This is a genomic window from Buttiauxella izardii (assembly GCF_003601925.1).
In the GTDB taxonomy this organism is placed as follows: domain Bacteria; phylum Pseudomonadota; class Gammaproteobacteria; order Enterobacterales; family Enterobacteriaceae; genus Buttiauxella; species Buttiauxella izardii.
Window position 1 is genome coordinate 1 of sequence record NZ_QZWH01000017.1, and the last position, 57671, is coordinate 57671.

At 48.9% G+C, this 57671-nt stretch carries 53 protein-coding genes (1 of these 53 running past the window's edge); 14 read left to right on the plus strand and 39 right to left on the minus strand.

Annotated elements, in window-relative coordinates:
- The coding region (locus tag D6029_RS22590; RefSeq protein ID WP_208642677.1) for a hypothetical protein at nt 1-272 on the plus strand (272 nt) is incomplete at its 5' end.
- A 13-nt stretch (nt 273-285) separates the two neighbouring features.
- Here D6029_RS22590 and otsA read toward each other — a convergent pair.
- The 8 genes from otsA to D6029_RS09235 all read right to left on the minus strand — a co-directional run bounded on the left by otsA (nt 286) and on the right by D6029_RS09235 (nt 9428).
- Nucleotides 286-1710: an alpha,alpha-trehalose-phosphate synthase gene (gene otsA, locus D6029_RS09190; protein ID WP_120064485.1), complete on the minus strand. Its 1425-nt coding sequence runs from the start codon at nt 1708-1710 to the stop codon at nt 286-288.
- Nucleotides 1685-2488 carry a trehalose-phosphatase gene (gene otsB / locus D6029_RS09195; RefSeq protein WP_120064486.1) on the minus strand — a complete coding sequence of 268 codons (804 nt, stop codon included), beginning with the start codon at nt 2486-2488 and terminating at the stop codon, nt 1685-1687. Before otsB ends, otsA begins: the two co-directional genes overlap by 26 nt.
- A gap of 153 nt (nt 2489-2641) precedes the next feature.
- Entirely contained in the window at nt 2642-3907 is a 1266-nt protein-coding gene (locus D6029_RS09200; RefSeq protein WP_120064487.1) for an HAAAP family serine/threonine permease, read from the minus strand.
- Nucleotides 3908-4118: 211 nt separating this feature from the next.
- Entirely contained in the window at nt 4119-5138 is a 1020-nt protein-coding gene (gene araH / locus D6029_RS09205; protein WP_120064488.1) for an L-arabinose ABC transporter permease AraH, read from the minus strand.
- 14 nt (nt 5139-5152) lie between these two features.
- Entirely contained in the window at nt 5153-6667 is a 1515-nt protein-coding gene (gene araG, locus D6029_RS09210) for an L-arabinose ABC transporter ATP-binding protein AraG (protein WP_120064489.1), read from the minus strand.
- A 53-nt stretch (nt 6668-6720) separates the two neighbouring features.
- The gene (locus tag D6029_RS09215; RefSeq protein WP_120064490.1) at nt 6721-7710 is read right to left on the minus strand and encodes an arabinose ABC transporter substrate-binding protein; all 990 of its coding nucleotides are present in this window, start codon (nt 7708-7710) and stop codon (nt 6721-6723) included.
- A 274-nt stretch (nt 7711-7984) separates the two neighbouring features.
- The gene (locus tag D6029_RS09225; RefSeq protein WP_120064491.1) at nt 7985-8485 is read right to left on the minus strand and encodes a cupin; all 501 of its coding nucleotides are present in this window, start codon (nt 8483-8485) and stop codon (nt 7985-7987) included.
- Between the two features lie 511 nt (nt 8486-8996).
- Nucleotides 8997-9428: a DUF2778 domain-containing protein gene (locus D6029_RS09235; protein ID WP_244212396.1), complete on the minus strand. Its 432-nt coding sequence runs from the start codon at nt 9426-9428 to the stop codon at nt 8997-8999.
- A 463-nt stretch (nt 9429-9891) separates the two neighbouring features.
- Between D6029_RS09235 and D6029_RS09240 the strand changes: the two genes are divergently transcribed.
- A complete protein-coding gene (locus D6029_RS09240; RefSeq protein ID WP_120064494.1) occupies nt 9892-10371 on the plus strand; it encodes an Hcp family type VI secretion system effector in 480 nt (159 codons plus the stop codon).
- Between the two features lie 89 nt (nt 10372-10460).
- On the opposite strand, the gene D6029_RS09245 is transcribed toward D6029_RS09240, so the two are convergent.
- Genes D6029_RS09245 through D6029_RS09260 form a run of 4 tightly spaced genes read right to left on the minus strand, consistent with a single transcriptional unit; the run spans nt 10461 to nt 15395 of the window.
- Nucleotides 10461-11018 carry a DJ-1 family glyoxalase III gene (locus D6029_RS09245; RefSeq protein WP_120064495.1) on the minus strand — a complete coding sequence of 186 codons (558 nt, stop codon included), beginning with the start codon at nt 11016-11018 and terminating at the stop codon, nt 10461-10463.
- A gap of 45 nt (nt 11019-11063) precedes the next feature.
- Nucleotides 11064-12269 carry a glycoside hydrolase family 88 protein gene (locus D6029_RS09250; RefSeq protein WP_120064496.1) on the minus strand — a complete coding sequence of 402 codons (1206 nt, stop codon included), beginning with the start codon at nt 12267-12269 and terminating at the stop codon, nt 11064-11066.
- Between the two features lie 13 nt (nt 12270-12282).
- Complete coding sequence (locus D6029_RS09255; RefSeq protein ID WP_120064497.1) at nt 12283-13563, minus strand: oligosaccharide MFS transporter; 1281 nt, start codon at nt 13561-13563, stop codon at nt 12283-12285.
- Complete coding sequence (locus D6029_RS09260) at nt 13560-15395, minus strand: DUF2264 domain-containing protein (protein ID WP_120064553.1); 1836 nt, start codon at nt 15393-15395, stop codon at nt 13560-13562. Before D6029_RS09260 ends, D6029_RS09255 begins: the two co-directional genes overlap by 4 nt.
- A 228-nt stretch (nt 15396-15623) precedes the next feature.
- Between D6029_RS09260 and D6029_RS09265 the strand changes: the two genes are divergently transcribed.
- Together D6029_RS09265 and D6029_RS09270 are read left to right on the plus strand one after the other, a co-directional pair.
- Complete coding sequence (locus D6029_RS09265; RefSeq protein WP_120064498.1) at nt 15624-16493, plus strand: AraC family transcriptional regulator; 870 nt, start codon at nt 15624-15626, stop codon at nt 16491-16493.
- Between the two features lie 257 nt (nt 16494-16750).
- Nucleotides 16751-17254 carry a non-heme ferritin-like protein gene (locus D6029_RS09270; RefSeq protein WP_120064499.1) on the plus strand — a complete coding sequence of 168 codons (504 nt, stop codon included), beginning with the start codon at nt 16751-16753 and terminating at the stop codon, nt 17252-17254.
- 87 nt (nt 17255-17341) lie between these two features.
- Here the strand turns inward: D6029_RS09270 and D6029_RS09275 are convergent, their stop codons facing one another.
- The 5 genes from D6029_RS09275 to D6029_RS09295 all read right to left on the minus strand — a co-directional run bounded on the left by D6029_RS09275 (nt 17342) and on the right by D6029_RS09295 (nt 22709).
- Nucleotides 17342-18478, minus strand: coding sequence for an alginate lyase family protein (locus D6029_RS09275; RefSeq protein ID WP_120064500.1), 1137 nt, complete (start codon nt 18476-18478; stop codon nt 17342-17344).
- Between the two features lie 13 nt (nt 18479-18491).
- Complete coding sequence (locus D6029_RS09280; RefSeq protein ID WP_120064501.1) at nt 18492-19580, minus strand: ABC transporter ATP-binding protein; 1089 nt, start codon at nt 19578-19580, stop codon at nt 18492-18494.
- 10 nt (nt 19581-19590) lie between these two features.
- Nucleotides 19591-20430, minus strand: coding sequence for a carbohydrate ABC transporter permease (locus D6029_RS09285; RefSeq protein ID WP_120064502.1), 840 nt, complete (start codon nt 20428-20430; stop codon nt 19591-19593).
- A gap of 10 nt (nt 20431-20440) precedes the next feature.
- Nucleotides 20441-21325, minus strand: a complete 885-nt coding sequence (locus tag D6029_RS09290; protein ID WP_120064503.1) for a carbohydrate ABC transporter permease — start codon at nt 21323-21325, stop codon at nt 20441-20443.
- A gap of 88 nt (nt 21326-21413) precedes the next feature.
- A complete protein-coding gene (locus tag D6029_RS09295; protein ID WP_120064504.1) occupies nt 21414-22709 on the minus strand; it encodes an ABC transporter substrate-binding protein in 1296 nt (431 codons plus the stop codon).
- 495 nt (nt 22710-23204) lie between these two features.
- On the opposite strand from D6029_RS09295, the gene D6029_RS09300 reads away from it, so the two are divergent.
- The 3 genes from D6029_RS09300 (at nt 23205) to D6029_RS09310 (ending at nt 27971) form a co-directional block, all read left to right on the plus strand.
- Nucleotides 23205-24443, plus strand: coding sequence for an alginate lyase family protein (locus tag D6029_RS09300; protein ID WP_120064505.1), 1239 nt, complete (start codon nt 23205-23207; stop codon nt 24441-24443).
- A gap of 20 nt (nt 24444-24463) precedes the next feature.
- Nucleotides 24464-26482 carry a heparinase II/III domain-containing protein gene (locus D6029_RS09305; protein ID WP_120064506.1) on the plus strand — a complete coding sequence of 673 codons (2019 nt, stop codon included), beginning with the start codon at nt 24464-24466 and terminating at the stop codon, nt 26480-26482.
- 145 nt (nt 26483-26627) lie between these two features.
- Entirely contained in the window at nt 26628-27971 is a 1344-nt protein-coding gene (locus tag D6029_RS09310) for an anaerobic C4-dicarboxylate transporter (RefSeq protein ID WP_120064507.1), read from the plus strand.
- A gap of 121 nt (nt 27972-28092) precedes the next feature.
- Here D6029_RS09310 and D6029_RS09315 read toward each other — a convergent pair whose 3' ends face one another.
- Entirely contained in the window at nt 28093-28344 is a 252-nt protein-coding gene (locus tag D6029_RS09315) for a DUF2766 family protein (RefSeq protein WP_120064508.1), read from the minus strand.
- A 209-nt stretch (nt 28345-28553) separates the two neighbouring features.
- Between D6029_RS09315 and D6029_RS09320 the strand changes: the two genes are divergently transcribed.
- Entirely contained in the window at nt 28554-28865 is a 312-nt protein-coding gene (locus tag D6029_RS09320) for a type II toxin-antitoxin system RelE/ParE family toxin (RefSeq protein ID WP_120064509.1), read from the plus strand.
- Nucleotides 28866-29159, plus strand: coding sequence for a NadS family protein (nadS, locus tag D6029_RS09325; RefSeq protein WP_120064510.1), 294 nt, complete (start codon nt 28866-28868; stop codon nt 29157-29159).
- Here nadS and D6029_RS09330 read toward each other — a convergent pair.
- The 6 genes from D6029_RS09330 to azuC form a co-directional block, all read right to left on the minus strand.
- The gene (locus D6029_RS09330) at nt 29156-30142 is read right to left on the minus strand and encodes an ABC transporter ATP-binding protein (RefSeq protein ID WP_120064511.1); all 987 of its coding nucleotides are present in this window, start codon (nt 30140-30142) and stop codon (nt 29156-29158) included. The two genes, nadS and D6029_RS09330, sit on opposite strands and share 4 nt — an antisense overlap.
- Nucleotides 30129-31112 carry an ABC transporter ATP-binding protein gene (locus D6029_RS09335; RefSeq protein ID WP_120064512.1) on the minus strand — a complete coding sequence of 328 codons (984 nt, stop codon included), beginning with the start codon at nt 31110-31112 and terminating at the stop codon, nt 30129-30131. The genes D6029_RS09330 and D6029_RS09335 overlap by 14 nt, the downstream gene beginning before the upstream one ends.
- Complete coding sequence (locus D6029_RS09340) at nt 31105-31950, minus strand: ABC transporter permease (protein ID WP_120064513.1); 846 nt, start codon at nt 31948-31950, stop codon at nt 31105-31107. The genes D6029_RS09335 and D6029_RS09340 overlap by 8 nt, the downstream gene beginning before the upstream one ends.
- Before the next feature lie 4 nt (nt 31951-31954).
- Entirely contained in the window at nt 31955-32908 is a 954-nt protein-coding gene (locus D6029_RS09345; protein WP_120064514.1) for an ABC transporter permease, read from the minus strand.
- Between the two features lie 136 nt (nt 32909-33044).
- Nucleotides 33045-34637 (minus strand): ABC transporter substrate-binding protein, encoded by a 1593-nt coding sequence (locus tag D6029_RS09350; protein WP_120064515.1) that lies wholly within the window; start codon nt 34635-34637, stop codon nt 33045-33047.
- A 201-nt stretch (nt 34638-34838) separates the two neighbouring features.
- Nucleotides 34839-34922, minus strand: a complete 84-nt coding sequence (gene azuC / locus D6029_RS09355; RefSeq protein WP_115628089.1) for a stress response protein AzuC — start codon at nt 34920-34922, stop codon at nt 34839-34841.
- Nucleotides 34923-35138: 216 nt separating this feature from the next.
- Between azuC and D6029_RS09360 the strand changes: the two genes are divergently transcribed.
- Nucleotides 35139-36557, plus strand: coding sequence for an MFS transporter (locus tag D6029_RS09360; RefSeq protein ID WP_120064516.1), 1419 nt, complete (start codon nt 35139-35141; stop codon nt 36555-36557).
- A 57-nt stretch (nt 36558-36614) separates the two neighbouring features.
- On the opposite strand, the gene D6029_RS09365 is transcribed toward D6029_RS09360, so the two are convergent.
- Together D6029_RS09365 and D6029_RS09370 are read right to left on the minus strand one after the other, a co-directional pair.
- Nucleotides 36615-37253: an RpiB/LacA/LacB family sugar-phosphate isomerase gene (locus tag D6029_RS09365; RefSeq protein WP_120064517.1), complete on the minus strand. Its 639-nt coding sequence runs from the start codon at nt 37251-37253 to the stop codon at nt 36615-36617.
- 162 nt (nt 37254-37415) lie between these two features.
- Entirely contained in the window at nt 37416-38570 is a 1155-nt protein-coding gene (locus D6029_RS09370; RefSeq protein ID WP_120064518.1) for a methyl-accepting chemotaxis protein, read from the minus strand.
- A gap of 340 nt (nt 38571-38910) precedes the next feature.
- Between D6029_RS09370 and yecR the strand changes: the two genes are divergently transcribed.
- The 4 genes from yecR (at nt 38911) to galE (ending at nt 42230) form a co-directional block, all read left to right on the plus strand.
- Nucleotides 38911-39255 carry a YecR family lipoprotein gene (gene yecR, locus D6029_RS09375; protein ID WP_120064519.1) on the plus strand — a complete coding sequence of 115 codons (345 nt, stop codon included), beginning with the start codon at nt 38911-38913 and terminating at the stop codon, nt 39253-39255.
- A gap of 201 nt (nt 39256-39456) precedes the next feature.
- Nucleotides 39457-39957: a non-heme ferritin gene (gene ftnA / locus D6029_RS09380; protein WP_120064520.1), complete on the plus strand. Its 501-nt coding sequence runs from the start codon at nt 39457-39459 to the stop codon at nt 39955-39957.
- A 245-nt stretch (nt 39958-40202) separates the two neighbouring features.
- Nucleotides 40203-41126 (plus strand): glucosamine inositolphosphorylceramide transferase family protein, encoded by a 924-nt coding sequence (locus tag D6029_RS09385; RefSeq protein ID WP_120064521.1) that lies wholly within the window; start codon nt 40203-40205, stop codon nt 41124-41126.
- Between the two features lie 87 nt (nt 41127-41213).
- A complete protein-coding gene (gene galE, locus D6029_RS09390; RefSeq protein ID WP_120064522.1) occupies nt 41214-42230 on the plus strand; it encodes a UDP-glucose 4-epimerase GalE in 1017 nt (338 codons plus the stop codon).
- 45 nt (nt 42231-42275) lie between these two features.
- On the opposite strand, the gene D6029_RS09395 is transcribed toward galE, so the two are convergent.
- The 13 genes from D6029_RS09395 to murP all read right to left on the minus strand — a co-directional run.
- Nucleotides 42276-43670, minus strand: a complete 1395-nt coding sequence (locus D6029_RS09395) for a DUF4832 domain-containing protein (RefSeq protein ID WP_120064523.1) — start codon at nt 43668-43670, stop codon at nt 42276-42278.
- Between the two features lie 31 nt (nt 43671-43701).
- Nucleotides 43702-44109 carry a hypothetical protein gene (locus D6029_RS09400; protein WP_120064524.1) on the minus strand — a complete coding sequence of 136 codons (408 nt, stop codon included), beginning with the start codon at nt 44107-44109 and terminating at the stop codon, nt 43702-43704.
- Between the two features lie 2 nt (nt 44110-44111).
- Complete coding sequence (locus D6029_RS09405; protein WP_120064525.1) at nt 44112-45224, minus strand: glycosyltransferase family 4 protein; 1113 nt, start codon at nt 45222-45224, stop codon at nt 44112-44114.
- A gap of 1 nt (nt 45225) precedes the next feature.
- Nucleotides 45226-46437, minus strand: coding sequence for a glycosyltransferase family 4 protein (locus D6029_RS09410; protein WP_120064526.1), 1212 nt, complete (start codon nt 46435-46437; stop codon nt 45226-45228).
- A gap of 9 nt (nt 46438-46446) precedes the next feature.
- Entirely contained in the window at nt 46447-47436 is a 990-nt protein-coding gene (locus tag D6029_RS09415) for a glycosyltransferase family 2 protein (protein ID WP_120064527.1), read from the minus strand.
- 1 nt (nt 47437) lies between these two features.
- On the minus strand, nt 47438-48811 hold the full coding sequence (locus D6029_RS09420) for a capsular biosynthesis protein (protein ID WP_120064528.1): 1374 nt from the start codon (nt 48809-48811) through the stop codon (nt 47438-47440).
- Entirely contained in the window at nt 48808-50019 is a 1212-nt protein-coding gene (locus tag D6029_RS09425) for a lipopolysaccharide biosynthesis protein (protein WP_120064529.1), read from the minus strand. The genes D6029_RS09420 and D6029_RS09425 overlap by 4 nt, the downstream gene beginning before the upstream one ends.
- The gene (locus tag D6029_RS09430; protein WP_120064530.1) at nt 50016-52154 is read right to left on the minus strand and encodes a GumC family protein; all 2139 of its coding nucleotides are present in this window, start codon (nt 52152-52154) and stop codon (nt 50016-50018) included. Before D6029_RS09430 ends, D6029_RS09425 begins: the two co-directional genes overlap by 4 nt.
- 2 nt (nt 52155-52156) lie before the next feature.
- Complete coding sequence (locus D6029_RS09435) at nt 52157-52714, minus strand: polysaccharide biosynthesis/export family protein (RefSeq protein WP_120064531.1); 558 nt, start codon at nt 52712-52714, stop codon at nt 52157-52159.
- A 1-nt stretch (nt 52715) separates the two neighbouring features.
- Complete coding sequence (locus D6029_RS09440) at nt 52716-54002, minus strand: outer membrane beta-barrel protein (RefSeq protein ID WP_120064532.1); 1287 nt, start codon at nt 54000-54002, stop codon at nt 52716-52718.
- Nucleotides 53992-55407 (minus strand): undecaprenyl-phosphate glucose phosphotransferase, encoded by a 1416-nt coding sequence (locus D6029_RS09445; protein ID WP_120064533.1) that lies wholly within the window; start codon nt 55405-55407, stop codon nt 53992-53994. Before D6029_RS09445 ends, D6029_RS09440 begins: the two co-directional genes overlap by 11 nt.
- Before the next feature lie 320 nt (nt 55408-55727).
- Nucleotides 55728-56312 carry a UPF0149 family protein gene (locus D6029_RS09450; RefSeq protein ID WP_120064534.1) on the minus strand — a complete coding sequence of 195 codons (585 nt, stop codon included), beginning with the start codon at nt 56310-56312 and terminating at the stop codon, nt 55728-55730.
- A gap of 163 nt (nt 56313-56475) precedes the next feature.
- On the minus strand, nt 56476-57671 hold the 3' portion of the coding sequence (murP, locus tag D6029_RS09455; protein WP_120064535.1) for a PTS N-acetylmuramic acid transporter subunit IIBC. 253 nt of this gene lie beyond the right edge of the window; the window shows 1196 of its 1449 coding nt (coding positions 254-1449); its start codon lies off the right edge, out of view; the stop codon is at nt 56476-56478.

Sequence of the window (57671 nt, forward strand, 5' to 3'; positions counted from 1 at the left end):
CGGTCATTAAATTGCCGCTGCGCGGTAAACCCCAGCTTATCCCCAACATCAGGGTCGTTCGCGACTCGTTCCCGACGATCGCTCTCTTTCGCTGCTCCCGGCAGCTCAACCCTGACTTATGGGGAACACTGGGGCAATTTATACCGGGAACAAGGTCAAAACCGGCTCGGTGCTGTCTTTTGGTTTTGACGTTGACCTTGGGTTCCGGCTTTAATCGCCTCCATTTTGACTCCTGGTGGCCGGGTGAACGGAAAACCACCGTTCTTGGCTGAAAGGCAACTATCCTCACGCCAACTTCGGAAATGTCGCCACCTTCTTCCCTAAATGTGACGCCTCACTCCTCGGTACAGCCTTCTTTAAATCGTCAATAAACCTCTTCTGCCAGTGATGGATATCATTCTTCTCAATCACCGCCATCATCTCGCTATGGCGCGATATCCGCTCGGCAAGTGGCATTGTTAATGCTCGATCAAGTGCCGCTGCCACATCATCACGGTCATACGGGTTGACGATAAGCGCCGAGGACAATTCATTAGCCGCACCGGCAAATTTCGACAGCACCAGCACACCTGGATTCACCGGGTCTTGCGCGGCGACGTACTCTTTCGCCACCAGGTTCATGCCATCGCGCAGTGGCGTCACCAGCCCAACGTCCGCATGACGGAACACTTTCATCACCAGTTTGCGATCAAAGTGCTGGTTTAAATAATAAAGCGGCGTCCAGCCCAGTTGCCCGTATTTACCGTTGATGCGCCCTGCTTCAGTTTCCAGTTGATGACGAATATCCTGATAAGCCTGAACGTCGCCGCGCGAAGTCGGCGCGATTTGCGTGTAGCGAATTTTGCCGTGGTGATGCGGGTAGTTTTCCAGTAACGCTTCAAACGCCAGGAAACGCTCCGGCAGGCCTTTGGAATAATCCAGGCGCTCGACGGAGAAGATATTTTTGATGCTGCCCAGTTCGGCTTTGAGCTGTGCCAGTTTTGGTGGCAGCGGCCCCTGCGCACTTTTTTTGATCTCTTCCGGCTCGATGCCTATCGGGTAAACCTCGGTGCGGAAAGTGTTACCAAACGCCTGATGCTCATTTTTGCCCAGATGATCAAGCCGCGTCTGGCTGGCGATGCCGTCAAGGAACGCCAGGCGATCGCTTTCAGTCTGGAAGCCGAGCAAATCGTATTCACTCAGCGCTTCGAGTAACTCTTCGTGCGGTGGCAATGCATTAAACACTTCCGGCGTCGGGAACGGGATATGTAAGAAGAAACCGATGCGGTGATTCAAACCCTGTTTTCGGCATTCGGCGGCAAACGGCAGAAGATGGTAGTCATGCACCCATAAGATGTCGTCATCTTCTAAAAGGGGTTTGAGCTTTTTCGCCAGTAATGTATTCACCCGGCTGTAGCCTTCCCACGCTTCGCGCTGGTAATCGACCAGGTCGAGGCGATAGTGAAATGCTGGCCACAGAACTGCATTTGAAAATTGCAGATAGTAGCTTTCGTAATCTTCCTGGCTCAGGTTGAAAGAAGCCCAGGTGATGTTGCCGCGTTTGGTCTTTTGCAATGGCGCGTCGGGGTCGCCGACCTCACCGCTCCAGCCAAACCACAATCCCCCCGCCGTTTTTAATGCCCCCAAAATACCCACAGCCAGGCCACCAGCACTACTTTTCTTATCATCCGGTGGCGCGATGCGATTAGAGACTACCACTAAGCGACTCATAATTTTCTCCCCTTAAAATATCTGGCTTTTGTTGTTCTATGTGTTGCGTTAATTTGCCAAGCCAGTGATACACCATGCGAACATTTGCCAGGCGATGATTGGCAATGGTTTCGCCGCTCCCAACTTTGATGGTTAATCCACCCAGAGCATTAACCTGTTTAAAACCTGCTTCGTCTGTTAAATCGTCACCGATAAATACCGGCGTGCGGCCCGCAAAGGGCGCTTCTTGCATAAACGCGCGAATTGCAGCGCCTTTGTCGATGCCTAAAGGCTTGAGTTCCACCACGCATTTCCCCGGTTGCAGCGCGAGTTCCGGATAACGCTGAATCATCTCCTGCGCCAGTGCAAAAATGGCCTCTTTCGCTTCAGGGGCCTGGCGATAATGCAGTGCAAACGCCATACCTTTAGGTTCAAGTTCCGTGCCGGGCAACAGCGTTAGCGCATCGTTCAAATACTGATGCAGCGCAGCAACCATCGGTTCCGGGAGCGTCACGATATGGGTTTTATCATTGATATCGCGGCGCTCAGCTCCGTGCACTCCCGCCAGGGGGAAGTGGAAGGGAGTGGCGAGCTTATCGAGCTCAGCCATTGAACGCCCTGAAATCAATGCCAGTGCCCCGTCGCTCATGACAGACATTTTTTGCAGCAGCGTGCGCACCGCAGCCGGAATATAGACTTGATCCGGGTGTGGTTTGATTTCTGCCAGCGTGCCATCGAGGTCGAAAAAAAAGGCAAGATTGCCTGAAAGTAGGGGCGGTACAGATGATACTTCAGCCACCAGCGGCTCCTCCTGACATGGTTAAAATCGCCACCGAGACGGTAACGATAAATTATGATTAGCCATGTAAGTATAGACAGGGTGACGGGTGTCGCAATTTTCTAAGATAAATCGCCAGACCGCATGCAGTCTGGCGTTTCGGTATTACGCAGATTAGAAGAAGCTGGCGATAAGCCCGGAAATGGCGACCAGACCCATAACCGTGACGAAGATATTGCTCGCTTTGCCACGGAATTTTGCCAGCGCCGGAACCTTGTGAATCGCATACATCGGCATGATAAACAGAATCATCGCGATGACCGGGCCACCGAGGGATTCAATCATGCCAAGAATGCTTGGGTTCAGCGTCGCGACCAGCCACAGGGTCAGCAGGAAGAACAGCGCGATGGCTTTGTTCAGCTTGCGGTCATCAAAACGCTTGCCGTTATGACGTGCAATTTTCTTCACCAGGCCGTGCAAACCTTCACGCGCACCAAGATAGTGGCCGAAGAAGGAGCTGGAAATCGCCAGAACCGCCACCAACGGGCCAAAGATGGAGATTAGCGGGTTATCAAATTTGTTCGCCAGGAAGCTCAACATCGAAATGTTTTGCTGTTTGGCGGCAACCAGGTCTGCCGGCGTCACGCTCAGCACGCAGCTAAAGACAAACAGCATGACAAACGCCAGCAAAATGGTGGACGTTTTGCGCAGTGTCTCGCTGGATTTTTCATCTGCACGTTTGCCGTATTCGCGGCGTTGCGACAGCGCAAATGAAGAGATCGCAGGGGAGTGGTTAAAGGCGAAAACCAGCACCGGGATCGTCAGCCACATCGTCGTGGTGAAGTCCATCGCGCTTGGCACCTGCGAGAGTGCAGCAGTGTTCCAGTGCGGAATCAAATAGACAGAAAGGAACAGCAAGATACCGACTAACGGATAAACCATCCACTCGGTGATTATCAGCATCACGCGTTCGCTGGTCAGCATGACCGCCATCAGCGCAACAATCAGCACCACCGACAAAATCACGCGCGGCGGTGAAGCCATGCCGAGTTGGTTGACCATCAGCGAGTCGATGGTGTTAGTGATGCCGACGCCGTAGATAAGCAAAATCGGGTAGATAGCGCAGAAGTAAAGCAGTGTAATCAGGATGCCCGCTTTCGCGCCGAAGTGTTCTTCCACCACTTCGGTGATATCGCTGCCGGGGTTACGTGATGATAAAACAAAACGTGCCAGCCCTCGGTGAGCAAGCCAGGTCATCGGCCCGACAATCACAGCCAACGCCACTAACGGCCAAAAACCTCCCATTCCAGCATTAATCGGCAGAAACAACACCCCTGCCCCGACCGCCGTTCCAAACAGGCTTAACACCCAGGTGGTATCAAATTTACGATTACCGGGAACGCGCACTTTACTGCTGGTGTAATGTACTTCACTGCTCATTGGCTCATCTCCTTGAGGCCTAATTCAACGCCGCCGACTCTACTTTAGTGGAGTGACTATTGCAGTGATTTACATCTTGGTTTGCATTAGTTTATGGAGGGAAATACTAATTAATGAAGAGTCGTCACATTTAAATACTGCCGGATGACGCTGCGCTTATCCGGCCTACGAATGGCAGGAGATTAACGTAGGCGTCATCCGGCAATGAGGCTTAAACAGTACGCTTAGCTTTCTGTTTGTAACGGTCAAAGATAACCGCTGCCAGCAGAATCAAACCACGCACCACATATTGCGAGAACGGGGAAATGTTCAGCAGGTTCATGGCGTTCTCCACGGTGCCCAGAATTAAAATCCCTGCAATCACGTAGGAAATTTTACCAATCCCGCCTTTGAGCGAAACGCCGCCCAATACGCAAGCTGAAATCACAATCAACTCATAACCGATAGAGGTCATCGGCTGGCCGCTGGTCATACGCGAGGCCAGAATAATCCCCGCCGCCGCCGAGACTAAACCAGAGAGCACAAAGATAATGATTTTGGTGCGCACCACCGGAACACCCGCCAGACGCGCTGCTTCTTCGTTGCCACCAATCGCCAGCGTGTTACGGCCAAAAGTGGTTTTGTTAAGCAAGAAACCGAAGAGGATCAAACAGCCGACCGTCAACCAGATTGGCGCCGGCAGCCCCAACCAGTTGGCGTAACCGAGGGTAAAGAAGCGCTCATCTTCAATGCCAACAGCTTTACCATCGGAAATGATATACGCCAGGCCGCGCACGATTTGCATGGTGGCAAGCGTGGTAATCAGGGCGTTGATTTTGAGCCTGGCGATAACAAAACCGTTCACCAGGCCGCTTAATACGCCGAGCAGCAAACCCGCCGCCACGCCAATCCACAGGCTTTCGGTCATGTTGATCACCACCGCCGTGGTCACACCCGCGCAGGCAATCACAGAAGCGACGGACAGGTCAAAATCGCCGGACGCCAGGCAGAACAACATGCCGCATGCCACCATGCCCGACATCGAAATCGCCAGCCCCAATCCCTTCATGTTGATAAAGGAAGAGAAATTCGGCACAAAGATCGCGCAGGCGATAAACAGCACGGCGAACACCACTAACATGCCGTAGTTGTCCCAGATGCGCCCGAGACTCATCGACGACTTTTTGTTGCTGCCGCCGGATGAAGTATTGGTTGATGATGCTTTTGTTGATGATGGAGTCAATGCAGACATTTTTCTCTCCTTACTCATGCGGCTGACGCGCTGGTTTTTGGCATTGCCAGGCTTAATGCCTGCTGCTCGTTGGTTTCGCCATGCAGCAGTTCGCCGGCAATTTCCCCTTCACGCATCACGATAATTCGGTCGGCAAGACCCAACACTTCGGGTAAATCACTTGAGGCAAACAACACCGCCACGCCCTGCGCCGCAAGGGCATAAATCACGTTGTAAATTTCGTGTTTTGCGCCGACGTCGATGCCGCGTGTCGGTTCATCCAGCAGAATCACTTTCATTTCCTCCGACAGCCAGCGCCCGAGAATCGCTTTTTGCTGGTTGCCGCCGGAGAGATTCATAATCAGCTGATCGGCTGACGGGGTTTTGATATTCAGCGAACGGATATGTGAAGCGGCGTTTTCGGCTTCCCACTGGTTGTCTATCAGGCAACCGGCGCTGATATGCTTGCGCCGGGCGCTGATGTTGATGTTGTCGCGTACCGAATGCACCGGAATAATCCCATCGGCTTTACGGTCTTCCGGGCAGAGCATCATCCCTGCGCGAATCGCATCGGCGGGCTTGTTGATATTAATGACGTCGCCATCAATCCACACTTTGCCCTCGGTAATACGCGTGCCGCCAAACATCCCTTTCATGAGTTCGCTGCGCCCGGCACCGACCAGGCCAAATAGCCCGACGATTTCACCGCTGCGTACCGAAAGTGAAATCGGTGTGCGCACGCCTGGCGCTTTTACGCCATCAAGACGTAAACGTTCCGCGCCGTGGTCACGCGGTTTCCAGCCGTAAATATCCCCCAGATCGCGCCCGACCATCGCCTGCACCAGCGAGTCGTGATTCACCTGCGCCATATCGTCAAAGGTGCGCACATAGCGCCCGTCTTTGAATACGGTGATCGCGTCACTTAAGGCGAAAATTTCTTCCATACGGTGCGAGACATAAAGGATGACGCGGCCTTCGGCGCGCAATTCACGAATCACGCGGAACAGGTTGTCGATTTCACGGCGCGACAACGAACTGGTCGGCTCATCGAAAGCGATCACTTTGGCGTTACGCGCCAGGGCCTTAGCGATTTCCACCATTTGCCACTGGCCGATGGATAAATACTTGAGCGGCGTACTCGGATCGATATCCAGCCCGAGGTGCTCAAGCTGCAATTTCGCTTCGTAATTGAGTAACGAGCGGTTCACAAAACCCGCTTTGTGCGGCAGTTGCCCGAGGTAAATATTCTCGGCCACCGACATTTCCGGCACCAGATGCAGCTCCTGGTAAATAATCGCGACTCCGGCGTTCAGCGCGGCAGGAGTGTCGGCAAAAGTCACTTCTTCGCCACGCAAAACAATGCTGCCCTCGCTCGGCGCATAATTGCCGCTCAGGATTTTCAGGAGGGTTGATTTCCCTGCGCCATTCTCCCCCATTAGTGCGTGAACTTGCCCGGCATAACAGTCGAAACTGATGTCCTGTAAGGCTTTCACGCCGGGGAAAGTTTTGCCTATACCACGAAAAGAGAGATACGGTGTCTCGTGTTGCATGACAGACCTCAATGTTGAAGGGCGGATGGACGCAAGCCCATCCGCCAAAGAGATTACTTACCGCCGAGGCCTTTTTTCGCCAGCTCTTCTTTAAAGTTGTCGCGGGTGATCAGCACCACGTCGGTCACTTCGGTGAATTTCGCAGGCTCTGCACCTTTGGTTACCCAGTTGTAGAGCATTTCGCTGCTCTTATAACCGTGAACGTCCGGGCTTGGCAGCAGGGAACCGTAGAAACCGGTGGCTTGTGCTTTCGACAGTTCGCTCACCGCATCCACGCCATTGATGCCCACGCCAATCACATCCGGCGCTTTAAAGCCCTGGCCTTCAGTGGCTCGCACACCGCCCAGAACCGTGTTGTCGTTCATGCCGACGATCAGCCAGTGTTTCACTTCTGGATGCTGCACCAGCATGGAGTTCGCGGCATCGAATGCCCCTGGGATATCGTTAGATTTGGTTGGCACTTTGTAGATTTGTTTTTCCGGGAACCCGGCGGCTTTCAGCGCTTCCATGGAACCGGAAGTCCGGCGGCGAGCGGTATCGAGTTCGTCAGCAGTAATCGCCATCACGGCAGATTCTTTGACATCCCAGCCGCGTTTTTGCATCTCTTTATAAAGCTCTTGCCCCTGGCGCTCACCAATTTTGGTCGCCGCCATCATCACCAACGGCACGGTATCCATCGGTTTGCCTTTGGCGGTAACAAACTGGTCATCCACGGCAATCACTTTCATGTCGTAACTTTTTGCTTTGGCGACAATTGCTGAACCCAGTTTTGGATCGGGGGTGCAAATCACGAAACCTTTCGCACCACTGGCGGCCAGACTGTCGATGGCGTTCAGGGTTTTTTCACCATCCGGCACGGCGATTTTAATCACTTCAAAACCGAGATCTTTCCCGGCTTTATCGGCAAATTTCCATTCGGTCTGGAACCACGGCTCTTCTGGTTGCTTGACCAGAAAACCGAGCTTCATCGTTTCTGCGATAGCGGATTGTGACATAACCGCAGCGATACCAATGGCCGCCAGCGCTTTAGTAAATTTGTGCATGGAATACTCCCGCTCGATTTTATTATGTGTAGGGTAAGATTTAGTGAAAACAAGCCATTAGCAGTTTTGGTGTTTAGCTTTACAGGCCTGGGATAGTTGTAGCGGGAAATTAATAATCCATAGGAGAGCGAAATCACATGGCAGAAATACAGTAAAACCGTGCATGTATTCAGCAATTAAAGACATAAAAAGAGAGGTATATGTAGGACAAATGATTTGCTGAATAGCTTATTTATCCATAAGTTCAGCCAACGCATCCCTGCGGCTTACAGCGCTACCAAAATTTGCAAATTCCCCCCTGCTCGCCCATCACCGGATCCATTTTGGGTTTATCCACTTTGGCAACGTTGCCCTGCACTTTTTCGAGTTGCCCCGGTTTATCAAGAAACTTGTCCGGCTCGTGGTTTTTCGGGTATGCGCCGACACACATGAAATCCTCCGATGCCGCAATTTGCTTGTGCCCGACTCCCGCAGGAATTAACACCGCATCGCCGCGAGAGATATCAATAATCGGCCCGTCTTCTCCGCCAAACTGAATTTTGGCATTTCCGGCATATACGCCGAGCACTTCATGGGTATTGGAATGAAAATGGGTGTAAGTAAAAACCGGATAACGCCAGCGCGGCGGCCAGTCGTTTTTAGCGAAGAGTTGTTCAAAGAATTCAGCAAGCTGTGGTTCGTGAGAGACATGATGGTAAAGCATCAGCGGCAGCGTATTGTTAGGCACACCACCGCTGGGTTGAATTATGTTTAGGGTTTCCAGTTCAATTGCCATGACTTACTCCTTGGGTAAAGGAGTAAGTATAGGAAAAAGTTTCAGTGATTTTAGGAAGAAGACAGTAGTGCTGGAAATTAAAGTATCAAGCAAGAAAAAACCAAAAATCAAGATCAAATCTCGCAACTCTTTCTGCTTTTCAAAGTTCTCGATGGGAGAGTTTGCTGAGAAGTAATCCAATTCATTTAAAAATTGCTCAACAATCTGTTTAGAAAAAATTATCGCGTCGGATAAAACGAACAAACCGTGTATGAGATAAAACAAAATAAAATACACAACACCATATTTGAAGGTGCTTCTGGCTGATTTAACTATATATTTCACAAACAACCAAAAAATCAATGATAAACAAAAAGTTGAAAACAGCATATCCATGCAACCGCTAAAAATCATATCTGCACTGGGAAACAACTTCAATAAATTTACATCAGACTCATACATTATAAATGTAATTACAATGCCGACTGGTGATAACAAAACTCAAAGAAAGTTATGTATGCAATACGAACGATTATGCACGAGGGATTCCTATTACATTAATTTCCCCATAAGCCACTAATCCAGCACTACCAATATTTTTTTGCTGAGTAAGTAATAAGGCTTCCCGGATTGTATTGAAATCTGCTTGATTGTAGAACGTGATGCAACCATCAGACACACCGGTGCCATCAGGCCTTAGGGGATGTAATCTAAAATTCCCACGCTGAAAAAGATCAACAAAAGTATAATCATCCATTACGCTATCTTGTTTAAATAATGCAAACCATTTATCATAGTCATTCCCAGTCCTAATTTCTTTACCAAACTGTTTGAACCTTGAATATAAACCACCCTTCGGCCTATCGACTATCCAATATTTCCCTAAAGGTATCGGGCCGTTTTTCCTATCAGAGAATTCAAGGACATCCTTAAAAGCATCCAGGCCTGAAAAAACATAAAACACTCCAACACCTGAACATTTCAATCTCAATGTCCCGTTTGGGGTTCGGTCATTATAGTTTAACTCACAAAATATCATTTATAGCTCACTCCTTCCCTGTAAATTACTCAATCAATCCATATACAAATAGCACCTAGTAAATACAGCATAGCTAATCAATCATTTAACACGCACTACAAAATCATTAATCAAAACTCTGTTGTCAAATACAGAGCCTGCAAAACAATCTTATATTACGCAAAACCAACAAATTGGAAAGTATGTTATCAGCTTAATTTCAAGCAAACAACAATAGACCTTGTGAAAAGGTAGAAGTACTATAAGTGACATAGCAATTGAAAGAACCATAAGTTACACATAATTTAAATTCATCAAAAACCCTTTGGGGATTTGAATGGCATGTTACTCAAGCAACACTATTTATTAAGCACCATTTAAATTACCAACCTAATTAATGGAGAAAATTATGGCAAACCCGACCTACCTTATTCTTAATGGAAGAAAACAAGGATTAATATCTGCAGGTTGCTGCTCCCTTGATTCCATCGGTAACAAGGCACAAATTGCGCATTTAGATCAAATAATGGTTTATGAAATGGAACATAAATTAACACGTATTAATAACGTAAACCATCAAATGCTAACAATTAAGAAGCCCATCGATAAATCCTCGCCATTACTGAGCAAAGCTATTACAGACAATGAAATATTAGCATGCGAATTTCCGATATACAGAACTAATCGCTTTGGTATTAATGAGTTGTTTTACATCATAAAACTCACTGAGGCACGCATTTGTGAAATAAAACTAAGTATTCCCCATGTTATTAATGACAACCAAGGACAAGCCGAAGAAACGGTGTCGTTTGTTTATGAGGCAATAAGTTGGGAGCATTGTACAGCGGGAACTAGTAGTTATAGCTTATGGATGGACCGCATATTTTAAGCAATTGAGCATAAGTTAGATCAACTTCTACTCAATACTTATGACGTCAAAATTGGATTCTGATATTAAATTTACCGATGTATTCACTATCACCACGGATAATAAATATGCTCCGCATGATCTCGTGCGGCGGCTTCATCACCTTCGAGCCGTGCGGCAACGGTCAGCGCAAAATCAAATACTTTTCCCAGTCCTCTGCCGCTTATCAAATTGCCGTCTTCGACAACATCGGCGTCAACATAAACGCCGTCGCCTACTTGCTGCCATAAATCACCGGAGCAAACATAACGACGACCTTTCAGTAAACCGTTGCCACCCAATACGCGCGCTGCGGCAGAACAAATTGGGCATATAAACTTACCGAGTTCGTCATGACGGCGCACGAAGGCAATCACGCTGGCGCTTTTCGCCAGGAAGACGCTGCCTTCCGGGCCACCAGGGAGCACAACCGCATCGAATGTGTCGTCGAAACTTTCACTCAGTGTGGCGTCGGCAACCATCGGAATATCGTGATAACTCACGACGGCGCGCGAGTCGATACAAGACAGTGTGCGCACATTGATTTTAAGGCGGCGCAGAATATCAATGGTAACAATGGCTTCGGCTTCTTCAAAACCTGGTGCCAGTAAGACTGCAACGGTTTTCATCATCACTCTCCATGTTGCCCCCGCAGCATTACGGGGGCGAGAAACTTACCAGTAAAGACTCCACACCTGGCGCACGCGGGCCAGCGCTTCCAGGTAGAAATAGTCTCCCCAACTACAGCATTCATCCACGCCTTTGCCGCTCGCCATGTGGTAAACCGAGTGTTTCAGCAACCCTTCGCATGGCTCATCGTCACGCGCGAGGTAGTTATCGGTCAGCGACTGAATAATACGCAGCGCCATTTCTTCGTAATGGGCGCGATGTTCATCCAGCACCGGCAACACTTTCACCAGTTCAAGCAATCCGCAAGCGGTGATCGCCGCGGCTGAACTGTCGCGTACCGCGTCGGTGCCAAGCAGCGCCAGATCCCAATGGCAAACATCATCTTCCGGCAGGCGGTTGATAAAGTAATGCGCCAGACTGCGGGTGAGATCCACCATACTTTTGTCGCCGGTATACAGGTACGTGAGCAAGAAACCATAGATGCCCCACGCCTGCCCGCGCGACCAGCACGAGCTGTCGCTGAAACCCTGGTGCGTGTTACCAAACCGCGGCTCGCCGGTTTTCACATCCATATAATAGGTATGGAATGTCGAAGCATCCGGGCGAACAATGTATTTCGCCGCCTGCTCGGCGTGGGCCGTGGCAGCCTGCGCGTAGCGTTCGTCACCCGTTTGCTGGCTTGCCCAATAAAGCAGCGGAAGGTTCATATTACAGTCAATAATCATCCTTCCCTGTTGTTCTGGATCATTCAAATCGCCCCACGCCTGAATGATTTTCGCTACCGGGTTAAAACGCTCCATCAGAATATCTGCCGCCTGTAATGCGGTCTGGCGAGCGGTTTCATTGCCGGTTAAGCGCCAGGCGTTGACGCAGGACAGCGTATACAGGAAGCCCAAATCGTGGGTCGCGGTTTCAATACGCTTGTCTAAACGCTGTTTAAAAGAGGGCAAATAACGCTCTGCCGCCTGGCGATATTTTTGATCGCCCGTCATCTCCCACGCCAGCCATAATTGACCGGGCCAGAAGCTGGTTGTCCATTCAACGTTGTCAGTCGGTTTCCACTTGCCGCCTTCGCAGGCTTCGTTAGGGAATTTGTCCCCAACCGCAACAATCGTCTTATCCAGCCTTTTAGTGACACTTTGCAAAGCCGCATCCAGCTTGCGTTTCAGGGCCAGGCGGTCTACTTGATGCAATTCAATAGGGCGCAGTGGCTCGGTCACAACTTTTTCAGTGACTACAGAACGGGTCATAACGTCTCCTTAATTAATGTTTTACCGGCTCGACCGGTGAAGTGTCTAAAGCGGGTGAGAATGTATGAGATTCAACGCGTTTTGACTGGCAGCGCGAGAGTGTGAAAGCGGAAATCAGGGTGAAGACCAGCGCGCAACAGCCCATCATTAAGTAGGTGTGTGCGAAGCCGATTTTGTCGTACAGGTAGCCTGCTGGCGGTGCGACCACCACCGAACCGACGTAAATCATCGCCTGATAACCCAGCAAATACATGGTGGCGTTGACCTTCTTGTGGAAATGCTCGGCGATGTATTTGAATACGGAGATCAGCAACAGGGCAATTTCAACGCCGTAGAACGGTTTGATGATAGAAATCACCAGCGGATCGGTGGTCAGGCCGGAAGCAATCAGGCGTAAACCGACCACGCAACCGCACAGCAATAAGCCTTTCTTCGCGCCGTAATGGTTTACCAGCACCGGGATGAACATCATCATCACAAATTCCATACCGGACTGGATGGTGCTGAGATAACCATACCAGGCGTTGCCCTGCTCTTTGGTGTCGAAGAACGAGACGAAGTAGCGCGGGAATTGCTGCTCGGCGACAAACATCATCCATGCCACACCTGCAACATACAGGCTGAACATCCAGAATTTACGGTTTTTCAGCAGCATCAAAACATCGGCAAAGACGATTTTGTTCGCTGAAATCACGTTGTTATTGCGTAGTTGTTCATCGCCAATTTTCAGGCTGATGAGCACCAGAAGCATTAATAGGGAAGTCGTGCTGCTGACGAGGAAGTTTGCCAGCGGCGTGTAGTTAAACAGCAAACCGGAAACCGATGCCGCCATCGCCCAACCGAGCGAACCCCACATGCGGATACGGCCAAATTCCAGGCCATATAAACGGCTGAATCTGTCGGCATAAGATTCTGACGCTGCAACGCCTGCGTACCAGCCGAGGCTCAGATAAAACGCGCCAATCACAATGCCAATAGTGGTATGCGAGAGCAGCAGCGGTTGATAAACCGTGACGAAAAACGGGGCCATTAATGCCGAGATGGCGCAGACAAAATAGAGCAGCCATTTGCTCATGCCGATTTTGTCCATGATGTAGCCGTAGACAGGTTTCATCACCACGGCAAAGACGCCGTTAATCGCAAAAACGCTGCCGATGGTAATGCTGTCTAATCCCACTTTTTGGCTCAACCACAGGGCATACAGCCCGAAGCTTGAAGACCAGGTGAAAAAGTATAGGAAGATAAAGGTGCTCATTTTTATTTGAGCGGTACGCGTTGGTGTTGAACTATTCATTCATGGTTCTCCAGAAACAATACATGCTTTTGGTGGTGGCCCATCACCAGGCGTACTGCGCCCTCGCTGATAATGGCTTGCGGACAAGCGTGTTCATCAAAGCCGTCAGAATCCCCTGCCCAAACGGCGCTGATTAAGAGATGCGTTCCCACGTTTAATTCACCGCGCAGTAGCGGAACGGCTGCACGTTCGGCAAACAATAAGTTGCTGTTTGGCGGAGTTAACACCTGCTCGCCGGTACGCGGTTGCGGGCTTAAACAAGTGATGGCGCTGGTATCGGTAGCCGTTTTGAGAACGCTGTTTGCCAGCGTCAGATCGGCGTGTGGCAGCGGGCGATTAGGCAGGCTAAAGCCGCCTTCGGCGCAATCGAGTTCACGTGCGGTGTTGATGCGATGCACACGCACTTGCCAGTCGCCAAGCGGCACCAGCCAGGTGTCGATAGTCACGTCGTTCCAAGGCTGCCAGCGGCTATAGATCATGCCGTCGGCGGTGGTGACTTGCTGGCAAGCGCGACGCCCACGCCAATAATCGTCTTTCTCCGAGAGCAATAACATGGAATCAGGTGCGGCATGGTTTAAGCCGTAGCGCCCACGTTCAATAGTGAAACCGTAGCGTGTGGAATAGGCGAATTTGCAGTATTTGGCTTCAGTGTTGACGAAGTTATTCAGCTCGAGTTGCCCGGATGTCACCATCCACAAATGGTTATCCTGGTGAACCACAATTTGCGCAGCGTGAGGAATGCTGTGTTCCGCTTCACGGGCCGGTAACGGTAATTCTTGTGCCTGCCAGAACGCATAGTTTTCGCCTAACGCCAGCACCAGCATGGTTTTCAGCCCCCAGTATGGCGAGCCAGGCGCGTTGTAATCTTCCGCCATAATCAGGTTCGGATAGCTGTAACCCACGCTCAATACGCCATCGCGGTCAAACAGCGGTTGTTGCAACCACCAGCGCAAATGGCGCAGCACAATGCCTTTCACCACTCCAGGTTCGTAGACTTCGAGGCCCGCGAAGGCGGCGGCACTCCAGAAGGCGGCCTGGGCAAAGCGATAAGTCAGGCTGCGTCCGAACGGAATCGCGGCACCGTCATCCGCGAAGAAATGAATAAAATCACCGGCAAATTCTGTGGCACGCTGGCGCAATATTTTGCAGCGCTGCGGGTCAACATCGGCCATTAATTTGGCGTAGATCAGCCCGTAAAAATGGAAGCCCATCGAAATGTAGTAATCACGCGGTCGGCCTGGCCCGTCGGAATACCAGCCATCGCCGAGGTAATAATGCTCCATGGCGGCGAAATGCTTTTCCAGCGCATCGGCATTGTTTGGCATACCGCAATGATGGAAGCCGACCTGCACCAGAATCGGGAAGAAATGCCAGTTGTTATCCGGGATATCGTGGTTTTCGCTCTGCTTTAACCATTGCCAGAGATTATGTTTCTCCTGCTCGTTAAAGTGCGCCAGCAGCGGTTTATGCGCCACCGCCAGCATCAATCCGTAGGCTGCCATTTCCACAATACGTTGATCGTAAGGCGCTACTTCACCCCAATATTCTGCGTGGTCAGGATTGGTGCCATTTTTTATGGCCTGGATATAAAAAGAGAGTTGCTCTGGTTCATACCCTCCCGCCAGCAGGGGCGTCACACCCCACAATAAACGCGAGAAGGTTTCCATATTGGCAATTTGTTGCCCGTAATGAGCGGTGAAATTTGCCAGGTCGACACCACTGGCCTCTTTTTTAAAGAATGGCGAAACGGCATTCAATAATTCATTCACCAGTTTATGCAGATCATCCCTGCATTTTAGAGGGTTGTTCAGGGTAATATGTTCAGGTTGCACAATGTCCTCCCGCCAGACACGAGAATAATCTAAGTTATTGTTATTCATAATTTGTGCACGCTAGTTCAGCGCGTTGATGCAAAGAGTAGTCGCTTTTATTCCTGGCTCAGAGTGAGCCGCATCACAAAACTAAACCGTTATTTCAATTTCACTGGATTTTTCTATTGGCGGGGGCAATAAATTACAAATCATGGCGTAAAAACTTAAAATTATTGTCCTGGAGGGGAAATGAGCGAACAGCAATTTATGGAGCGGATTACGCTTGATAGCCAGGTTATCTCATTTCATCGTCTGCGAGCCTCCAGCGCGCAATATTATCACTGGCATCAGTGCGTTGAGTTTTTATATATTTCAAAAGGATATGGCATTGTGGTGGTCGATAATCAGCATTACACCGCACGGCCTGGGCGCTTATTTATCTTCCCGCCCTTCCGTTTGCATAAGGTTCATGTGGAAGCCAGCGATAAGAACCAGTATCACCGCACAACGATGCATATCGAGCATACGTCGGTGATCGGCACCTTGAATGGTTTCCCACGCCAGCTGGCGCAGTTTTCTGCCCTGGCCGCCAGCAATGCGCCCGCGCAGGTTTACGATTTGAGCGAACAAGCTGAATTTATGGATGCCATTCTGGAGCAGTTCGACAAACTGGAGCTTGATGGGCTTTCGACCGCCAGCGATGTGGCGTTTATGGTGATGCAAATTCTGGCGTTTCTTCCCGCGCAACCGCAAAGATTTATTCAACCACAACAAACGGTTGCATCACAAATCATGCAATGGGTGGAAACTCATTACAGCGAGAAGTTTTCGCTAGATGAACTGGCACAATCGATTGGTTTATCACGCAGTTATACCTCGCGTATTTTTCGCCAACAGACCGGAGGCAGTATCCACGAATACCTGCTGACGCGGCGCATCAAGAAAAGTTGTGATTTATTGCGCACCTCGCCGTTGAGCATTGACGCCATCGCCCAGGAAGTCGGTTTTATCGAAGTGACCTACTTTATTACCTGTTTTAAAAAAATGATGAGCCAGACCCCGTTGCAATACCGCAAGCAATCGAGAGCGAAATTAGCCGCTGAACAAAATATGATCTAAAACAATAAATCAAGGATTAAGAAATTCATTATCTGACGGTGAATCACAATATTGATCATTACATTCCAAATATCCGGGATAATTCTCAAGCGTCATAATTATTTCATATTTTGTTTTTAATGTTTCCCCGCAAGTCAGGTTGTAAATATAGATTAAACGACATAATTAATAGTTCTCCAGATACCTCAAACGGGGTATTATTTTTTGCGCAACTCCCCAACCTTTACCTGTTGTTCCGCTTCAATAAGGAAATGATTATGGCAACTTCCGGCATGGTTCAAAGACTCAACTTGCAGATTAATCAGGATTTTTACTCTTCTAATCTCTACTTAAGATTAAGTCACTGGTGTTCTGAAAAAAGCTTAACTGGCACAGCGACTTTTTTGAGAAATCAGGCGCAGTGCAATGTCACGCAGATGATGCGTATATTTAATTTTATGAAGCAGGCGGGCGGCAATCCCATTGTGGGGGCGATTGAATCACCACAAAGTGAATGCGACTCTCTGGAAATGCTGTTTGAGAAAACCGTCGAAGATTACCAGCAGCGTTGTGCAACTTTAAATAAATTGACCGCAGAGGCGACGGAATTAAAGGATTATCCGACGCTCAATTTCCTGAAAACAATGGATCGCGAACAGGCAGACGAAGGCGTGTTGCTCAATACGATTCTTGACGAGGTGCGCAGTGCTCGCAAAGCCGGGCTGTGCATGAGCCAGACCGACGTGCATCTGACTAATTTAGTGAACCATCAGCAGCATTGATTATATGCACATGGTGGATGACGCTTGCTGTACGACCCGCCACGTAGGTCGGATAAGCGGCAGCGTCATCCGACAAAAACCATTTTCTCAGGCGCACCACATCAATTGTTCGCGCAAACTCAACGCATCTTCCGGGAAACTCGCCAGCACGGTTTTATATCGCGCCGCCTCTTTCGGATACCCACGCATAGATTGCAGCAATAGGCGCAATGCGCTATCCCAGACGATGCCGTCTAAATCGCGGTACGGCCATAAATCCGGATCGGCAATAAACGGCATGAGATAATCAATGCCAAGTTTCACGCTGCGCCCGTCCTGCACCGCATTCCAGCGGTCAAACTCAACATGTTCGGCATAGCGATTCAGTAATAAATGAGCTTCGAGGTTAAACAATGAATAATGGAACGGCACCGGGCGCTCCAGTTCCATGGTTTGCTTTCCTTCCTGGTCGATTTGCGCCGCCATGCGTTGGGTTATCCCCTGCTGAATAATGCGCGCCACCAGCCCTTTGTCTCCGTAGAAAAGCGCATTCACCGCGCGCTGGGCGTCATACCAGGTGCCGTGGTTGTTATGCCAGACGTATTCCGAATGACCGACGTCGCTGAAGAACATCCAGTGGTTGAAATCCCGGAACCACTGATGCAAACCAATAATATCGTCGGTGTCGAGGACGCTGGCATCGCTGATAAGCCCGATAGTGTCGATCACCATCCATAACAGGCGTGTATCGATTAGCCCGGTGCCGCGCCCGGAGACAATCCCCGGAATCGCCTGGCCGTAATTCAGATGCGGGTTCATGCGCGTGGCTTCATCAAGGAACCAGCACTTGATTTGCTCCGCCGCTGCCAGGGCGTATTTGCGTTGACCGGTGAAATACCACGCCAGCCCGAGCGTCAGGCTGCGTTCACACATGCGAATAATGCGTGTGGTGTCGGTGTCATTGTTCTGGCATTGCGGGTTGGTATGCCCGTCGCGGCGGATATACGGCAGGCCATTTGGCCTGCGCGGATTAGGCCACCAGTAGGTTCCCAGGCTGTAATAGTCGTGCGGGTCACCACTCACCGGGCGGAGCTTTTTATGCACCACGCTTTCGGGTGGCTGTCCACGGAGTTTATCCGCCTCGCTCACCAGCCGCCCCAGCGCCAGTTGCAGCGGGGAAAAAGGTTGCTGCAAACCACGGCGGGCGCTCTCCAGGCACGTGACATCCAGGGTGTATAACTTCATCAATCACTCCTTCTTAATGACACGCTACACGCTGCCCGCTGGCGGCATCAAAAATGTGAATACCGGCCACTCTGGGTTGCAGCCATACCGTTTCACCTTCCTGTACATTTAAGCGCTGCTTAAACACAGAGGTAAACGAGCCCCCTCCGGTGTTACAGAACAACTGCATATCAGAACCGGTATTTTCGATGGCGGTGATGGTCGCCTTCAGCGCCCCGCTTTGCTCGCTTTCACTCACCACATTCACCTGTTCCGGGCGTATCGCATACACCACTTTTTGTTGCGGCTGCACTTGAACGCCCGGCGGCAAGCTTAACAAAGAGCCATCGCCCAGGCGTAACATCATCTCGCCGTTTTGTAGCGTCACTTCACCTTTTAACTGATTGATTTCAGGCGAGCCGATGAAACCGGCCACAAAAAGATTCGCCGGGCGGTCATACAATTCCAGCGGACTACCGACCTGTTCAATGCGTCCTTCGCGCAGCACCACAATCATCTGCCCCATGGTCATCGCTTCAATCTGGTCGTGCGTGACGTACACCGAGGTGGTTTTCAGGCGGCGATGCAGTTCGCGGATTTCACCACGCACTTGAGTACGCAATTTGGCATCAAGGTTTGAGAGCGGCTCATCGAACAAAAACACCTGCGGGTTACGCACGATAGCGCGCCCCATCGCCACACGCTGACGCTGGCCGCCGGAGAGATCTTTTGGCAGACGGTCGAGCAGCACGCCCAAACCGAGAAGATCGGCTGCTGCTTCCACTTTCTGGCTGATTTCTGCTTTCGGCAGTTTTGCCATTTTGAGCGCAAAGCCCATATTTTCGCGCACCGTCATTTGCGGATATAACGCGTAACTCTGGAACACCATGGCAATATCGCGCAGCTTCGGCTCAACGTCGGTCACGTCTTTTTCGTTGATGGCCACTTCGCCGCCGGTAATCTCTTCCAGCCCGGCAATCATGCGTAATAGCGTTGATTTACCGCAGCCGCTCGGGCCAACCAACACACAGAACTCACCGTCTGGAATGGTCAACGAAACATCTTTAATAACGTGCGCGTCGCCATATGATTTACAGACATTTTTCAGTACCACGGAACCCATGTGTCGCTCCTTATCCTTTGACCGCGCCGGACATAATCCCGCGATTGAAATGTTTTTGCAGACCGAGATACACGATGATGCTCGGCAACATCGCCAGTAAAGTGATGGCAATAAAGATGTTTGGTGTGATGCTTTCATCGGTGCGCAAGCGGCCGAGGATCACCGGAATGGTGTTCAGGCTGTCGCTGTTCACCACAATCAGCGGCAGCAGATATTGGTCCCAAATCATGATGAAGCCGAACGTCACCACGGTGCCGAGCGCCGGTTTCACCAGCGGCAAAATGACATGGAAGAAAATCTGCCATTCATTCGCGCCGTCAATACGCGCGGCTTCTTCCAACTCTTTGGGTATCGCTGCCATAAATTCGCTAAGCACGAAGATAGAAAATGCCCAGCCCACTACTGGCATAATCATGCCCAGATAGGTGTTGTAGAGTGACGAGTCAATCAGCGGCAGTTGCCAGTTGATGATCATGTACAGCGGAATGGCGATGACTTCTTCCGGCAGCATCATGGTGGAAAGAATGATTAAGCTGACCAACGAGACGCCGATGAATTTTTTGCGGGCCAGCGCGTAGGCCGCCAGCGCACTCACCGAAACCTGCAAAATGGTGCCGAAGAACACCACCACCATCGAGTTGAGCAGATATTGCCAGACGCCAATGTCCTGCCAGGCGAAGATAAAGTTCTCCATGGAAAACTCATTCGGCCACGCCAGCAGTTCGCCCGGTTTGACCGGTGCGCCGCTAAATGCGGTGGCGACAATGCCCCAAAACGGCCCGACGAACACAATTAATAACAGGCCATAAATCATCCAGCGGCCAATGGTATCCCAACGTTTACCTGACATGGGCAGCTCCTTAATAGCGGGCAATGCGCTTTTTCAGCGTGAGGTGACAAATCGTCAGCACCACGGTGAAGGCGAATAACAGGAACGACACCGCCGAAGCATAGCCGTAGTCAAATTGCTCAAAACCGAGTTTGTAGATGTGCGTCATGATCATCTCCGTTGCACCCGAAGGCCCGCCGCCGGTGGTGGCATACACCTCCGCAAACACGCGGAAACCACGGATAAACGACAGCATCAGCACCACAGAAATCGCCGGAATCATGCCGGGCAAGGTGACGTAGCGCAGGCGATTCCACCAGTTCGCACCGTCAACGTTTGAGGCGTCGTACAAATCACGGCTGATACCCGCCAGCCCGGCGATAAATATCACCATGTTGTACGGCACCGCTTTCCAGATATGCAGCAACATAATCACCCACAGCGCCTGGTCCGAACTGGCGAGGAAGCCCTGGTCGGCAACACCGAACCAACTCAGAATATGGTTCACGACCCCGTTTGGCGTGGGGTTAAACAGGATGCGCCACATTTCCGCGACAATCGCCGCACTGGTGACTGCAGGCAGGAAGATCGCGGTGCGGATAAAACGCAGATGGCGAGCCGGGCCTTCGAGCAACATCGCCAGAAAGAACGCCAGCACCGCGCCAACCACCATCGTCACGACGACATATAGGAAGGTATTGAAAACTGCCGAATGCAGTTCGATATCGGCAAACGCGCGGGCAAAGTTAGCAAACCCAACCCATTCATCTGGCTGATTGAAATTCACTTTGTAAAAACTCATCACCAGCCCTTGCAGCATCGGGATGAATTTAAACCAGGTGAAAATGACCAGTGCCGGAGCCAGGAAGATCCACGGCACCAGATTTCGTTTCTGGCGAGAAGTTAACATCGTCATTTTTGCCCGTTTTTAAACGTTATCGTCAGTCCCCCTCACCCAGGCCCTCTCACTGAGGGATAGGTCTGGGTGAGGGCGAGGAGAAAACTTACTTCGCCAACACCTGCTGTTTGGCAAGTTCAGCGTTGACCTTCTCGTTGGTGGCTTTCAGCTCGGCGGAAATATCGCTGCCACAGTCCGCGAGAATACGGTTGAAACCATCCGCGGTGACCTGGCGGATTGGCGTCCAATTCGGTACTTGTGGCACATAACGGCCTTCGTTGGCGTAGAGGCTGGCGAACGTCGCCCAGCGTTCGTCGTTATAGACCGCCTGCGTATCCACATTTTTATTCACCGGCAAACGCACCACCGGCATATGCTTGCTGCCTTTGCCCATGCCGATTTCCTGCCCTTCCTGGGAAATCATAAATTCGATGAACTTACGCGCAGCCTCTTTGTTCTTGCTGCTTTTCATCATGAATACCGTGGTGCCTTCGGCTAACGTGGCGCTGTTTTTCGGGCCTTCCAGCGTCACGACTTCAAACTTGTCTTTGCCGGGATCTTTATCGAATAGCGCGATGTGATACGGCCCGGTAAAGAACATGCCGGTTTGGCCGGAACGGAATGAAGGAATAATGTCGGCAGTGGTGGCGTTAATCGCGCCTGGCTGAACCACTTTTTCGCACAACATGCCGCGCATAAACTGCAGAGTTTCGGTGGCTGCTGGCTCGTCGAGTGAGGCCTTGAACGTGCCTTTGGTCGCCCCTTCACGGATAAAATCACCCCCGGCTTGCCACAGGAATGCACTCATAAACCAGCTGGCATACCCGCGCGTGGTGGAACCTGGCAATAAGAAGCCGTAGGTGTCGTTTTTGCCATTGCCGTCAGGGTCTTGCGTGGTGAAGGCTTTTGCCAGTTTCTCGACATCGCTCCAGGTTTTTGGCGCAGGCATTCCGAGCTTTTCACGCCAGTCTTTGCGCACAAACAGCGCAAAGGTTTGAGCGGATGTGGGCACGCCATAGTATTTACCGTCGGTATAACGGGTACTTTCCCAGGCTGTGGGATAGAGGTTATCGCCACCGGCTATGGTTTTAGGGTCGATTTCTTCGGCGATGCCAAGCTGGATAAATTGCCCCATCGCGACGGCGTCATTAAAGATAAGATCGGGCAACGCATTCCCGGCTGCCGCGCGGGCGAGTCGCTGCTCGAAGTCGGTAGTCGCATTAAAATATTCAATTTTAATGCCGGTCTTTTTCTCAAAGGTTTCCGCTTCTTGCTTGTAGATATTTTTTGAATCATTGCTAGCACGAATCCACACATTCAGTGTTTCTGCTGCAAAGGTTTGTGAGGCACTAAACCCCAGTGCGGATATCAGTAATACGGATTTTAATTTTGTAGGGAACATTTATTTTCACGTCCTTATTTTAAGTAATTTGAATATTGAATAAATGGAGTGAAGCAGATTATTTTCGGTAAAGGAAAAGCTGCCCGATAATTAAATAGAATGCAGGTTTTAAACACAACCGCCTAAAACAGAAATACCGTTTCACAATGCAAAAATGTGTCGAAAGTCACATGAAAATACAGAACCAAAAACACATAAAAAATAAAAACCCACAAATACAGCAAGTTACCAAATTTAACGAAATTAACATTTTTTAAAATTATGTTTAAAACCATTGATTTTCGTGATGTGAAACCCATTTTTTGCGGTCATTTAGCATCCCGAACTGTAATTTGAACTCCGTCACACAAAAATTTATTCCGCCTCTTACACTGCGCAGGAAACATCAATGATATTATTTCCAATCTGATCGTTGATGATTATTAATAACCCCTAAAGTTAATCAGGTGATATTTCTGTCGCCTGCAATTTATTCTACCGATGGACGGAGAAAATATGTGCCCGACAAAACCCACTTTATTGTCCTGCCTGTCATTAATTTCCCTGGCTGTTGCAGGTGTATTAACTGCCTCGCCGTTGTATGCCGCCGATGCACATCCGCTGCAAATAAAACTCGATGATTTACGCTACAGCAAGGAACAGGTTAAAGCACAAAATCCGCAGTTTATCGGTGCGTACCAAAAACTGATTTCCGGGGCGGATAAAGCGCTGACTAAACCGCTGTATTCGGTGATGGATAAAACCCTGGTCGCCGCCAGCGGCGATAAGCACGACTACTACAGTTTCCCACCGTACTGGTGGCCGGATCCAAACAAAAAAGATGGCCTGCCCTATATCCGCAAAGACGGTCAGACCAATCCCGATGCCAACAGCGACGCCACGGACAAAAAACGCCTGGTCAACATGAGCAATGACGTGTGGACGCTGGCGCTGGCGTGGCAATTCACACAAAACCCAGCGTACGCCGAAAAGGCCCGCGATCAGCTGCTGAACTGGTTCGTGAAGCCAGAAACGCGCATGAACCCAAATCTACAACACGCCCAGGCCATTCCGGGCGTTAATGACGGGCGTGGAATCGGGCTGATTGATAGCCGTGCATTAGTTGAAGTGATTGATGCCGTAGAACTATTACGCCCGGCGAATATGATCAGCGATGAAGATTATCAGAAGATAAAACAGTGGTATGGCGATTTTTATCAGTGGATGACCACCAGCCAGAACGGTTTTGAAGAAGATAACTGGCATAACAATCACGGCACTTATTTTGATTTGCAGGCTGCGTCATTTGCCTTGTTTAGCGGTGATACTGCTGCTGCCAAAAAGCGTCTGCAAATTACGCAGCTACGCCGGATCCCTTCCCATTTTGACAAAGAAGGCCGTCAGATGGCTGAAATTGAGCGCACACGCCCGTGGCATTACAGCAATTTCCACCTGGAGGCTTACAACAAACTCGGGCGCTTAGGGGAAGTTGCCGGTGAGGATGTGTGGAACGTCAACGTTGACGGCCGTAGCTTGCGTAAGGGCTACACCTATGTCGCTAATTTCGTGAATAGCAACGAAACCTGGCCATGGAAAGATATTGATAAAATGGATGATAAAAAAGCATTGGTGAATATGGTGAGCGCCGCACGGGCGTGGCCTGACGACAAGTTATTTGCCGAGAAAGCGCAGTGGCTTATGGCGAAATATCCGGACGATATTTCTCATCTTATTACCCCATTAAAACCACACTGATTGAGAATAAGGATCGAGCGATGAAGCAGTTCACCACGCAACAACTTATTCTTCTTCGGCAACGTGTTAACCAACAGCCAGCATTCATTGAGCAACTGATTACCGATAATTCAGTGGTGCTGGGCAACCCGGTGCAAGTACCCGAAACGGCAGTAGCCACCTGGAACCTTTATTATTACTGCCCTGACCACGGCGTCAGGCTGGTCTGGGACAAAAATGCCCCGACTTCTCATTGCTGCCCAATTGACGGGCAGCGGTTTAGCGGCGAGCCATACGACGGAGCCTGGTGGCGCGAACTCAACGGGCTGAATGCCAAAGCCTGTCATCAGCTCGGCATTTTATGGCGGTTAACCGGGGAGCAAATTTACCTCGATAAAGTCCGTGATTTACTGCTGCGCTACGCCGAGTTTTACCCAGGCTACGCCATCCACGGCGGTATTCCTTATAACGGGCCGGGCAAAATGAACGCCCAGACGCTGTGCGAAGCCAATTGCCTGCTGGATTTCACCCTCGGATTTGATTGCATCAATGAAGCACTGACAAACGAGCAACGCGAATACATCACCACTCGCCTGTTGCGAGAAGGTGCGCAATTTCTGATGGCCCACCGCACCGCACAACTCCATAACCATGAAGTCAAGATTGGCTGCACCGTCGGGGTTTTGGGGCTGGTGCTGGAAGAGGATGAACTGCTGGAGTTTGCCGTTAACCAGCCTTACGGGTTGCGTTATCAACTTGAACATGGGCTGTTCGATGAAGGGTTATGGTTCGAGGGGTCGGTTCATTATCATTTCTACGCTCTGCAAGGGTTCCTGGCGTTTGAAAAGCTGGCGATGGGCACACGCTGGAGCCTGCTCGATGAACCGTACTATAAAAAAATGCTCAGTTTCCCGCTGACGTTGCTGATGCCCGATGGCACTTTCCCGCGCATCAATGATTGTATTTACGGCCAGGAAAAACTCGATCACAGCCATCTTTATGAATTTGCCTGGTTCTACTACCAGGAACCGCAGTACGCCGCCGCACTAAAGGTGATTAATCAGCAACATCCGCACCCGAATCTGGATGCGCTTATCTATACCCGACCGCTGCCAGAACAGGTTCCCGAACTGATTCCCGGTGGGCATTTGCACGCCCCGGACTGCGGCCTGACTATCTGGCGCAACCCGCAAAAGAGACGTGCACTGTTGGTAAAACACACGCCTTACGGTGGCGAGCATGACCACTACGATCGCCTGAATCTTGTGCTGTTTAATGGCGCAGAAGAAATATTGCCCGACCTTGGAACCACGGGTTACGGCGCGCCGATGCATTATGCATATTACAAAAATAGCGCCACGCACAATACGGTTACGGTTAACCAGACGAATCAACCGCCTGCCATTCCTGTAGTGCGCCAATACTATGAAAGCGAAGCATTTTGCTGGCTCGATAGCGAAGTGGACTGGCGACAAACCCCGCCGGAGCTGGACAGCCACACCCGCGTGCAATGGGATGTTGAGGCCTGGCGCGATGTGCGTTTCCGCCGCCGTTTACTGTGGCTGGACAACGCCTTAATTGACATCAGCAACGTGCAAAACCCGCATCGCCAGCAGCTCGACTGGACACTGCATCTCAAGGGAAAAGCGCTTGATGTTGAAGGCGAACGGGTGACATTCTGCCCCAACGGCCCGCTCGCGATTATGCAGGATGCACATTGCGTTCAGTTGAAGAATAGCCAGCCACGAAATTTTGGCAGCGCACACAATGGGCAGGCTTTGTGGCTACACGGGCAGGCCGAGCTCTGGCAAGGCAAAGCACCGGATAATCCGGCGGTGAAAGACCTGAGTTATGTTGTGTTACGCAGCCATGAACCCAGCCCCGAGTTTGTCTGCGTGTGGGATTTCGACAACTCACAACCGATAACAGATATGCAGGTCACGCCGGATAATAGCGGTATGCGTATTGCGCTAAAACGCGGTGAGAACGTGTTACTGATTGATATTGCCAGCGACGAAACAAAGCTTCCTCGCCTTCAGCATTCGCACATTCCTCTCTAAGTCGACACTCCGCCACCAGGCGGAGTGTTAACAAAATGTTATTAACCATCTGTTTTCATTGAATTTTAACATTTAAGATCTGTGTCTCATTGGTAATCCTTACATTCTGTAATGCTAAAGCAATACCTAACGTTAAGGGATTACCATGATAACCATTGAATTTATTGTCATTATTTTATGTCTTCTGGTTGGAACGCGTTTTGGCGGGATGGGGCTGGGCCTGATCAGTGGGATTGGGCTGTTTATCCTGACCTTTATTTTTGGCCTGGAGCCAGGCAAACCGCCGGTTGACGTGATGCTCACCATTCTGGCGGTGATTGGCTGCGCGGCTACATTGCAGACGGCAGGCGGCCTGAATGTGATGATGCAGTTCGCGGAACGGCTCCTGCGCAAACATCCTCAACACATTACGCTACTTGCCCCTTTCACCACCTGGATGCTGACGTTCCTGTGCGGCACCGGCCATGTTGTTTACACCATGTTCCCGATCATTGCCGATATCGCGCTTAAAAAAGGCATTCGCCCGGAACGCCCAATGGCGGTGGCGTCGATTGCCTCGCAAATGGCGATTACGGCCTCTCCGGTTTCGGTGGCGGTGGTTTCGCTGATTTCGATTCTGGCGGCGAATCATGGTATCGGCCACGCGTGGGGCATCCTCGATATTCTTTGCGTTTCCGTCCCCGCGTCGTTATTTGGCGTGCTAATTGCTGCGCTGTGGAGTTTACGCCGCGGTAAGGATTTGGAAGATGACGAGGAATTTCAGGAGAAGTTGAAAGACCCGAAACAGCGTGAGTTTATCTACGGCAGCAGCGAAACGCTGATGAACCAGGTGTTCCCAAAACAAGCCTACTGGTCGACGTGGATTTTCTTCGCCGGGATTTTAGTGGTGGTGTTATTGGGGGCGATTCCCGCATTGCGCCCGGCCTTTGAAATTAAAGGCTCGCTCAAGCCGCTGTCGATGAATCTGGTGATTCAGATGATGATGTTGATTGCCGGTGCGGTGATGCTGATGGTGTGCAAAGTGAATGCTTCCGCCATCTCCAACGGTGCGGTATTTAAAGCCGGGATGGTGGCGATTTTCTCGGTGTTTGGCGTGGCATGGATGAGCGACACGTTTTTCCAGGCGCATCTGGAAGAGCTGAAAATGGCACTGGAAGGCGTGGTGAAAAGCCATCCGTGGACGTATGCCATCGTGCTATTTTTAGTATCAAAACTGGTGAATAGCCAGGCCGCCGCGTTAACCGCCGTGGCTCCGATGGGGTTGATGTTAGGCGTTGAGCCGAAAATGCTGATTGCCTTCTTCCCGGCATCCTACGGTTACTTTGTACTGCCGACTTATCCAAGCGATTTAGCGTGTATCGGCTTCGACCGTTCCGGCACCACCAGGATTGGCAAGTTCATCATTAACCACAGTTTCATTTTGCCAGGATTGATCGGTGTGAGTTGTGCGTGTGCGGCGAGTTATTTGTTGGTGATGACGTTCTTCTAAGCGTGAATCAGACGGGTTTTGTAAGGTGGATGAGCGGCATTCGTCATCCACCATTTTTGCCTGTTATGTCGGATGACGCTGCCGCTTATCCGACCTACAAAAAGGCGATATACGGATGGAATTAATGCGCTTCGTTTTGCGGCGTAAATTTCAGCTCAATCAGGCTAATCGCTTTTTGAATCGCGCGGCGGGTCACGGGATCTGCCGCTGCCGGATGGGTGGTGAAATCAATGGTCTTTAATTGATTCGCCATTTTTTCGCGCACTTCTACCGGCGCAATCACATCAATCACATCCAGAATTTGCTTAATCACTAACTGACATGCCACGACGTCGGAAACCAGTTCCTGGTCAGCAGATAATTGTTCAGACATTGTTATTTCTCCTGTTTCAAGATGGGCGACATAGTACTCGTGGCAATGTGCGCGAGGCAATGATCCATTCTGGAAGCAGCCTCGAAAATCACGTAACAACTTTGCGAATTCACTTAGCCTTCCCCATTCTGCATGCTATTTAAGTACGCCATTGACTTACTCATTATTTCTGATAACTTAATCTTGGCTATAAGCCAATGGCGGATACTATGCATTTTATCGAAACGCCCATTTTTACAGAGGATGTTGGCGCATTACTTACGGATGAGGAATACAGGCTGTTTCAGGTATTTCTCACATTATCACCGGATAGTGGCGATGTGATCCCTCATACCGGAGGCTTGCGTAAAGTACGTTGGCTGGCGAAAAACAAAGGGAAACGAGGTGGCGTCAGAGTCATTTATTTCCATAAAAACGTCGAGAGCATCATCAGGTTGTTACTAATTTACCCGAAAGGAATGAAAGACGATCTCAGTGAAACCGAAAAACGCTTTTTGCGGCAAATGAACGAGAGGTGGTAAATGGATAAGAAATTGTTCGCACGTCTGTCCGAAAGTATGGCGCAGATGAATGAGATTGTTGAAGGCAAACGCGAACCATCTCGTGCAATAGAAGTGACCGCTACCCAGGTCAAAGCCATTCGTCAGGCGACCGGGTTATCACAGGCGGGTTTTGCTCGTTTAATCTCCGTAAGTGTTGATACGCTGAAAAACTGGGAACAGGGCCGCCGCGAACCGACTGGCCCTGCCAAAGCCTTGCTGCGTGCGATTGAGAATGACCCCGAGCATGTCATTCTCGCTCTTGCACCTCGCTAAAGGCTCTTATTGTCTTCAAACAACCAGCAAGCCACGCGGTGACCGGGTGAAATCTCCTGTATAACCGGGGCTTCACGTTGGCATTTATCCATCGCTCGCGGGCAACGGTTGCAGAATTTACAGCCCGGCCAGTCGCTCATTGCACCGGGCAACTCACCTTTGATGCCGCCCTGATCCAGCATTTGGACATGTGGGTCGGCAACTGGAATTGAGGCCAGCAGCGCACGGGTGTACGGATGCGCCGGTTCGGTATAAAGCGTTTCGGCGGGGGCTTCTTCCACCAGCGAGCCGAGATACATCACGCCGATGCGGTCGGAAATATGGCGCACCATCGATAAATCGTGCGCAATAAACAGATACGTCAGCCCGAATGCCTGCTGCAAATCCTGCAAAATATTCACCACCTGCGCCTGCACCGAAACATCCAGCGCCGACAGCGGCTCATCGCACAACACAAATTCCGGGTTTACCGAAAGCGCACGCGCAATGCTGATACGCTGGCGCTGGCCGCCGCTGAACTCATGTGGGAAACGGTTTAAATGCTCCGCTTTTAGCCCGACTTTTTCGAGCAACTCAAGCGTGCGGGCTGTGCGTTGTTCTTTGTCGTAACCGTGGATTTTCATCGGTTCGGCAATTAACTGCGCAACGGTCATCCCCGGATTGAGCGAAGAATACGGGTCCTGGAAAATAGCCTGCATACGGCGGCGCAATGGTTTGAGTTGCTTGTCGCTCATATGAGCGATGTCCTGGCCGGCAAATTCAATTTCGCCGTCGGTGATATCAAACAGACGTAAAACGCTGCGCCCGAGCGTCGATTTCCCGCAGCCCGATTCGCCCACCAGGCCGTAAGTTTCACCGGGATAGATATCGAAACTCACGCCGTCCACCGCTTTCACCGGCGGCGTTTTGTTAAACCATCCTTGTTGGCTATGGAAATATTTGCGCAGCCCTTTCACGCGCACCAGCGGCTTAACGTCCTGCATGATTCACCTCCGTATCCCATAACCAGCACTTGGCCTGATGATCTTCTGCAATTTGATACATTGGCGGCAGGCTGCTGCAACGCTCCATGCGCTGGGGGCAACGCTCGGCAAACGGGCAGCCGGGTGGCGGATTCAGCAATCCAGGCGGTGAGCCTTCGATTGGCGACAAACGTTCACTCACTTCCCCCGGACGGGGTAATGAAGCCAGCAATCCACGGGTGTACGGATGCGCCGGGCGATAGAAAATGTCGTCCACGCTCCCCTGCTCCATCACTAACCCGCCGTACATCACCACTACGCGGGAACACACCTGCGCGACCACGCCGAGATCGTGGGTGATCAGCATAATAGCGGTGTCTGTTTGCTGCTGAAGCTGTTTTAGCAAACGCAAAATCTGCGCCTGAATGGTCACATCCAGCGCGGTGGTCGGTTCATCGGCAATCAGTAATTTCGGGTGGCAAGACAGCGCAATGGCAATCATCACGCGCTGGCGCATGCCGCCGCTGAACTCGTGCGGATACTGGTTATAACGCTGTTCCGCGTTGCCAATCCCCACCTGTTGCAGCATGGCGATGGATTTCTCTTTGGCTGCCTTTTTGCTGAGATTCTGATTCCGAATCAGAATCTCGCTCATCTGTTTGCCAATCGTCAGCACCGGGTTAAGCGCGGTCATCGGATCCTGGAAGATCATCGCAATATCATTGCCGCGAATATGGCGCATCTGCTCCGGCGTTTTACGGGCCAAATCTTCGCCCATAAAATGAACGTGCCCGCCGACCACTTTGCCGTTGCTGCCCAAAAGCTTCAGCACCGACTTACAGGTGACGCTTTTGCCGCAGCCTGATTCGCCGACGATGCCCACCACTTCGCCGCGTTTCACCGCAAAACTGACGCCGCGCACCGCTTTCACTTCCCCTTCGCGGGTGAAGAACGAAGTTTGCAGGTTTTCGAGTTCGAGTAAGTTATTCATCGCGGTTCGCTCCAGGCTCGAAAGCAGTACGTAATACGTCGCCCAGCACGTTAAAACTCAGCACCGTCAGCAAGATCAGGACGCCAGGGAACATCGCCAGCCACGTCGCTTCGCCAATAAAGGATTGCGCGTTGTTGAGCATACTGCCCCACGACGCATTCGGCTGCTGCACGCCAAGGCCGAGGAAGCTGAGTGTCGATTCCATGAGGATTGCCGAGGCGATATTCAGCGTCGCCGCCACCATAATGGTCGGCAAAATGTTCGGGATAATGTGGCGCGCAATAATAATCAGCGGGTGTTCGCCACAGGCGCGGGCATACACCACGTATTCACGCTCTTTCACCGATAAGGTTTCTGCGCGTACCAGGCGGGACATACTCATCCACGTCAATGCACTGATAATCATAATGATATTGGCGATGCCGGGTTTCAGATACGCATTCAACACCAGCAGTAAAAAGAACGCCGGAATCGACATTAAGATATCGACCACGCGCATCATAATGTTGTCTATTCGACCACCAAAATAGCCGCTCACGGTGCCGACCAGCGTACCAATCAACGTCGAGAACACCATCGACAGGAAGCCCACCATCAGGGAAATCTGGCCGCCGTACAGCGCACGAGTAAAGTAGTCGCGCCCGTAATCATCGGTGCCGAACCAGTGCGCGGCGTCCGGCGGCAGCAGCCTTGCGGTGAGCGACATCTGATTTGGATCAAAAGGACTGAGTGCGGCCAGTAACGCCGCAATGCTGAAAACAATCAGAACCAGGAGCGAGAATTGAGCTGGACGATTACGTTTCAGGCCGTGTTTAACTTGTTGCCAACGTCTACTCATCGTCTTACCTCAATGCCTTAATGCGCGGGTCCGCCACGCGATATAACAAATCTGCCACCAGGTTGCCGACGATAATCATCGTCGAAGAAAGCATGATCATCGCCATGATCAGCGGGTAATCCAGCGAGGTGATCGACTGAATTCCTAACAGGCCCATTCCCGGCCAGGAGAACACACTTTCCGTCACGTATGCGCCAACCACCAGCTCGCCGAACGAAATACCAAACAGGGTAATCACCGGCAGCAGCACGTTTTTCAGCACATGGCGGAACAAGATTGAGCGGCGCGTGGCACCGTATGCCAGTTGGGTTTGCACATAATCGGCGGAAAGCTGAGTGATGGTGTTGGAACGGATGTAACGGACATAAGTTGAGAGGTTATAAAAGCTCAGGGCGATACACGGCAAAATGCCATGGCGCACCACATCCAGCCAGGAATCTTCCACGCCGATGGTGCGCATTCCCATGCTCGGCAGCCAGTTGAGCTGCACTGAAAATACGGTAATCAACAAGATACCGAACCAGAAAATCGGCACGGAAATGCCAATATAGGCGAACATATTCAGGAAGTGATCAAGCCAGCGATGTTTATAGGCACCAGCCAGTAATCCCAACGGAATCGCCAGTAGCATAGCCATAATCAGGGATGCGCCCATTAAGCCGAGAGTTGCCGGAATGCGCTCGGCAATCATGGTTAACACCGGGCGATGGTAAATCAGCGAGTAGCCCAAATCCCCTTGCAGCACATTTTTGAGCCACAATAGGTATTGCATAAATATCGGCTTATCAAGCCCAAGACTTTGGCGGATACGCTCAATATCTTCCGGGTTCATACGCGGCGTGATATAGGCCTGAATCGGGTCGCCAGGAGCCAGTTTGACCAACAAAAACGACACCAGCGAAATGAAGAACAACATCGGCACTAACTGCGCCAGGCGTCGGACTAAAACATTATTCATACTGCCTCAAAAATTGACTCAAGCAATGTCGGATGACGCACGCTTATCCGGCCGACAAACCCGGTATTAGCGTCATCCACCATTATGCCGTCATAAATAAGGGCCCCTTAAATGAGACCCTTAAAGTTGGCGTTAATTATTGTTGATAGATTTTCGACAAATCCTGGAACATATAAACAGGCTTAGGTTCAGCCTCTTTGGTGCCGCCAAAACGCTTATCGACCGCCACAACCGCGTTGGTGTAAGCAATCGGATACCACGCCATGTCGTTGGCAACCGTCTGTTGGATTTGCTTATAAATCTCAGCGCGTTTCGATTTGTCGGTTTCCGTTGCGCCCTGCTCCCACAATGCATCGAACGCCGGGTTCTTATAATGCGCGTAGTTATAAGCTTCGTTGCTCATATACAGCGACTTATAACCGTCCGGTTCCATGCCCATGATGTAGCCGCCGAGGCTCAACTCATATGAAGTGTTTTTCATATCCAGGCTGCGTTGCGACATCGCGTTCGCATCCAGAGGCATCAGCTCAACCGCAATACCGACGTTTTTCAGCTGCTGCTGAATATACAGCCCCATGCTTTCCTGGGTTTTATTGCTGTTGATATACGCCAGACGCAATTTCAGATTGGCAGGCGCACCCGCTTCTTTCAGTAACGCTTTGGCTTTTTCAACGTCGAACTTGTAGGGTTCCACATCGCTGGTCTGATACAGCGTGTCTGGCGTCAGAATTGATGCGGCAGGTTGCGCGTAATCGAGCGAAGAAAATGCCGCCTGAACCAGTTCGTCTTTATTGATGGCATAAGCGATGGCCTGGCGCAGCGCCTTGTTCTTCATGCTGTCGATATTCTGGTTAAACGTCATGTACGCCAGACGGCCTTCAGGATAAATCACGAAGTCGAATTTGCCGCTGGATTTCAGACGCGTCACGTCCTGCGGGTCAATCATCTTCATGTTGATTTCACCGTTTTGCAGCGCAAGATTGGCGGAGTTGCTGTCTTTCGCGAAACGATAAGTCACCGCTTCAAGTTTCGGCTTGCCGTTCCAGTAATCATCAAAACGCGTTAATGCGTAGTACTGACCGGCGCGATATTCTTTGAATTTGAACGGGCCAGAACCGACTGGTGTGTCGTTTTTGGTGCTCTTTTCCATGTCGCCATTTTCGCTGGCGAATACATGCTGCGGAATTGGGTAAATCTGCACCAGCGTGCCGACAAACGCGGCACTGACTTGCGGCAACGTGAATTTCACCGTCAGGTCATCAACTTTCGTGACCTGAATCGGTTTGCCGCCATAGACAAACATGCTGCGGAAGAAGCTGTGCTGCTTCTCATCGAGCAATTTGTTGAAGGTAAACACCACGTCGTCAGCGGTGATAGCCTGGCCATCCTGCCATTTTAGATTCGGTTTGAGTTTTAGAACGTATGAGAGGTTGTCGTCCGAAGGCGTCAGGCTTTCTGCCAGGCCCCATTCAATCTTGTCGCCGTTGAAGCTATAAAGCGGTGCGTACAACGCCTGCATAATGGTCAGCGTCGTGCGGTCGCTGGCATATAACGGGTTCATCGCTAACGGATCACCGGTAGTCACACCAACGATTAAATTGCCGCCATCCTGGGCTGCTTGTTTTGCTGGGGCAGGACTTGCCGCAGTGTCGGTTTTTGCATCATCACAGCCAGAAAGGGCCAGGGCCAAAGAAGCAAACAGCGCAGATAACAACAGGGGTTTACGCATTTATTCACAGACTCCGTCTCAAATAGAGCCTGCATACTGCACCAGCCATACCCACATTGTAAATGCGTGTAAAACGCATAACGTTATACGAAAAAGTGCTAAAGCAAAAATTGTGGATATATAACGTGCTATCGAAAAGTTTGTGCCAAATTTCAGGCATAAAAAAACCTGCCGTAGCAGGTTTTTCTTCAGGCTGACAACTCAGAACATGCCAGCTGGCGGTACATCTTTGAAGGTCTTGCAGTATTGTTCGAACATGCTTTTCAGGATTTTGCGCATTTTCATTGTGTGCTCCAGTTTTTTTGTTTTGCAGATGTTGCTCGTTATGCGGCTAATAATATGACATCCGTCACACAAATCAATAGTTTTGTGATGCACATCACACATTTTTCTTGTGGATTTTACAACTCCGTCACATGAAATGGCTTGCATATCCGGGACTTAACTGGTTAATTGGCTCAATAAATTTTTAAAACATTATTTTAATTTTGAGTTCCACTCATGACTAACTCCCCTTCTCCGGCAGCAAAACGTGGCATTTCAGGTATGGCACTGTTGGTTGCTGGCGCATTTTTCATGGAATTTCTCGACGGAACCGTTATCGCCACCGCGCTGCCAGAAATGGCAAAAACGTTTGGCGTCGATGCGGTTGATCTGAACATCGGTATGAGCGCCTATTTGCTGACGCTGGCGGTGCTGATTCCCGCCAGCGGCTGGATTGCCGACCGCTTTGGTGCTCGTAAAGTTTTCACTCTCGCGCTGGCCATTTTCACGTTTTCATCGGTGTTATGCGGTATCGCCAATACGCTCGAGCAGTTTGTTGCGATGCGTATTTTACAGGGCGTTGGCGGCGCGTTGATGGTGCCTGTCGGGCGACTGGCCGTTTTGCGCACCACACCCAAACATTTGCTGATCACCGCCATCGCCACGCTGACGTGGCCTGCGTTAGTGGCGCCAATCATTGGCCCGCCGCTGGGAGGATTTATCACCAGTTATGCATCGTGGCGCTGGATTTTTTATATCAACCTGCCGCTGGGGCTAATTGCGATGGCGCTGGCGTGGCGGTTAATTCCCGATATTCATGATGACGATCGTCGCCCGTTTGACGGCATCGGTTTTGCCAGCACCGCCATCGCCATGATTTGCCTGGTTTACGGTCTGGAAATGCTCGGGCAATCACACATTAATGTGCTGCCAACGGTGAGTATTCTGGTTCTGGGCGCGGCGGCGCTGTGGTTTTCGCTGCGGCATTTTAAACGCGCAGAACACCCGATGATTCGCCTTGAAGCCTTAAAGGTGCAAACTTTCGGCGTGACGATGTACGGCGGTTCGCTGTTCCGCACCTCGATCAGTGCCGTACCATTTTTGCTGCCGTTGCTGTTCCAGGTCGGTTTCGGGATGGATGCCTTCCATTCGGGTTTACTGGTTCTGGCCGTTTTTGCCGGGAACCTGGCAATGAAACCAGCCACCACCCCGCTGATACGCGCGTTGGGCTTTAAAAAGCTGCTGATCATTAACGGGCTGTTGAACGTGGCTTCTTTACTGGCCTGCGCGTTTCTCACGCCAAACACGGCGGCCTGGCTGACGATGGCAATTCTGTTTTTTGGCGGGATGTTCCGCTCAATGCAGTTTACCGGCATCAGCACGCTGGCCTTTTCTGACGTTCCGTCCACACAAATGAGCTACGCCAATACGCTGTTTAGTACCGCAACGCAGCTTTCTGTGGGATTGGGGATTACGCTTGGCGCGATTGGGATTCGTCTGGGGGAGAAAGCCGGTCAATGGCTGGATATCACCACCATTCCTGGGTTTTCCATCAAGATTTCATTTGTGATGATTACGTTGATTTGCCTGCTTGGGCTGGTGGATTTGCTGCGTTTACCGCGCGACGCGGGCAGCAGCGTGTCGAAAAAGCAGTAGCGGAAGTCCAAAAAAATAAGGCCAGCAAAAGCTGGCCTTACGTCATGTCAGAAATAATTAAGCAAGAATTTCGCGAACAAATGCTTCAATTTCTTTGTTCTGGCAGTTTTCGAAGAAACACTGCTGGAAACGTTCACCCGATACTGCGGTTTTCACCAGCTCAGGGTCGATAGCGCGCAACGTATCCAGATAATTTTCTTTCACAACAGCGGCTTTCACCTGGTTCAGAATACCTGCGTTGCGAACCTGTGGCTCTTTACGCTCGATTGGGTAGCCTTCGCCTTTACGGCCAGTGAACGCTTTTTCGAACATGTAGCGCACGTTCAGTTCTGCACCCCAGCCGAAGCCTTTTGCGAATGCCAGAGACAGCGCGTTACCGTTGTTGATTTGCGAGAACAGGAACGCATCGGCTGGATCCAGGCAGTAGCCACAAACCACACCTGGGTGGATGTTCAGAGACATCATTGCGCCCTGACCTGTGCCACAACCGGTGACCACGAAATCAACCGCTTTAGAGTTCAACAGAATGCTGGCCATAATACCGAGGTGGATGTAAGTCAGGTGATGATCCTGCTCATCGCTCATGCCTACGTTGTAAACCGGGTACTCTTTTTCACCAGCAACCGCTTTCAACTCATTAAGAATGATGGCGTTTTTTCCAGCCTGACTGTTTTCCATCATCAGTGCTATTTTCATTTCCGTCTCCTGATTGGGTCACGGGATTTCCCGCGGTGAATAGCTTTGGTATGCAGTAACGATACTATCTAGCAAACATACTTTCAAATTTAATGAAATTTAGTTTCAAAAAATAAAGGTACGCTCACACTTCTGCATTTTGATGATAGCTCAGTCACAAGATCAGGCCGATTTGGCGATACGGAACATCGCCACGATGTCGTTAAGTTGGTGTGCTTGCTTTTCAAGATCAACCGATGACAGCGCCGATTGATGCACCAGACTGACGTTTTGCTGCGTGACCGCGTCCATCTGCCGGACGGCAATCCCCACCTGCCCTATTCCTTTGCTCTGTTCGCCAGAGGCATTCGCGATATCGCCCATAATGTTATTCACCTGCATCACAGCATCGAGAATTTCGCCCATTGCTTCACCTGCCTTCTTCACCTGCTCCGAGCCGGTGTGAATGTTATCTACCGACTCTTTGAGCAAGGTTTCAATCTCTTTTGCCGCCAGTGCGCTGCGCTGAGCAAGGTTACGCACTTCGCTTGCCACAACGGCAAATCCGCGCCCTTGTTCACCTGCGCGGGCGGCTTCCACCGCGGCATTCAATGCAAGGATATTGGTCTGGAAGGAAATGCTATTAATCACGGTGGTGATGTCGACAATTTTGTGCGAACTGCTGGTGATGGTTTCCATGGTCGTCATGACTTTTTTGACCGACTCGCCGCCGTTGCGTGCGGTTTGTGTGGCATTTTTTGCGAGCTGACTCGCATGGCTGGCGTTTTCCGCATTCAACGTAACGGTGCTGCTTAATTGTTCCATGCTGGCTGTCGTTTCTTCGAGGGCCGCGGCAAGCTGTTCCGAACGGCTCGATAGTTCGCCATTGACGCCAGCAACCTCGGTGGCATTTCCACGAATAGTGGTCGCACTGGTGCGAATATTGGAAACGGCTTTTTTCCAGTTCGATTGCATTTTTTGAATGGGCGACACCATCAGGCCAATGCAATTACTGCCTAAATCTGGTAATTCGGTTTCTAATTCCCCGCGCGCCAGAATATGCATATGCTCGCGAATGTTCTCGACCGGTTTTACCAGGCAGTGATAGAGATAGCGCTCCGTGATCAGGGTTATCGCAATACTTGCCACAACAGACGAACCGAGCAAGAACTGAATAATGTCTATCCATCTTTTTTGCTCGGCATTCAGGGCCAGGTTTTGTTCAAGATCATTTAAAAACCATAATGCCAGACCGGAAATAGCCAGCCAGGCCACCGTCGAAAAGACCAGTATCAGTACCACCATAACGCGGATTTTGATATTGCGAATAAACTTCATGTGTTGTGATTCCCCGGTGAAAAACAAAAAAAGCATCCTGCACAGCCGCAATAACCTCAGCGCCGATTCTTCGGTTTTTGTATGCCCATACTGCAGGTAGACCGTGCATTATCTGTATTGTCGGCACGATTCAGCCAAACTTGATGTCTTTCATGATCATTTTTTAATCAAAACTTCAGTATTGCTGTTGATTCTAATCAGACTGATAAACCCCTTAAATTTGCGTTAGGTCTTATTTAAAAGCTCACTCTAAATAAAATTAAACAGCTTTATACTGTTACTCATTTTCTATTTTTCAGCATGCTAAAATAATAGAAAATATCATTTGAGTTCCCACAAAATGAAAACGGTTTATTTAGTTTTAGCCGCAGGGTTATTAACCAGTTGCACTATCAATAAAACCCCACAGCCGGTCAAAAGCAGTGAAGTCGCAGGCGTGGTTCGGCTGGGTTTTGATCTCGCACCGCTACAAAACGCAAAAGTGGATACTTATGTCGCGCAATCCGCTGCCAGCCATCAATGCCAACAGTGGGGTTATGTGGCAGCATTTCCCTATGGCGAACCCATCAAAACCTGTAGCGTGCGCAGCGGTGCTTTGTGTCTGAACCAGACGGTGACGCTTGAATATCAGTGTCGTGGCGTGGGAATGGAAAAATATCTGCGTGATGAAGTGTCCGTACAATAATGACATTGGAGGGTGATATATCAATCACCCTTAAAGATAAATACTAATCGTTCTTATTCACGGCGTGGAATTAATTTTAAAAAGAAATAATATTAGCAACCATTCTCATTACAATAATTTTATTAACATTCTCTTTGCATTATTGAAATAATAAAATTAAAGTAGCGCTATTATTGAAAATCGAATGACACGGAGCGCACCATGCTAAAAGCTGAAATGATCGAAAAACTTAACGAACAAATGAATCTTGAGCTTTATTCTTCCCTGCTTTATCAACAAATGAGTGCCTGGTGCAGTTATCACAGCTTTGAAGGCGCAGCAGCTTTCTTACGTCGCCATGCTCAGGAAGAAATGGAGCATATGCAGCGTTTGTTCGCATATTTAACCGATACCGGGAGTCTGCCGCGTATTAATGCAATTCCAGCGCCGGATCATGACTACTCTTCTCTGGATAATCTGTTTAACGCCACCTACGAACACGAGCAATTAATCACCCGTAAGATTAATGAACTGGCTCACGCGGCGATGACTTCCCAGGATTATCCAACCTTCAACTTCCTGCAATGGTATGTTGCCGAGCAGCATGAAGAAGAAAAACTGTTTAAATCTGTACTGGATAAATTAAGTCTGGTGGGTAAAAGCGGCGAAGGTCTTTATTTCGTCGATAAAGAACTTTCAACACTCGACGCTCAAGCACAGTAAAATTTCACCGGCAGGCCGCCTGGCCTGCCGGATTTTCCGCATTCCCCACTTCATACATCTATTCCGCAACATTTCAACTACGACTTTTGGTTTATGGCATATGCCGTATCTCTGACTATACTGCTAGAGCAAAGTGGCTATTACGCCCCTCCGCCTTCATACAAGTCTTTGTTTCTTATTATTATAATTAATAACCATCATGCTTTTCTTGACTGTAACTTTAACTTACACGGATAAGATGATAAATGTTAAACACATACAGCAGGCTCATTAAAAAGTTATTTTTCCATGACTCGTGGGACATCATGATCATCAAAAATAACGCACATTTGTTCCCCGAAAATACTCTGGATATTTTAAATAATTCAAAAGCACAGCTTTTAAGGAAGAAGTACACCTTTCAGGCTGATCCTTTTATCATTGAGAAAGAAGATAAACTGTATGTGTTTTATGAAGCATTCAGCTTTCTTAACTCCAAAGGCATCCTGAAATGCCGCGTTCTCAACAGCAACCTGGATGAAATTGAGGATATTAAATTAACCGGTTTTGATGATTTAAAATGCCATCTCTCTTTCCCGTTTTTGTTTTATCACGAAGGTGAGTTGTTTATGATCCCTGAGTCGGCAGAACGAAAAGAGGTAGTGCTCTTTCGGTCAATTGAATTTCCGGCACGCTGGGAAAAAGTAAAAGTTTTAATCTCTGACGCTGAATTTACCGATAATATCTACTTTAGATCGGAAGATAAGAGTTATCTCATTTCTACGACAATGAAAAATGAGATGGTCATTCATTCTGCAAATACCCTTTTTGATGACTGGAATAAAATATCCCCCTCGCTAAAATTAAGCAATTATCATCATCGTGGTGCCGGAAAACCTTATTTCGCCAATAATAAAAACTATATCCTGACGCAAGAATGCAGTCCTGGCTGTTATGGAAAATCAGTTTATATCAAAGAGTTAGTCAACATCACCTCTTTGAGCTTTGAAGAAAAACTCATCGCAAACATCTCGCCTTTGATTAACCAGAGCGCGGGTATTCATACGTTAAACTTCACTGACAGTTATATTGTCTATGACACCAAGAATCTGTCATTCAGCTTATTTTCTCCGCTTAAAAAGATTTCCTATAAATTTCTGGTGCGGTACAGGAAGCAGTTTTTTGCCTGAAACTGCTGATGAACCCCTTGCAAGTTGCTGTTACACTGACTCAAATCGAGTGAATGTCACATCAATAAAATTTTAGTTGGAGAGACTATGGCAATTCTTGTAACAGGTGGCGCGGGTTATATCGGCTCACACACTGTTCTGGCATTACTGGAGCGAGGAGATGATGTCATTGTCATCGATAATCTCTCGAACTCCTCAAAAGAGTCATTAGAGCGTGTTGCAGAACTCGCCGGTAAAAAACCGACGTTGTACGTTGCTGATATTTTAGACAAGAAGGTTCTGAAAGAGATTTTCTCAAACCATTCCATCACCGATGTTATTCACTTCGCGGGTCTGAAATCTGTAGGCGAATCGGTTCAAAAACCGCTGGAATATTATGAGAATAATGTCGTTGGCTCGATGGTATTACTCAATGAGATGTTACTTGCAGGTGTGAATAGCCTTATCTTCAGTTCATCTGCCACCGTGTATGGTAATCCTGAAAAAGTCCCATTGAGTGAAGAATGCCAGACTGGTGGAACCACTAACCCGTACGGCACGTCTAAATTAATGGTTGAGCAGATTTTACGCGATTTCTCCCACGCGAATCCGGATTTCCAAATTACCTGCTTGCGTTATTTCAACCCGGTCGGCGCGCATCCATCAGGGCGAATTGGCGAAGATCCAAACGGGATCCCTAATAACCTGGTGCCTTATATTTCCCAGGTGGCTATCGGGAAACTTAATTGCCTGTCTGTGTTTGGTGACGACTACCCGACACCGGATGGCACCGGCGTTCGTGATTACATTCACGTACAGGATCTGGCTAGCGGGCATCTCGCAGCATTGGATAACAAAGCTAAAGGGTCAGCTTTCAAAGCGATTAATCTGGGAACCGGCGTGGGTTATTCCGTTCTCGACCTGATTAAAGCCTTTGAAAAAGCAGCTGAAACTAAGATTAACTATCAAATCGTTGAACGTAGACCGGGTGATGTTGCGGAGTGCTGGTCAGATTCATCGTTAGCGAAGAAAGAACTGGGATGGCAAGCGACCCATTCTCTTGATGAAATGATGCGCGATACCTGGAACTGGCAGAAGAATAACCCTAACGGTTTCGGTGCTTAATTTAATCGACGTTATGAGCCAGAACACTGGCTCATGACGAATTGATTATTCAATGTTTATCTTCGATACACGATACCAACCGCTACTTTGCTGCCCTTCATTAGCCAGATTAATTCTCGGTTTACCCTCTCCATCTAACATCGCCACTTCAATATAGTATTCACCGCTGGCCGTTTTGGCTGGAATTGCCAGTTGCGAACCGCTTGAATATTCCCCTGGCATCCAGCTGCGAATATCATCGGCGGTTGTACCCTGAGCAATAACCTTATTCGACGCATCGACAACACGATATGTGACGGCATATTTTAGGTAAATGGGCGCAACACCTTCATTAATCCATTGGCTGGTAAGCATCAGGCTTTTGCCACTCGCCATTTGCGATTCATGGCTTAATGAGGCTAAACGAAAACGATAACCCAACTTCATGAGCGCGTTATCGACAATATCCCGATAATCAGCAGGCACCGCGCGCGATTTTAAATTAATGGTGCTGGCATGATTTTCCAGCGCCCAGTCAAACGTGCGTTTAACTTCATCCCGCGAATAATGCTGTTCGGTTTTCCATTCAGGCATATAGCCACAGATTTCCAGGCTGACCGGCGCTCGTTTCCAGGCATCGTTAAATTCGGAATATTTTTCCTGCGCGGCTTCTAAACGCTGCGGATAATCATCAGCCATATGGTTCCAGGTGGTAGAGAAATTCCGCCAGTCTCCCCAACAATCTGCACGCCAGCCTGCGCCCTGCTTCACCGCACTGGCGAGAGTGTCACCGCCGCTAATTAACATAATTTTGGGAGTTTTTGGGAATGCCGCAAAATGCATTTTGACGTATTTATCGAGCTGAGCTGGCGTGTAACGCTTTAATAACGGAGTCATCGAGGGGAAATTGCTGTTGTGCCATTCGCCCCACGAACCCACCATGCCGATATCTACAAACGCCAGGTTTTGATTGCCGTCATAACGCTGACCGAGGGCATTGAGTAATTTCTGGCTATAGGCCAGAAATAGCGGGTCGTCTAAATCCGGAGCGAAGGTTTTCTTATCGGAAGTCCAGACCCCTTTAATCCCTTTTTTGATCAGCCAGTCGGGGATTTTAGTGCCGCTTTCAGGCCCATCCTGGGCCATAAAACGCAGACCGACGTTCATGGCTGGCTGGTGCGCGGCTGCAAAGCGAAAGGCTTCATCTATCAGAGCGTAATTATACTGCCCTTCTACCGGCTCCAGATCGCGCCAGTAAAAGCGTTCATATTCAATACCTGTATTGGGATACTGAGCCAGGCTGAGTTGTTCGCCATAACCCTCATGAAAACTGGCAACGCCGATTCCAGGATTGGTTAGCGGAACGTTGAGCGGTTTTGGATTAACGACCGTCATCGACGCTGCCAGGGCGAGGCCGGGAAATACCATGCACATCAATACTGCAAGAGTTTTAATATTCATCGGGGCCTCGCATTGTGCTGCGTCTTAAATTCTAGTGATTTTTCAGACTGAGCCACCAGTCCCAAATACCAACGTGGAAATTACGAATAAGATCGATACCCGCCGCAGATTTGAGCATATACAGCGTTAATAACACACACAAAGTCGCGAACATCACGCCAAAAAGAATCAGAAGGGTCACGATAATACGCACCAGTGTTGATTCTTTACGTGGCCGTTTGCGCAAATCTCTACCCAGTAAAAAGACCAGGTAATAACGCGCCCCAAAAAAGGGGAAGCTTTTACGAACATCAATACGATGCCGGGACGCCAGAGTGATTGAAACGATAGCGTCTTCAATCTCTTGCTTTTGCTCTGGGGTCAGCTGCGCTTGAGTCTGCTCATCAAGCACATCATAAAACCGGTCAATTACGAGTGGGCGTCGGGTTGTGTTAGTCAAGTTTAACCTATTGATTTATCTATTATATGGTAGACGCTGGCGGTTTTTCTGGCGATGACATTCCAGTCATACGTTTTTAGAAACTCGCTATAATCAGCCGTATCCAGATCTGCTCTTATCTTAATTTTCTCTGCTAAATCAGCAACATTACCGACTTTGAAATACGCATCAGCGGCCAGGCCAACTTCCAGATTAGCAGGAATATCGCTTACTATGGCTGGCAGCGAATATGACATGGCTTCCAGCAGCGCTATCGGCAATCCTTCATGATAAGAAGGCATAATAAACACTCTGGCCTGGGAAAATACCGCTGCTAGTGCATCACCTTTTAAGAAGCCGGTCAAAATAACGTTCGGTGTTTTGAGCGCTAATTGCTTCAGGCGCAAGCTGTAATCAGAAGGATGATCGGCATCTCCGACTAAAACCAACGGGATTGAAACACCCGATTGTTGATAAGCGGTAATTAAATCATGCAGCCCTTTTTCTTCAACAAAACGCCCGACTGCAACGAGATAGTTCTTAGGCTGAAGATTATAACGCCCTAGCGTTTTGGTTATTATTTCATCTGATAAGGGCTGTGGAATATTCACACCGTTGTAGATCAAATGTGCATCCATGCGCCCATGTTTTTTCTGAATCAGCTGGTTAATCACCTCAGAAATAACGATGACTTCGTTGGCATATTTAACCGCAAACTTTTCGCCCAACAGCAAAGCCTGTTTTGCAATTCCGCCCCATTTCTGGCGTTCATAGTCCGGGCCATGATGGGTAAAGACCACTTTTTTACCGAGTAAACGTAATAAAGGTACGACCAGGCCAGGGCCGATAGCATGAACATGGACAATATCAGACTGATCAAAACAGGTCTTAAACGCCGCTAAAAGGGAATGGACTATCGCTTCAAGTGAGCGTTTTTTCGGTGCCCATAGCGCGACAGTTTCAATATTCTTGTAGCTTGAGCGGGTATAACCGACATACGGAGAACGGGCGAAAACACAGATATCGACATCGAACTGTTGCTTGATGGCGGGATATAAATTTTGGCAGTGTGTTTCTACTCCACCCAATACATCGGGAATGCCGCGCGTGCCTAAAACGGTTATTTTCTCAGTCATATTATGGCTTGCTTAATAGTTCTTGATACAAATTGAGCAACGTATCCATGTGTTTACGCAGCGAATATTTATCACACAACCGCTGACGTGCATTTAATCCCATCTGTTGAGCCTTTTCCGGGCTTTTCGCAAAGCCATCGAGTACGTTCGCCAGCTCCTGAACATTTCCAGGTTCAAATAATACGCCATCCACGCCATCACGTAATTGCTCTGGAATGCCGCCAATACGTGAACCAATAACCGGGCGGGCAAATGACATCGCCTCAAGTACCGACATGGAGCAATTCTCATAACACTCTGAAGGCACAATTACCGCGCGCGCATGCTTAATCAGTTCATCGAGTTCCGCGCCCTGTTGCACGTAACCGAGGAATTCCGCATTGGGATATTGCTGAATCAGGTCATTATATAAAGGGCCATGGCCGACAATTTTCAGTGGAATTTTACTGCTCATCAGTTGATGCGCACGTGCTAAAGAGGCGACCCCTTTCTCACGACTTAAACGCCCGACAAACAGTAAATAGCCTTTATCTTCGGCGTTATTTAAAGGCAGGCTGTCGTCGATACCATTCACAATCACGTCGATGCGCGAATCCGGTAGCGTTCTTTTAATCACCCCGCGTAAAAACTCACTGGGCGAAACAATCACGTCCAGAGCTTGATAATTTTTGGCAATGTATTGCCATGTCGCCTCTAATGAAAGCAACAGACTCTTTGACGCAGAACCTTCCTGGCAACGATATCTGAAGGCATTAAATACCGTGCCGGTAATACAGGAATCGCACACTTTTCCATCACGGAGCATCGAGTAAGATGGGCAGACAATTTTATAATCGTGAGCTGTTAATACCGTCTTACAGCCAAAATCTCGTGCAACTTTTATGATAGCTGGTGTTAACTGATGGTAAATGTTGTGGAAGTGAACAATATCCGGGCGCTCTTTCTCGAGTAGCGCCTGCATTTTTTTACAGGCTTCCGCGTTATGTATAAAGTTTCCTGCGGTTTTAATTCCTCCCAGTAAATTATTACCTTTGTGATAATCCACATTGCTAACAAAATAGTCAGCATAATCTGACGGGAAGTTATTCTCGTGCTGCATTGAAAAATCAATGACCTCAACACCCGCCTGCTTCAGCATATTACGTTCTTGAAAATAAACTGTTTCTGCACCGCCCTTGATGTAGAAAAATTTATTCACCAGTAGAATTTTCATTATGCCTGCCTATTCATGGACAACTTTGCTGTCCGGCGGATTCATGGGATCGCGTACGGGATGAGTCAGCCCTTTTAATAATCCAACGGATAAAACCGATAAATTAATCACACTTTGAATACCGTTCTTTAATGAACGGTTCTTGATGGTTTTCAATGCAGTAAAGGCAATTAGTGGCAGAAGCGCCAGGCCGATAACGTCCGGATCAAATGTCAAAATAGCGATAATCAAAACCAAAAGATAAAGCAAGAATATCACTTCATTCTTAACCATTTTGAGCGCATTGCTTAACCATGGCTTTCCCCATGCGTTACGCAACAGTTCGCCTGGTGCCTGATGATAACCACTGCGCCAACGGTATTTGAGCATTTTAAAAGTCGGCATGGAGTGCGAAGTATGGCTGAAATAAGGGATATCCAGGCGATGCAGTTTATAACCCGCATTCAGCAAACGCATACCGAGTTCTGCTTCTTCATAGGCATGAAGATTGCGATTGGTCAGATAACCAATTTGTTCAATGGCGGAGCGACGATATAAGCCGCCGCCGCCTAAATGGTCACTATCCCCTACGGGATAAATCTTATGCAGCCGCTGCTTACGAGATTTAAATTCATAATTGGCCGCATCATCCATTTCCACCGTACCGGCGACACCCGCATATTCTGGATGCGCTGTGAGGAAGGCGACGGCGGAATCAATAAATCCTTTTTCCAGCTCCATATCGCCGTCCATCAGCAGAATGAATTCGCCTTCGCTATACAGATAACCAAGCTGATGGCCCACGCCACAACAGCGATCGGCTGGCTGAGTCAGCGAAACTACCGTCACGCCTTTGTCACTCGCGAGTTGTTGGGTGTTATCCGTCGACAGGCTATCAGCAACAATGATTTTGTGCGGATAATCAGTCAGTTGCTGACGAATACTGTCGATGGTTTTTTCGATACACTCGGCTTCGTTGAGCGTTTTGATGCTAACTGAGATAAAAGGCTTATTAATCATACTATTGCTCTGCATAACGATGAACGGACCGACGGATAACTAAACTTGAGCCCAGTGATAAATAGAACAGGAATTGTAACATCGGAATAATCATCAGTATCTGGCTATAAGGCAGACTCAGTAAGCAACTGATTGCAAATGCATTAAAGGCAGGAGCAAAGCTTAACAACTGGAGATCTTGTGGATCTAATTGTTCCCGTGCCAAAAGTGGCTGAGGCCGGGCAATTTTCAGAATGTAAATAATTAAACCGATAAACAGCAATGTGCCGACAACGCCCACTTCCCAGAGCAACATGCTTAGTGAGGTTGAGTCGAGAATCAAATTATAGGTCAGGTTCAAAAAGCCCGGTGATACCGCACTACCGCTGTTTGTCGCATTCAGACCATAGCCGAATAACGTCCCGGAAAGTCCCCAAAGGTCGTTATTTTTCAGCCAGAAAATCAGCGTGGTAAAACGCCCGACTTCACCGTTAGGCATGATGTAGTTAGGGTCAAAAATATAGCTCAGGGAATCTAAGAAGATACTCAATGAGCTTTGTGAAGGGTCGTTACCAAAAGCGGTGGAATAACCCGATGCCAGGATAACGATAGCCAGTGCAATTAACAGCGCCATACCGGCAAATATCAGCAACAGCGCTTTGATATTCACTTTGTTCACGCCTTTTACGTAGCTGGGCATTATCCACACCCACGCCAACAAAATCGGTGACAGCAAAATGACAAACTTCACTTCGCCGACAATACACAGCGCGAAACCAAGAATGACATGCAGCGCCATGGATTTAAACGTGGATAAACCATGCTTAAATTCGGAGACTTTTAGCAGCATGATCAATAAGCAAAACAGCCCCATGGCTGCGGTGTTGCCGCCGCCCATCGGATCGCCACCAAATGTGCCGACGACTGAGTCCCACTTTTCATCTTCACCACGCATCGCTACGCGTTGAGGCACGACAAATAACAGCTGGTAAATGACTATCGGAAACTGTGCGTAAAACACCCAGTACAGTGTTTTGGTCACGCGATATATTTGTGACTCGCGGCAGAAGCCGAGTAATAAACACAACATGACCAGGGAGATGGCAATTTCATTTTTGAAACCGACGATGGCAACCGTTAATCCGCCCTGCAATAGCGTCGACACTCCCGCCATCGCAAGGAAGATGAAATACAGTGCCAGCACGATAATTTCCTGCTTATCGAGCTGCAACGCTTCGTAGCGGGTTTGCATCACCAGCAAGCCGAGCATGAGCAACGTCAGGAAGAACGGCAGCCACAACACCGCCAACACACCGGTGAAATATTGCACCAGCCCGCAAAACACCAGCGCGACAAACATGTAAGTCTGTAAATAGTGCCCAGTATTGAGATTCATAATACAGCCGGCCTGTCTTTCAACAAATTAGCACGCTTATTGACCTTCAGGTAAATAAACGCATAGCGCACGAAGGTTAAAATAGAGAACAAGATAATGGATATTGCATAGTCATTATAAAAGTAAGGGACAACAATAAAGGAGATCAACACGATAGCCAGTTGTTCGAACTGAATACGTAAGAAGTAGCGATGGGAGCCAAAAATCAATTCGATAACCGTCAGCGGGCAAACCGCCAGCGCCGGGAATAAGTAAGGCAACATGTAACGTGAGGTTGGAATAGAGTTTATCCAGTCTTCGCTAAAGCCAAGATGCATCACTATCGGGTAGAAAATAAACACACCGAGAGTACAGATGATGCCTAACACCAATAACAGCAGACGGACTTTCCGGTACTCTTGATAGTTAAAGACGTTATGCCGGAAATCAATCGACCATTTCGAGAAAATTGCATTACGCACCGCATTCCCCACGATCACCACCGGTGCCAGGCAGAAGCGGCTGACAATAGAAAAATAGCCTGCCGTCAACGCTGAGAACCAGAAGTTAATCAGCATAATGGGCAGGTTGCTGTTTGCCATCGCCAGCACTTCAGCACTTCCGACTTTCGTGATGTGATGAACGTGCTTATTAAAAAATGCCAGGTTACTTTTTGGACTCAAATGCTGCAATGTCACACTGCGAATATCAAAGGCACAGAGGATGCAGCCTATCGTGAGGAGCATCATCGAACCCGCCCACGCCCAGTAAAATGCCTGGATGCTTGAAGTCAGTAATACCGAAAGCACTACGACAACCGAAACCGATATTCGCTGGAAGACCAGAAAACTGAAATTAGCCGTACGCAGGGATAAGTTTTCCGATATCAAAACCCACGTATTTGACAGCGTAAGCAGATAAAGGAAAAGGATATTCTGGTCGAATAACCACGCGGTAAATACTGCGTAAGGCACTGCAATAATCAGGCTTTGTAATAAGCAAAACACCACGTTTTGCGTTAAACCGTCATCATGCTGTTTCGGGATTAATAATTGCGAGGCGAAAGTACAAACCTGCGCCCCAATCAACGCGATACTGTAATTGAGCGCGTACAGCCCCACTTCCGCCAAATGGTATTTGTGCGAAATTAACCAAATCGACAGCGCACCAATCAACTGAGAAATGACTGATGAGCCAGCGATTGTCGATGCGCTCTTAAGTAAACTCATAAGTGACTTGTGCCGTTCATCAGTTCGCTGGTCTGGAGATTAAGCGAGCGTAATCCCTCTTTGGTTTCCAGATTCTTATCAACGACCTGATTAATGACCGCACCGATAATAACCGACTGGTTGGACTCAATTTTATCCAGCATTTGAGTCAAATTATCAGCAGGCGATGCCCCCGCTTTGAGCACCAAAATAAGGCCATCGGTCACGCGGCCAATCAGTTGGCTATCCTGGCTCTGATTCAGCGCGGCGACATCAATGATAATGCGCTGATAGCGGCTTCTGAGTTCACGCATCAGGTGTTCAAGATTCTCTGAAGACAGCATCAACAATGAAGACACTTTTGCGTTGCCGCGTGCCAGGAAATCGAGATTCTCATTCACTTTTACGCTCAGATTTTCAAGCGTCGCTTCACCGCGAAGGATCTCGGCAACGCCCGCCGCCCCCGGTTTAGCCAACTCGCTCGATAACCCATCATTGTTGAAAAAGTCTAAATCCAGCAGCAGCGTTTTTTGATCAAAACTAAATGAGTTCGCCAGCAAATTCGCCAGCAGCGTGCGCCCTTCACCATGTTCTGCGGAGGTGATGGCAATCGTTTGAAGCTGACGATTGTCCAGCATAATTCGCGTGCGAATGCTGTGAATGATGTCCGCGTTTAGCGGGTTATTTGCAATGACATCACTGATTTGCGCCCGATTCGCAACCCCAGGATAGCGACGAATTTCCCCTAAAGGCTCAAGTTTCAGGCGCTTTTTCACCTGGCTGAGGTTGTTGATGGTGCTGTCCATCGCGGTTTTCACGATGATGTACATGACAAAAAATGCCAGCGCCAGCATCACGACCATGATCAATAACAGCGACTTATTCGGTTTAGCGGGACGGTCAGCGGGCACCGCCGGGTCATACAAAACGGCGTCTGCATCAGCGTAGCTACCCGACAAAGATTGTTCCTGGGTACGCTGATAAAGCGCCTTGTACATGTCTTCCGTTTTATCGAGCGCCAGTTTTAAACCGTTATAACCATCGCGCTTGGAGGCAATTTTCTGGAAGATTTCTTTTTGCTGATCCAATTGTTGCTGATAGCTGTTTTCATCGGTCAGTGCAGCCTGATATTGCTGACGCAGGCCCGATTCCAGCTCGCCAAGAACGAGGTAAGTTTGATCCTGAATCGCCTGAACCTGTGCCTGCGCTTCCTGAATTTTGGCGTGTTTCGGGCCATACGATTTTCGTAATTCGTATAACGTGCGTTTGGCCTGAATGAGCGCAATGCGCAAGTCCTGAATCTGGGCATGGCTGGAAATGGCAGGCAGCGAAATCACATTTTCCAGTGATTTTCCGGCATTTTGGCGCACCTCGTTATACAGCGACGCCGCCGCGATGCGGCGCTGAGTCGCATCCGCCAGACGGTTTGTGACAATGCCCAATTGCTCAGTTTCAAAACCGTCAACGCCACGGAATGTCAGAAGCCCTTCTTTTTTCAGATAGGCATCAATAGCCAGCTTTTGCTCGGTGATTTGCTTTTGCAGTTCATCCATTTTCTGCTGGTTGCTCTCACGGGCTTTCAGCGTGTTCTGGCGCTTTTGTTCAACGGTGTAGTTAATAAATGCCTGGGCCACGCCGTTGGCGATTTCTGCCGCAAGTTGCGGGGAAGCCGACTCGTAGGAAATCGAGGCCAGATGCGTGGTACGGACGGGATTGAACGTCAGATTTTTGAGCATCGTCTTTAAGGCACGATCGACACGTTGCTGCTGATTTTCCGGCGTATTAGCCTGGTTACTGCCGGGTTTGACGCCGTTGAAATCCGGATTCTCGTCCAGTTTCAAGTTGCGAACCGCCTGCGCCAGAACAATTCGCGACTGCATTAATGCGTATTGTGTTTCGTAATAGCCGTTACGCGTTGAGTCATAACCTTCGACCTGCGGGAACGGTGAAATATTATCCGGCTGTGCTTTGACCAACACCGTTGCCGTTGAGACATATTTCGATGTCATCATGCTAATGAGTGGATAAGCAATCGCCCCGGCAATCACGCCCGCGAGCAGGATTTTCCAACTGTTCTTTTTCAGCTCTTTGGCAAAGCGGGAGAAATCGATAGAACTTTCTCGGTTCTTGCCATTTTCCACTATTGATAATTTCATAGTCAGAAGAACCCCATGCCAATGATCACGACGTCGCCCGGGTGAACAGAATGCCGCACGTCCACATTTTCAAGTAATTGGTTGGTGCCGGATAAGCGAATATTAATGTCTTTGCGATCCGCACGGTCAGTGAAACCACCCGCCAGGGCGATAGTTTTCTCGACGGTTAAGCCCGGTTCATAGGCATAGCCGTTAGGGTTTGCCACTTCGCCAGAGATATAAAATTTACGAAATTCAGAGATGCTGACCGATACCATGGGGTTTTGCAGATAATCACCGCGCAGACGGTTCGTAAGCTCTTCACTCACCTGTTCCGGGGTTTTGCCTTTCAATACCAGTTCACCAATATAAGGGAATGTTATCGTTCCACTTTTGTCGATGAGAAATTTCATTGTCATGTCGGGCTCGCCGTACACGCTGATATTAACGGCATCACCGGCATCGAGTTGGTAGCCTTTAGATTCCGTATCCGGTTTATCCATTAACGGTGGTGTCGAGGAACTGCATCCGACGAACAGTGTGCTAAGTAATAAAAATGCCCACAGTTTAATTATTTTCATTTTATATCTGCACCTTAGCTGTAAACATAATCAGCGAATTGTCGTAACCCAATGTTCTCAGGACTTCCCGGTTGTCATCGGGACCGATGTAAAACGAATCGGTATCTTTATTTGAGCGCAACGTATCTATTTGATATTTGAGTTCAAAATTCACAGATGGCCTGAAGTCATAACTCATCGTGACGGTAAAGATTCCATCTTTATCGTTCCTGTCTTTTTCTTGTTTTTTATAGTCTTCCGTGGTGTACGAGTAATCTAACAAAGTAGAAAAACGATCATCTAACCAATAATGCTGATAAGAAATACCATACTGGGAAACCAGAATATATCCCCCAACTTCTGAGGGGTCTTTTATTCGTTGAGAAGTGTGTGCAGTGAAAATAGACTGTTTGAGTGGTTTCCACTCAGCCTGAATATCCCAGTTTAGTCCATTAAAATCCTGCGAGTTGGGATTGTTTTCAAAGGTTTTATACAACCACGCAAGGTTCATATCGATGTTAGTTTTACCCGTCAGTTGAGACTTCAGTCCATAACGCAAATAATATTCGTTACTGTCTTTTTCTGACGCATTATCATAATGACGCTGGTTAGTAATAAAGCTATAGCGGAATCGCGTTTTCGATGTGTATTGATCGAAAATTTCCGCGATCAGGCTATTTTCATGCCACTCCTGCTCGCGGATATAATTGTAAAAATCATCGTCAGTATTCTGCGCATCCTGAGTATTCCCAAAGCGCAATTTCTTATATAACAGCGCCACTTCCGCTTTTCCACGCCCTTCTGGCGCTCCATAGCTGTAACGCAACTCGCTATTAATCAAGTTAGTCGTCAGTGGCGAATTAATACCAAACTGCTGAAATTGCTCAGGTATAAAACCCTCGGTTACGCCACGCCCGCGTTCTTCATGGCCTAAAGAGTCCTCAATGTTGAACATCAGGCCATGCATTTGCCCATATCGCCATGCACCATTAAAACGGAAGAAATGGTCATTGTAATTATCAGCAGAGTCACTGTTATAACTGCGATAATCACCTGAGTACATTAATAGATATTTGTCCTGATACCGTTCACCCGTCATGCTCAATAGCGGTGTAACACTGACAAAACCAGAGCTAATCGCGTCGCTATCATAGGGTTGATAAGTCACATTATCTTCATGGCCATAATTCACGCCAACATTGCTTTGAAAATCAATACCTGCAATACCGATATGAGACTTCGGTGTTAAGTCCGCCATGGCCGGTTGTGATAAAACGATTCCGGCAGCAACAATATATTTAATATGCATTTTTGCCGACAAATCCTTTAAAAATAGTTTTAATTATGATTTTTATATCTAACCATAACGACCAGTTTTGAATATATTCAATATCATATTCGACACGTTTTTCCATTTTATATAGTGCGTCGATTTCGCCTCTGTAACCATTAATCTGGGCTAAACCCGTGATCCCTGGCTTCACTTTATGGCGAATCATGTAGTTTTCGACTTGTTTACGATATTGTTCATTATGCGTAACGGCGTGTGGACGAGGCCCCACAATTGACATACTGCCTTGTATTACATTGAAAAACTGCGGTAATTCATCCAGAGAAGTTCTACGTAAGAATGCGCCAAACGGAGTCACACGTGGGTCATCTTTGGTTGCCTGAATGACCATATCCGAATTTTCCATGACGCGCATGGTGCGAAACTTCCAGACTTTAATTTTTTGCCCGCTGAGGCCGTACCGGTCTTGTTTGAAAAATACCGGGCCACGTGATGTTAGCTTTATGCCGATTCCAATCACCAGCAACAACGAAGAAATCAGTACCAGAATAATACTGCCAAGAATTAAATCTTCAGCACGTTTAACAAAGGAGCCCACACCTTCAAATGGCGAGCTGAAAATGCTGATGGTTTGTAAATTATCAATCGAACGCAACTGTGACATATGGGTGCTGTAGGAGTTGAAGTCCGGAACAATATAGGTATCCACCGTGGTGTCTGACATCAAAGCCAGAAAATGGCGTATACGCTCCAGCGCGACCATCGGTAAGGCGATGTAGATTTCATCCACCCTTCCCACTTGAGCGTCTTCAACCAGGCCACTAACCGAGCCTTTGAATGGGCTTTTTATTTGGTCAAACAGCTCGCTGAACCGTGATGCATCACGCTCATCATAAAACGCCAAATCCAAATGCATGTTGGAATATTCTTTTAGCAAAGCAGTTTCCGCAGCCAGACCATTCGCGGTGACCCCGACGATGGCGACGCGAATGTTTTTCCGAATCGAAAACTTAAAAACAAAAAATCTAATGAAATAAAGCGGAATCAACGTGGTGAGATACCAGAGCAACACAACGGGAATGACAGGATTTTCAAGTGCGCTCAAATATCCCAGAGATTGCAGTCCATCGGTTGAAATACGGATTATTTCTACAAAGGCGATGGACAAAAAGGTGCATAAAATCAAACGAAGCTGTTTGCGCAGCTTCATCGTTTTAGGTTTACGAATGTAAAGCTCAGTGTACTCCCCGAATAGTAAAAAAGAGGTCGCAAAGAGTAAGCTGTAGATAATAACAAGTCGCATCGGCGCGATGGCAAAAAGCCATGCGCTCAAAATTAAAACCAAGCTAATAGCGATAAAGTCCGCCAGCTTGATAAATACCGGATACCCTCCATGGGTAATTTTCAGTGAATTATTCAGCATTATTAGACTCATTATTCATTGAATTATCGTTATTGATACATTCCTTTCCCTGTGATTATACCATATTTGTAAAACCTCATAGGTGGCATTGTTAAGATTTGTAAATGTTACTGTTGCTAACCATTCGGTGACTGGTCATTTGGGTGATTTAGATTTGATGTGTTTCAGGTGTTTGTTTTGCGGGGGAAAGTCACAGCAGAGTTTACGCCTGCTTTTTTAGCTTAAGGGACATCGGGGAGAATACGCAACGGCTAAAATGGCAGACCGGGCAGCAGTCGAATGGCCGCCCGGTGGTATAAAACAAATATGTGCAGTTGTGATTAATGTACCGTTTTGGACTCAGCATCACGCTGTTCTTGCCAGTAAAGATAAAGCTGTAATGCCGCAGGGCCAATTTCGGCCTGACTCGCGTCATATTCTTCTTCGGTCATTTTTTCCAAAATTGTGATGCTTTCCTCATTGCCGTGCAGAGCAATGGCGTCGAACAATTTTTGCTGCGCTGCTGGCAACGGCGCACGCTCCACCAAAGCCACTCCACGCATATAACCAAAGCACCATTCTTCTACGATGGTGTAATCTTTACCGTCCATTTCACGGTAGCCAAAAAGTGGCTCGAACTGGTCCGGTGCATCGCGTAAACGCTCGGCGATGTCGTTCAGATGTTGCAGCGCAAGCGAGTTAAAACGATTCTTTTCTTCCTCAGACTCCCAGTTTGGCAGCCCTTCTTCCCCACCCCACAACGCCACTTGCCACTGCGCTGCCGGGAGTACGGTCGGTGCAGAAAGTATCGCGGTGAACATGCCGTCCAGTTCGGAAACATCCAGCACGGAATCATCATTACCGTACTGAGTCAGCGTGTCATCCAGCCATTCCAGTTCTTCTTCGTTTAGCGGCCCGTGATTCATAACATTTACTCCTGAGATTGTTCGATTTTCTGTCCGGGTTAGCGGAATGGGTGAATGATGTCAGGAAAGGTGATTTTCAGGCAATACAAATACGGTGAAGGTCGATAATAAAAGGGGGCAAACGGCAATTTGAGGTAAAGGGGGAAGCCGTTTGCCCATGATCTTAAGTTAGATCAACGTTTTTATGCCCAAAGAACCATGTCAGAACAAAACCACAAGCGTATGAGATAAGCATCCCAACCGCATAAACTCCCATACCGGCATAAATACCCTCATGCGATGTCATCAACGGCAATGCTACCAGCCCTGAAGGGCCAAACACGGTATTTAACCCGACCGGTAAACCTAGCCATGCGACCAGGCCAATGAAGAAGCCACCACATGCGCCGCCGATACAGGCGGTGACAAAAGGCTTCACTCGAGGCAATGTGACGGCATAAATCAACGGTTCCCCGACGCCCAACAGGCCCGGAATAATTGCACCTTTGACCTGGTTACGCGTGGCAGAATGCTTCGCCGAACGGTAATAAAGCGCCAGCGCTGCCCCGACTTGCCCGCCGCCCGCCATAGAGAGAATCGGGAACAATGAGTTGAAACCCTGAACATCCATTAAGGCAAAGTAGACCGGAATAAAGCCCTGATGAACCCCGAATACAACGGAGATCAGGAACAGCCCCGCCAGAATCGCACAGCCAAACGGGTTACCGTTCAGGTGCAAAAACAGCCATGACATCCCTTTAAATAGCTCACCACCAAAAGGCATGATGACGGTAAATGTCAGCGCGCCAGTGATAATCAGCGTCAGCAGTGAAGTCAGGATCATATCCAGATTATCAGGAATGACTTTACGCACCTGACGTTCAATCCATGCGCCCAAAATTGCGGCAATCAGCACGCCGATAATATTCCCGCGCGGGTCGATGCCCATGCCAAAGAAATTATCAATGCCGGAGAAATAGCCGACCGTCGCATCCGGGGAATATCCCAGGACGAATAACGAAGCAATGATCGCCCCGTTGACACCGGTGCCGCCAAATGCTTTCTGCGCGTTGTAACCAATCAGGATTGGCAAGAAGGTGAATAGCCCTTTGCCGAATATTTTCATGTAACCGACGATATGAACGATGGTCGCATTCTTTTCGGCTGCACCTACTAACATGCTCTGTTCAATTAATGTGGCAAAGCCCAGCAACATACCGGCGGCGATAAAACCCGGGATCAGCGGTGTGAAGATGGTGGCGAACTTTGCGAGGAATTGGTGCACCACGCTGGTTTGTTTCGCCTTCATCTTTTGTTTGTTACTGGTGGTCACCGAACTCAGATTGTTTTGTTCAGGTGTGTCAGAACCTTCTGCCTGCG

Coding starts and splice junctions, on each gene's coding strand:
- D6029_RS09445 (WP_120064533.1), bottom strand. CDS start 55,407: ATGCTGAATAATTCACTGAAAATTACCCATGGAGGGTATCCGGTATTT.
- D6029_RS09215 (WP_120064490.1), bottom strand. CDS start 7,710: ATGCACAAATTTACTAAAGCGCTGGCGGCCATTGGTATCGCTGCGGTT.
- D6029_RS09315 (WP_120064508.1), bottom strand. CDS start 28,344: ATGTCTGAACAATTATCTGCTGACCAGGAACTGGTTTCCGACGTCGTG.
- araG (WP_120064489.1), bottom strand. CDS start 6,667: ATGCAACACGAGACACCGTATCTCTCTTTTCGTGGTATAGGCAAAACT.
- D6029_RS09290 (WP_120064503.1), bottom strand. CDS start 21,325: ATGACGATGTTAACTTCTCGCCAGAAACGAAATCTGGTGCCGTGGATC.
- D6029_RS09320 (WP_120064509.1), top strand. CDS start 28,554: ATGCATTTTATCGAAACGCCCATTTTTACAGAGGATGTTGGCGCATTA.
- D6029_RS09200 (WP_120064487.1), bottom strand. CDS start 3,907: ATGAGCAGTGAAGTACATTACACCAGCAGTAAAGTGCGCGTTCCCGGT.
- galE (WP_120064522.1), top strand. CDS start 41,214: ATGGCAATTCTTGTAACAGGTGGCGCGGGTTATATCGGCTCACACACT.
- D6029_RS09350 (WP_120064515.1), bottom strand. CDS start 34,637: ATGCGTAAACCCCTGTTGTTATCTGCGCTGTTTGCTTCTTTGGCCCTG.
- D6029_RS09245 (WP_120064495.1), bottom strand. CDS start 11,018: ATGAAAACCGTTGCAGTCTTACTGGCACCAGGTTTTGAAGAAGCCGAA.
- D6029_RS09430 (WP_120064530.1), bottom strand. CDS start 52,154: ATGAAATTATCAATAGTGGAAAATGGCAAGAACCGAGAAAGTTCTATC.
- D6029_RS09360 (WP_120064516.1), top strand. CDS start 35,139: ATGACTAACTCCCCTTCTCCGGCAGCAAAACGTGGCATTTCAGGTATG.
- D6029_RS09285 (WP_120064502.1), bottom strand. CDS start 20,430: ATGTCAGGTAAACGTTGGGATACCATTGGCCGCTGGATGATTTATGGC.
- D6029_RS09340 (WP_120064513.1), bottom strand. CDS start 31,950: ATGAGTAGACGTTGGCAACAAGTTAAACACGGCCTGAAACGTAATCGT.
- otsA (WP_120064485.1), bottom strand. CDS start 1,710: ATGAGTCGCTTAGTGGTAGTCTCTAATCGCATCGCGCCACCGGATGAT.
- D6029_RS09305 (WP_120064506.1), top strand. CDS start 24,464: ATGAAGCAGTTCACCACGCAACAACTTATTCTTCTTCGGCAACGTGTT.
- D6029_RS09385 (WP_120064521.1), top strand. CDS start 40,203: ATGTTAAACACATACAGCAGGCTCATTAAAAAGTTATTTTTCCATGAC.
- azuC (WP_115628089.1), bottom strand. CDS start 34,922: ATGAAAATGCGCAAAATCCTGAAAAGCATGTTCGAACAATACTGCAAG.
- yecR (WP_120064519.1), top strand. CDS start 38,911: ATGAAAACGGTTTATTTAGTTTTAGCCGCAGGGTTATTAACCAGTTGC.
- D6029_RS09275 (WP_120064500.1), bottom strand. CDS start 18,478: ATGAAGTTATACACCCTGGATGTCACGTGCCTGGAGAGCGCCCGCCGT.
- D6029_RS09310 (WP_120064507.1), top strand. CDS start 26,628: ATGATAACCATTGAATTTATTGTCATTATTTTATGTCTTCTGGTTGGA.
- araH (WP_120064488.1), bottom strand. CDS start 5,138: ATGTCTGCATTGACTCCATCATCAACAAAAGCATCATCAACCAATACT.
- ftnA (WP_120064520.1), top strand. CDS start 39,457: ATGCTAAAAGCTGAAATGATCGAAAAACTTAACGAACAAATGAATCTT.
- D6029_RS09345 (WP_120064514.1), bottom strand. CDS start 32,908: ATGAATAATGTTTTAGTCCGACGCCTGGCGCAGTTAGTGCCGATGTTG.
- D6029_RS09300 (WP_120064505.1), top strand. CDS start 23,205: ATGTGCCCGACAAAACCCACTTTATTGTCCTGCCTGTCATTAATTTCC.
- D6029_RS09415 (WP_120064527.1), bottom strand. CDS start 47,436: ATGATTAATAAGCCTTTTATCTCAGTTAGCATCAAAACGCTCAACGAA.
- D6029_RS09225 (WP_120064491.1), bottom strand. CDS start 8,485: ATGGCAATTGAACTGGAAACCCTAAACATAATTCAACCCAGCGGTGGT.
- D6029_RS09405 (WP_120064525.1), bottom strand. CDS start 45,224: ATGACTGAGAAAATAACCGTTTTAGGCACGCGCGGCATTCCCGATGTA.
- D6029_RS09270 (WP_120064499.1), top strand. CDS start 16,751: ATGGCAACTTCCGGCATGGTTCAAAGACTCAACTTGCAGATTAATCAG.
- D6029_RS09265 (WP_120064498.1), top strand. CDS start 15,624: ATGAGCGAACAGCAATTTATGGAGCGGATTACGCTTGATAGCCAGGTT.
- D6029_RS09250 (WP_120064496.1), bottom strand. CDS start 12,269: ATGACCCGTTCTGTAGTCACTGAAAAAGTTGTGACCGAGCCACTGCGC.
- D6029_RS09330 (WP_120064511.1), bottom strand. CDS start 30,142: ATGCAGGACGTTAAGCCGCTGGTGCGCGTGAAAGGGCTGCGCAAATAT.
- D6029_RS09425 (WP_120064529.1), bottom strand. CDS start 50,019: ATGAGTTTACTTAAGAGCGCATCGACAATCGCTGGCTCATCAGTCATT.
- D6029_RS09395 (WP_120064523.1), bottom strand. CDS start 43,670: ATGAATATTAAAACTCTTGCAGTATTGATGTGCATGGTATTTCCCGGC.
- D6029_RS09370 (WP_120064518.1), bottom strand. CDS start 38,570: ATGAAGTTTATTCGCAATATCAAAATCCGCGTTATGGTGGTACTGATA.
- D6029_RS09365 (WP_120064517.1), bottom strand. CDS start 37,253: ATGAAAATAGCACTGATGATGGAAAACAGTCAGGCTGGAAAAAACGCC.
- D6029_RS09440 (WP_120064532.1), bottom strand. CDS start 54,002: ATGCATATTAAATATATTGTTGCTGCCGGAATCGTTTTATCACAACCG.
- D6029_RS09435 (WP_120064531.1), bottom strand. CDS start 52,714: ATGAAAATAATTAAACTGTGGGCATTTTTATTACTTAGCACACTGTTC.
- D6029_RS09255 (WP_120064497.1), bottom strand. CDS start 13,563: ATGAATAGTTCAACACCAACGCGTACCGCTCAAATAAAAATGAGCACC.
- D6029_RS09280 (WP_120064501.1), bottom strand. CDS start 19,580: ATGGGTTCCGTGGTACTGAAAAATGTCTGTAAATCATATGGCGACGCG.
- D6029_RS09240 (WP_120064494.1), top strand. CDS start 9,892: ATGGCAAACCCGACCTACCTTATTCTTAATGGAAGAAAACAAGGATTA.
- D6029_RS09295 (WP_120064504.1), bottom strand. CDS start 22,709: ATGTTCCCTACAAAATTAAAATCCGTATTACTGATATCCGCACTGGGG.
- D6029_RS09335 (WP_120064512.1), bottom strand. CDS start 31,112: ATGAATAACTTACTCGAACTCGAAAACCTGCAAACTTCGTTCTTCACC.
- nadS (WP_120064510.1), top strand. CDS start 28,866: ATGGATAAGAAATTGTTCGCACGTCTGTCCGAAAGTATGGCGCAGATG.
- D6029_RS09410 (WP_120064526.1), bottom strand. CDS start 46,437: ATGAAAATTCTACTGGTGAATAAATTTTTCTACATCAAGGGCGGTGCA.
- D6029_RS09420 (WP_120064528.1), bottom strand. CDS start 48,811: ATGAATCTCAATACTGGGCACTATTTACAGACTTACATGTTTGTCGCG.
- D6029_RS09450 (WP_120064534.1), bottom strand. CDS start 56,312: ATGAATCACGGGCCGCTAAACGAAGAAGAACTGGAATGGCTGGATGAC.